The 57,671-nt window shown below is 56.5% G+C and carries 46 protein-coding genes, 5 tRNA genes, 2 pseudogenes and 1 riboswitch; of the genes and pseudogenes, 28 read left to right on the forward strand and 25 right to left on the reverse strand.

Annotated features, from left to right (window positions below; genetic code table 11):
• Positions 1 to 58: 58 nt before the first annotated feature.
• Entirely contained in the window at positions 59 to 355 is a 297-nt protein-coding gene (locus FB556_RS10625; protein ID WP_141867464.1) for a hypothetical protein, read from the forward strand.
• 13 nt (positions 356 to 368) lie between these two features.
• Here the strand turns inward: FB556_RS10625 and FB556_RS10630 are convergent, their stop codons facing one another.
• A complete protein-coding gene (locus FB556_RS10630; protein ID WP_141867466.1) occupies positions 369 to 1,955 on the reverse strand; it encodes a glucosamine inositolphosphorylceramide transferase family protein in 1,587 nt (528 codons plus the stop codon).
• Positions 1,956 to 2,093: 138 nt separating this feature from the next.
• Between FB556_RS10630 and FB556_RS13710 the strand changes: the two are divergent.
• A pseudogene (locus FB556_RS13710) lies at positions 2,094 to 2,276 on the forward strand (alpha-hydroxy-acid oxidizing protein); the annotation flags it as partial.
• A 19-nt stretch (positions 2,277 to 2,295) separates the two neighbouring features.
• On the opposite strand, the gene FB556_RS10640 reads toward FB556_RS13710, so the two are convergent.
• Positions 2,296 to 2,874, reverse strand: a complete 579-nt coding sequence (locus FB556_RS10640) for a YdcF family protein (RefSeq protein ID WP_141867468.1) — start codon at positions 2,872 to 2,874, stop codon at positions 2,296 to 2,298.
• A gap of 458 nt (positions 2,875 to 3,332) precedes the next feature.
• Between FB556_RS10640 and FB556_RS10645 the strand changes: the two genes are divergently transcribed.
• The 8 genes and pseudogenes from FB556_RS10645 to FB556_RS13890 form a co-directional block, all read left to right on the forward strand.
• A complete protein-coding gene (locus tag FB556_RS10645) occupies positions 3,333 to 4,112 on the forward strand; it encodes an isochorismatase family protein (RefSeq protein WP_211344030.1) in 780 nt (259 codons plus the stop codon).
• Between the two features lie 547 nt (positions 4,113 to 4,659).
• Complete coding sequence (locus tag FB556_RS10650; protein WP_141867470.1) at positions 4,660 to 8,541, forward strand: hydantoinase B/oxoprolinase family protein; 3,882 nt, start codon at positions 4,660 to 4,662, stop codon at positions 8,539 to 8,541.
• 178 nt (positions 8,542 to 8,719) lie between these two features.
• Positions 8,720 to 10,069 (forward strand): MFS transporter, encoded by a 1,350-nt coding sequence (locus FB556_RS10655; protein ID WP_141867472.1) that lies wholly within the window; start codon positions 8,720 to 8,722, stop codon positions 10,067 to 10,069.
• A gap of 462 nt (positions 10,070 to 10,531) precedes the next feature.
• On the forward strand, positions 10,532 to 11,302 hold the full coding sequence (locus FB556_RS10660) for a hypothetical protein (RefSeq protein ID WP_141867474.1): 771 nt from the start codon (positions 10,532 to 10,534) through the stop codon (positions 11,300 to 11,302).
• Positions 11,289 to 11,819 (forward strand): type II toxin-antitoxin system VapC family toxin, encoded by a 531-nt coding sequence (locus FB556_RS10665; protein WP_141867476.1) that lies wholly within the window; start codon positions 11,289 to 11,291, stop codon positions 11,817 to 11,819. Before FB556_RS10660 ends, FB556_RS10665 begins: the two co-directional genes overlap by 14 nt.
• Before the next feature lie 435 nt (positions 11,820 to 12,254).
• Entirely contained in the window at positions 12,255 to 13,094 is an 840-nt protein-coding gene (locus tag FB556_RS10670) for an oxidoreductase (protein WP_141867478.1), read from the forward strand.
• Positions 13,095 to 13,213: 119 nt separating this feature from the next.
• Positions 13,214 to 13,483, forward strand: a complete 270-nt coding sequence (locus tag FB556_RS10675; protein WP_141867480.1) for an antitoxin of toxin-antitoxin stability system — start codon at positions 13,214 to 13,216, stop codon at positions 13,481 to 13,483.
• A 23-nt stretch (positions 13,484 to 13,506) separates the two neighbouring features.
• Positions 13,507 to 13,754: pseudogene (locus tag FB556_RS13890) on the forward strand (type II toxin-antitoxin system RelE/ParE family toxin); the annotation flags it as partial.
• 97 nt (positions 13,755 to 13,851) lie between these two features.
• Here FB556_RS13890 and FB556_RS10685 read toward each other — a convergent pair.
• Together FB556_RS10685 and FB556_RS10690 are read right to left on the reverse strand one after the other, a co-directional pair.
• Complete coding sequence (locus tag FB556_RS10685; protein ID WP_141867482.1) at positions 13,852 to 14,733, reverse strand: hypothetical protein; 882 nt, start codon at positions 14,731 to 14,733, stop codon at positions 13,852 to 13,854.
• A gap of 271 nt (positions 14,734 to 15,004) precedes the next feature.
• Complete coding sequence (locus FB556_RS10690) at positions 15,005 to 15,643, reverse strand: phosphatase PAP2 family protein (protein WP_141867484.1); 639 nt, start codon at positions 15,641 to 15,643, stop codon at positions 15,005 to 15,007.
• Between the two features lie 512 nt (positions 15,644 to 16,155).
• On the opposite strand from FB556_RS10690, the gene FB556_RS10695 reads away from it, so the two are divergent.
• Both FB556_RS10695 and FB556_RS10700 read left to right on the forward strand, forming a co-directional pair.
• Positions 16,156 to 17,811 carry a sodium/proline symporter gene (locus tag FB556_RS10695; protein ID WP_211344031.1) on the forward strand — a complete coding sequence of 552 codons (1,656 nt, stop codon included), beginning with the start codon at positions 16,156 to 16,158 and terminating at the stop codon, positions 17,809 to 17,811.
• Positions 17,795 to 18,247 carry a hypothetical protein gene (locus tag FB556_RS10700; protein ID WP_211344032.1) on the forward strand — a complete coding sequence of 151 codons (453 nt, stop codon included), beginning with the start codon at positions 17,795 to 17,797 and terminating at the stop codon, positions 18,245 to 18,247. Before FB556_RS10695 ends, FB556_RS10700 begins: the two co-directional genes overlap by 17 nt.
• Positions 18,248 to 18,631: 384 nt before the next feature.
• On the opposite strand, the gene FB556_RS10705 is transcribed toward FB556_RS10700, so the two are convergent.
• The 5 genes from FB556_RS10705 to FB556_RS10725 all read right to left on the reverse strand — a co-directional run bounded on the left by FB556_RS10705 (position 18,632) and on the right by FB556_RS10725 (position 23,187).
• Positions 18,632 to 19,378 carry an energy-coupling factor transporter transmembrane component T family protein gene (locus FB556_RS10705; protein WP_141867486.1) on the reverse strand — a complete coding sequence of 249 codons (747 nt, stop codon included), beginning with the start codon at positions 19,376 to 19,378 and terminating at the stop codon, positions 18,632 to 18,634.
• The gene (locus FB556_RS10710) at positions 19,375 to 20,793 is read right to left on the reverse strand and encodes an ABC transporter ATP-binding protein (protein ID WP_141867488.1); all 1,419 of its coding nucleotides are present in this window, start codon (positions 20,791 to 20,793) and stop codon (positions 19,375 to 19,377) included. The genes FB556_RS10705 and FB556_RS10710 overlap by 4 nt, the downstream gene beginning before the upstream one ends.
• Positions 20,790 to 21,407, reverse strand: coding sequence for an ECF transporter S component (locus FB556_RS10715; RefSeq protein WP_141867490.1), 618 nt, complete (start codon positions 21,405 to 21,407; stop codon positions 20,790 to 20,792). The genes FB556_RS10710 and FB556_RS10715 overlap by 4 nt, the downstream gene beginning before the upstream one ends.
• Positions 21,404 to 22,087 carry a YkoF family thiamine/hydroxymethylpyrimidine-binding protein gene (locus FB556_RS10720; protein ID WP_141867492.1) on the reverse strand — a complete coding sequence of 228 codons (684 nt, stop codon included), beginning with the start codon at positions 22,085 to 22,087 and terminating at the stop codon, positions 21,404 to 21,406. Before FB556_RS10720 ends, FB556_RS10715 begins: the two co-directional genes overlap by 4 nt.
• 36 nt (positions 22,088 to 22,123) lie before the next feature.
• Positions 22,124 to 22,233, reverse strand: a riboswitch (TPP riboswitch).
• A gap of 126 nt (positions 22,234 to 22,359) precedes the next feature.
• Positions 22,360 to 23,187, reverse strand: a complete 828-nt coding sequence (locus FB556_RS10725; RefSeq protein WP_141867494.1) for a hypothetical protein — start codon at positions 23,185 to 23,187, stop codon at positions 22,360 to 22,362.
• Positions 23,188 to 23,752: 565 nt separating this feature from the next.
• On the opposite strand from FB556_RS10725, the gene FB556_RS10730 reads away from it, so the two are divergent.
• Positions 23,753 to 25,582 carry a DUF262 domain-containing protein gene (locus FB556_RS10730; RefSeq protein ID WP_246057395.1) on the forward strand — a complete coding sequence of 610 codons (1,830 nt, stop codon included), beginning with the start codon at positions 23,753 to 23,755 and terminating at the stop codon, positions 25,580 to 25,582.
• A gap of 325 nt (positions 25,583 to 25,907) precedes the next feature.
• Here the strand turns inward: FB556_RS10730 and FB556_RS10735 are convergent, their stop codons facing one another.
• The gene (locus FB556_RS10735; protein WP_141867498.1) at positions 25,908 to 26,690 is read right to left on the reverse strand and encodes an NAD-dependent epimerase/dehydratase family protein; all 783 of its coding nucleotides are present in this window, start codon (positions 26,688 to 26,690) and stop codon (positions 25,908 to 25,910) included.
• A 233-nt stretch (positions 26,691 to 26,923) separates the two neighbouring features.
• Between FB556_RS10735 and FB556_RS10740 the strand changes: the two genes are divergently transcribed.
• Complete coding sequence (locus FB556_RS10740; protein ID WP_141867500.1) at positions 26,924 to 28,012, forward strand: hypothetical protein; 1,089 nt, start codon at positions 26,924 to 26,926, stop codon at positions 28,010 to 28,012.
• Between the two features lie 39 nt (positions 28,013 to 28,051).
• Here FB556_RS10740 and FB556_RS10745 read toward each other — a convergent pair whose 3' ends face one another.
• The gene (locus FB556_RS10745; protein WP_170200446.1) at positions 28,052 to 29,260 is read right to left on the reverse strand and encodes an FUSC family protein; all 1,209 of its coding nucleotides are present in this window, start codon (positions 29,258 to 29,260) and stop codon (positions 28,052 to 28,054) included.
• A 196-nt stretch (positions 29,261 to 29,456) separates the two neighbouring features.
• Between FB556_RS10745 and FB556_RS10750 the strand changes: the two genes are divergently transcribed.
• From FB556_RS10750 to FB556_RS10760, 3 genes are all read left to right on the forward strand, one after another.
• Positions 29,457 to 30,302, forward strand: a complete 846-nt coding sequence (locus FB556_RS10750; protein WP_141867504.1) for an SMP-30/gluconolactonase/LRE family protein — start codon at positions 29,457 to 29,459, stop codon at positions 30,300 to 30,302.
• Positions 30,303 to 30,397: 95 nt separating this feature from the next.
• Positions 30,398 to 31,822, forward strand: a complete 1,425-nt coding sequence (locus FB556_RS10755) for a glucose-6-phosphate dehydrogenase (protein ID WP_141867505.1) — start codon at positions 30,398 to 30,400, stop codon at positions 31,820 to 31,822.
• A gap of 40 nt (positions 31,823 to 31,862) precedes the next feature.
• Positions 31,863 to 33,239 (forward strand): sugar porter family MFS transporter, encoded by a 1,377-nt coding sequence (locus tag FB556_RS10760; protein ID WP_211344033.1) that lies wholly within the window; start codon positions 31,863 to 31,865, stop codon positions 33,237 to 33,239.
• Positions 33,240 to 33,251: 12 nt separating this feature from the next.
• Here the strand turns inward: FB556_RS10760 and FB556_RS10765 are convergent, their stop codons facing one another.
• A complete protein-coding gene (locus FB556_RS10765; RefSeq protein WP_141867509.1) occupies positions 33,252 to 34,499 on the reverse strand; it encodes a DUF4434 domain-containing protein in 1,248 nt (415 codons plus the stop codon).
• Positions 34,500 to 34,645: 146 nt separating this feature from the next.
• On the opposite strand from FB556_RS10765, the gene FB556_RS10770 reads away from it, so the two are divergent.
• Complete coding sequence (locus FB556_RS10770) at positions 34,646 to 35,464, forward strand: glycerophosphodiester phosphodiesterase (protein ID WP_170200447.1); 819 nt, start codon at positions 34,646 to 34,648, stop codon at positions 35,462 to 35,464.
• 131 nt (positions 35,465 to 35,595) lie between these two features.
• Here FB556_RS10770 and FB556_RS10775 read toward each other — a convergent pair whose 3' ends face one another.
• The 3 genes from FB556_RS10775 to FB556_RS10785 all read right to left on the reverse strand — a co-directional run bounded on the left by FB556_RS10775 (position 35,596) and on the right by FB556_RS10785 (position 37,703).
• Complete coding sequence (locus FB556_RS10775; RefSeq protein ID WP_141867513.1) at positions 35,596 to 35,859, reverse strand: hypothetical protein; 264 nt, start codon at positions 35,857 to 35,859, stop codon at positions 35,596 to 35,598.
• A 3-nt stretch (positions 35,860 to 35,862) separates the two neighbouring features.
• Positions 35,863 to 36,660 (reverse strand): RelA/SpoT domain-containing protein, encoded by a 798-nt coding sequence (locus FB556_RS10780; RefSeq protein ID WP_141867515.1) that lies wholly within the window; start codon positions 36,658 to 36,660, stop codon positions 35,863 to 35,865.
• 95 nt (positions 36,661 to 36,755) lie between these two features.
• Entirely contained in the window at positions 36,756 to 37,703 is a 948-nt protein-coding gene (locus tag FB556_RS10785; protein ID WP_141867518.1) for a quinone oxidoreductase family protein, read from the reverse strand.
• A gap of 303 nt (positions 37,704 to 38,006) precedes the next feature.
• Between FB556_RS10785 and FB556_RS10790 the strand changes: the two genes are divergently transcribed.
• The 3 genes from FB556_RS10790 (at position 38,007) to FB556_RS10800 (ending at position 41,530) form a co-directional block, all read left to right on the forward strand.
• The gene (locus FB556_RS10790) at positions 38,007 to 38,255 is read left to right on the forward strand and encodes a hypothetical protein (RefSeq protein ID WP_141867520.1); all 249 of its coding nucleotides are present in this window, start codon (positions 38,007 to 38,009) and stop codon (positions 38,253 to 38,255) included.
• Positions 38,256 to 38,635: 380 nt separating this feature from the next.
• Positions 38,636 to 39,511 carry a fumarylacetoacetate hydrolase family protein gene (locus FB556_RS10795; RefSeq protein WP_141867522.1) on the forward strand — a complete coding sequence of 292 codons (876 nt, stop codon included), beginning with the start codon at positions 38,636 to 38,638 and terminating at the stop codon, positions 39,509 to 39,511.
• A gap of 21 nt (positions 39,512 to 39,532) precedes the next feature.
• Positions 39,533 to 41,530, forward strand: coding sequence for an acetoacetate--CoA ligase (locus tag FB556_RS10800; protein WP_141867524.1), 1,998 nt, complete (start codon positions 39,533 to 39,535; stop codon positions 41,528 to 41,530).
• An 857-nt stretch (positions 41,531 to 42,387) separates the two neighbouring features.
• Here FB556_RS10800 and FB556_RS10805 read toward each other — a convergent pair.
• Positions 42,388 to 42,723 carry a hypothetical protein gene (locus tag FB556_RS10805; RefSeq protein ID WP_141867526.1) on the reverse strand — a complete coding sequence of 112 codons (336 nt, stop codon included), beginning with the start codon at positions 42,721 to 42,723 and terminating at the stop codon, positions 42,388 to 42,390.
• A gap of 179 nt (positions 42,724 to 42,902) precedes the next feature.
• Here FB556_RS10805 and FB556_RS10810 point away from each other — a divergent pair, with 179 nt between their 5' ends.
• Both FB556_RS10810 and FB556_RS13435 read left to right on the forward strand, forming a co-directional pair.
• Positions 42,903 to 44,216: an L-lactate MFS transporter gene (locus FB556_RS10810; protein WP_246057398.1), complete on the forward strand. Its 1,314-nt coding sequence runs from the start codon at positions 42,903 to 42,905 to the stop codon at positions 44,214 to 44,216.
• 9 nt (positions 44,217 to 44,225) lie between these two features.
• Complete coding sequence (locus FB556_RS13435) at positions 44,226 to 44,381, forward strand: MFS transporter small subunit (protein WP_170200419.1); 156 nt, start codon at positions 44,226 to 44,228, stop codon at positions 44,379 to 44,381.
• A gap of 183 nt (positions 44,382 to 44,564) precedes the next feature.
• On the opposite strand, the gene mgtE is transcribed toward FB556_RS13435, so the two are convergent.
• The 3 genes from mgtE to FB556_RS10825 form a co-directional block, all read right to left on the reverse strand.
• Positions 44,565 to 45,926: a magnesium transporter gene (mgtE, locus tag FB556_RS10815; RefSeq protein ID WP_141867530.1), complete on the reverse strand. Its 1,362-nt coding sequence runs from the start codon at positions 45,924 to 45,926 to the stop codon at positions 44,565 to 44,567.
• Positions 45,927 to 46,095: 169 nt separating this feature from the next.
• On the reverse strand, positions 46,096 to 46,851 hold the full coding sequence (locus tag FB556_RS10820; protein WP_141867532.1) for a DUF1345 domain-containing protein: 756 nt from the start codon (positions 46,849 to 46,851) through the stop codon (positions 46,096 to 46,098).
• Positions 46,852 to 47,007: 156 nt separating this feature from the next.
• Positions 47,008 to 48,969 (reverse strand): FAD-dependent monooxygenase, encoded by a 1,962-nt coding sequence (locus FB556_RS10825; RefSeq protein ID WP_141867534.1) that lies wholly within the window; start codon positions 48,967 to 48,969, stop codon positions 47,008 to 47,010.
• Between the two features lie 157 nt (positions 48,970 to 49,126).
• On the opposite strand from FB556_RS10825, the gene FB556_RS10830 reads away from it, so the two are divergent.
• Entirely contained in the window at positions 49,127 to 49,798 is a 672-nt protein-coding gene (locus tag FB556_RS10830; protein WP_141867536.1) for an IclR family transcriptional regulator, read from the forward strand.
• A 58-nt stretch (positions 49,799 to 49,856) separates the two neighbouring features.
• Here FB556_RS10830 and FB556_RS10835 read toward each other — a convergent pair whose 3' ends face one another.
• Positions 49,857 to 50,486 carry a PaaI family thioesterase gene (locus FB556_RS10835; RefSeq protein ID WP_170200448.1) on the reverse strand — a complete coding sequence of 210 codons (630 nt, stop codon included), beginning with the start codon at positions 50,484 to 50,486 and terminating at the stop codon, positions 49,857 to 49,859.
• 136 nt (positions 50,487 to 50,622) lie between these two features.
• On the opposite strand from FB556_RS10835, the gene FB556_RS10840 reads away from it, so the two are divergent.
• The gene (locus tag FB556_RS10840) at positions 50,623 to 51,738 is read left to right on the forward strand and encodes an NAD(P)-dependent alcohol dehydrogenase (RefSeq protein ID WP_141867541.1); all 1,116 of its coding nucleotides are present in this window, start codon (positions 50,623 to 50,625) and stop codon (positions 51,736 to 51,738) included.
• Between the two features lie 236 nt (positions 51,739 to 51,974).
• Complete coding sequence (locus tag FB556_RS13715; protein ID WP_141867543.1) at positions 51,975 to 53,534, forward strand: helix-turn-helix transcriptional regulator; 1,560 nt, start codon at positions 51,975 to 51,977, stop codon at positions 53,532 to 53,534.
• Between the two features lie 44 nt (positions 53,535 to 53,578).
• Here the strand turns inward: FB556_RS13715 and FB556_RS10850 are convergent.
• Positions 53,579 to 53,652: transfer RNA gene (locus tag FB556_RS10850), tRNA-Asp, on the reverse strand.
• A gap of 39 nt (positions 53,653 to 53,691) precedes the next feature.
• Positions 53,692 to 53,764: transfer RNA gene (locus FB556_RS10855), tRNA-Glu, on the reverse strand.
• A gap of 344 nt (positions 53,765 to 54,108) precedes the next feature.
• On the opposite strand from FB556_RS10855, the gene FB556_RS10860 reads away from it, so the two are divergent.
• Entirely contained in the window at positions 54,109 to 55,665 is a 1,557-nt protein-coding gene (locus FB556_RS10860) for a helix-turn-helix transcriptional regulator (RefSeq protein ID WP_141867545.1), read from the forward strand.
• A gap of 392 nt (positions 55,666 to 56,057) precedes the next feature.
• Here the strand turns inward: FB556_RS10860 and FB556_RS10865 are convergent.
• The 3 genes from FB556_RS10865 to FB556_RS10875 all read right to left on the reverse strand — a co-directional run bounded on the left by FB556_RS10865 (position 56,058) and on the right by FB556_RS10875 (position 56,379).
• A tRNA-Phe gene (locus FB556_RS10865) sits at positions 56,058 to 56,130 on the reverse strand.
• Between the two features lie 63 nt (positions 56,131 to 56,193).
• Positions 56,194 to 56,267: transfer RNA gene (locus FB556_RS10870), tRNA-Asp, on the reverse strand.
• A 39-nt stretch (positions 56,268 to 56,306) separates the two neighbouring features.
• A tRNA-Glu gene (locus tag FB556_RS10875) sits at positions 56,307 to 56,379 on the reverse strand.
• A gap of 306 nt (positions 56,380 to 56,685) precedes the next feature.
• On the opposite strand from FB556_RS10875, the gene FB556_RS10880 reads away from it, so the two are divergent.
• Positions 56,686 to 57,462, forward strand: a complete 777-nt coding sequence (locus FB556_RS10880) for a GntR family transcriptional regulator (protein ID WP_141867547.1) — start codon at positions 56,686 to 56,688, stop codon at positions 57,460 to 57,462.
• Positions 57,463 to 57,671: the final 209 nt, after the last annotated feature.

Consider the following 57,671-nt stretch of genomic DNA (forward strand, 5'->3'; position numbering starts at 1 on the left):
TGGGGCGTAGCGTGGAATTACAAGGTTCATTGCAGAACCTGGAAGAAGGGACAGGGCCATGAGTGAGAACACCTCGGATTTCTTCGAGGAAATTGATGATGCGGACATGGAAGTTCCGCAAGATGGCCGCGATGGTCAGCCTTCTGAAGAAGGCTCTTCCGATGAGCCAGAAACTTTGGAAGCTCACGATCCGCTGCGACACAGAGATGTCGTGCTAAGCGATACGGAGGGGCCCTCCACGATCTTTGGCCAGCACGCCGAGTCCTTAGCCCAAGATGACTGGGCTCTAGAGGAACTCCACGTTATGGATCCCGATGAGCTGGACGAAGAACTCGTAGACGACGATTTCGAGTGATTTGTAGAGCGACCTACTTTAGGCGCCCTTTGACTCGTCGAACGCCGGCCATCGGGGTGGTTTGTTCGGTGTAGTAATCCAGCCAGTACCCATCCTCTGTCGGCAGGATGGTGTGCGGACCGTACGCGCCTTGGATCGTAAATGAACTCATACGAGTCTCTCCGAATTCAGTGGGTGTTAGCTTTTCTATTCGGCTGATCGTTACACCCCGACCGTAGCTGACTGATCCGTCTTGCCCGGTCCGATACAGCTTGCCATTTGTGCGAATGAGGGGGCCTGCCATGCGCGCGCTTCGCGGATCGAGACACACCGGTGTTTGTAGGTGCGGCGTCCAGGGGCCGAACGGACTGTCGCTGACCCAGAGTTCAAGCCGCTCCCCCACGTTTTCTGGTCGTCCGCCGAATAAATACCAGTGCCCTTCGTGTTCGATCATCGTGGGATCGATAACGCGCTCGTCTTCTAGACCAATCAGCTGATGCTCTGCTTTGGAGGTCAGCTGTTCTTCGTCCAGTTCGAAGAATGTTGGAGGGCCGACGTCTCCCATTTCAGGAAAGAGGTAGGTGACACCTTCGTATTCGAGAATCTGAGGGTATGAAAGGTGTCCGCCGCCGACGGGAAGGTCTACGCGTTGCCCCTGCCCATCGGTGTAAGCGAAGATTTCGCCTTTTCCGGTGCTGCCGTGCATGACCTCTACATACAGCCGACCATTGTGATACGCACAAGGATCCGCCGCAAAGGTGTACCCCTCAGGGAGGGTAATGGGCTGCATATCGGCAAACTGTGGTTGCACCGGATTTTCTGGATCAAATGGCTGCGGCACAAATGCGACGTTCCAGCGCTTTTCACGAAACGCCCCATACAGCCCCCGGCCCACCAGCGCGGTCGCCATTTTGCCAAGTGTTTTGACTACTTGGCCGTTGGTTGGCAGCTGGTGATTTGATTCCGGTGTTGCGTTCGGAACCACCGACTGATTTTTCAGTGCCCCAATGGCTTTGGCAAGCAGGGGGACGCTGGTCTCATAAGCATTATTGAGCGTCGATCGGTACGAGGTTGGTACGACGCGAGAATATGCTTCTGCCAGAACGCGTCCGTTATTTGGAGTGTTGCTGAGCTGGTGCACGGTGACGTTCATCGTGGCCTCACCGGATGCAAGCTCATGAAAACCGTGTGGCCGGCCCCGATGTGCTTCAGGGTTCGCGTCGTGATAGGCCACCACGCCGTGCGTCACGGGAAGGTCTTCCGGGCCTTTGAGTAGATTCATGCCGAATTTCACGACGACATCGTGGTCCTGCAGCTGTTCAGCCACGTCGGCAGGGACTCGCTGCCAGGTGCCCTCCCATTCGGATGGGAAGTAGATGATCTCAACGTCGTTGCGTAATAGCGGCGTGACATCACGGTCGCGGAGCATCGGCATGCGCGGGCGACCTGCCATCGTGAGTGCACGATATACGGCATGTTTGGCCTGACGTGGTGGGTGTTGATCATTGGTGCAGTGCAGAACAGTCGTAACGTCTAGACCTGATTCGATGGCCAGCTCGAGGGCTTCGTATTCCCATGCTTTGAGGGTTCTATCGGGTCCCAGTAAAAGGGCAGCACGCACGTGGTTCCTCCGCAAGATGTGTGAGTGAAGGTGAGATAGGTGTCACACTACATGAATTAGGGTCAGCTGCCGAGGGGTTATTGACTATTGTTGGCTTGCCTATCAAGCTGAACTATAGTTTCATCAACAAAGGAGCCCATTTCGACGTCAGTTAAGCGCCAGACCCCGAAGGCTGCATTTGATTACACGGACGGCTCGGCAGAGGGTGAGATTTCCTATCGCAGAGCCATGCAGGCATTCGAAGATATTGAGTTTCATCCAGAGATCTTGCGTCCTGCCTCCGAGATTGACACGTCAGTGCACATTCTTAGCGGTACCAGCGATATAGGAACTCGATAGATCAGCAGCGGAAAAGCCCCTCATACAGTGCTTTAAAAATCGCTGCATTCTCGTAAGCGAGGTACGCGGCCCACTGCTTTGTCGTCATGTCAGTCTCCGGATAGACGAAGTTCACGTCCACATCGTCATCGATGCATTGGTTGAAGATAAATCGGGTCCGGAAGGTGTGCCACTTGCTTGTCACAACGGTGATCGAGTCCCATGATTGTTCGTTGACTAGGTCGTTGACAGCAAACGCCTCCCCTATAGTCGAGATCTCAACCGGAGCAAGGCACACGACATCCTCCGGAGTATCGGTGTCGCAGTATTCGATAACAGCCTCAGGTAGCTGTGGCGCGTAGTCCCCGAGGCGTCCGGGGCGGGGTTCAACATATGAAATCACCAATGTATTCGTCCCGGTATTTGCGAACACTTCTTCTGCCAGAGGCAACCGGTAATCTTGCGGTGAGAGGCTCACGACAGCGTCGCGTGGTGACTCCAGGTCCCCTTGAGGCGGGTAGATAACATTGAGCGTAACGAAGAGCAGCCAACCGATCACCAAGGTGGCCATGATGCCACTGATCATTTTGAGTTTACGCACGGACCTTCTATTTTCTTGGGAAGCGGATAGTGCTTTCACGATCTGGCAGGGTCTGGAAACTAGCAGTTGACTACTATCTTGAACCGATCACCGACCCTGTGCAAGATCTCTAGACAAAAACTTTGACATAGGTCAGGATCTGGGTCTTCGCGACGGTCGTTGGCTTTCTCATCTTCAACACTTGGCAGCCCAGCCACGGTCGAAACACTGTCGGTTGCCTTCAGTAATGCGTTGCAAAACGACCTTCCTGGCTCGATTCTCGCATGTCCAGAACATGAACTCTCTATCAATAATTGAGACCTGCATTGCCAAACGACCACGTCAAACGCAGGGAGAGAAGACCCGAAAAAAATTCTTTTCAAAAAGGCTTGCGCATTGCTAAGACAGCAACTAGATTGTTGTATCAGCAACACAGTTCGTGATGCGAATCACAAAAGCAAACTTCAAAGGAGACCCCAATGGTGGATAGCGTTTACGAATCAGACGAAGCCTACAAAGAAATCGAAAACCAGCTGGAACAGGCCCTGGATAACGCCTTCAACTTGGGCGCCCAGGAAATGGAAGGCCGCGGCTTCAAGCGTCGCGTTGGCTTCGGTACTCGCCCAGCAGTCATCCACATTGACATGGCAAACGCCTGGACCCGCCCGGGCCACGCATTTACTTGCCGCAACATGGATACCATCATCCCGGCTTGCCAGGATCTGAACGCCGCAGCTCGCGCTAAAGGTGTTCCAGTCATCTTCATCACCACCGCCTACGAAGTCCTCAACGCAGAACTACCATCGGACATGGGCCTGTGGTCGCAGAAGATTCCACTGGAAACCCTGGATCCTTCGACCGGTGCAGCAGATATCGACTCACGCATCGCTCCCGAACCAGGCGAACTGGTCATCACCAAGAAGCGCGCCTCCGCGTTCCCTGGTACCTACCTGAACCAATTCCTGACCGCCAACCGCATTGACACCCTGATCGTCACCGGCGTGACCGCTTCAGCTTGTGTCCGCAACACCGTTGAAGATGCCATGGCTGAAGGCTTCCGCCCAATTGCCGTTCGCGAAGCTATCGGTGACCGCGTTGCCGGTACCGTTGCCTGGAACCTGTTCGACATCGACAACAAGTTCGGAGACGTAGAGTCCGTTGGCACCGTTGTGGAATACCTCAACAACCTGCCAAACTTCGAAGACACCGTTCCAACCCCAACCGCCAAAGCCCCACAGCAGGCCCTAGCAGCTAACTAAGCGCTATTGACTGCCGTGCACTCTGGGACTTCACACTCTTGATGAGCGTGAAGTCCCAGAGTCGCTTAACACAGCAGCCGCAGCGACATGAGCCCGCCGCAGGATCACCCTTCGACCCCCACCCAGCGGTCGGATAGCTCCACTGCTTCGCCTCATGCATCACCCCGCAGGGGCCACCAGCTCCTGTCGAGCTTTTCCAGCTGCGGGAGGACTGGCCCCCGCCTGATACGCGAGCCGTCAGGGCCACCCGAAGACCCTGGATGCTCAATTTTCCGCGCTCACATGGAAAGACTCTCGACCCTGCGGTCGCCTCAAAGATTTCTTAAATTTTTTCATCGATTTTCCTTGCGAATTGCTTAGATAGCAACTACATTGATTTACTAGCAACACAAAGTGATGTGGGTCACATGCCACGTCATACGCTCCGATCGGTATTCACAACAGAAGATCCCAGCGGTTTCTCCGGGTTTGAATCTCCCATCCGCTGTCACTCTTTCACTCAAACTTGCGATATAACTTCCATGCCATTTCCATATAGGAGGAACACATGAAGCGCATAGGTGTAGACGTTGGTGGCACTTTCACCGACTTGTATTACTCAGATGATGAATCACGCACTGGGTTTGTCGAAAAAGTCCCCTCAACTCCAGAAGACCCATCGATCGCCGTTGTTGACGGTCTGAAGCGCTTGGTTGCCAAGGCCGGTATTACGCTGGCCGAGGTGGACCAGGTTGTCCACGGCACGACAGTGGCTACCAACACCGCGCTGACCCATAAGGGCGCAGAAGTCGGCATGATCACCACCGAGGGCTTCCGCGATATCTTGCACATCGCCCGCCATAAAAAGCCGCACAACTTCTCACTGCAGCAAGACCTCCCATGGCAGACCAAACCACTGGTCAAACGCCGCAACCGCCTGACCGTCAACGAACGCATCACCGCACCCTTCGGAGATGTACTGCGTGCACTGGATGAAGATGAAGTCCGCGACCGCGTCCGCCAGCTGAAAGCCGCCGGCGTTGAAGCTATCGCCGTGTGCCTGCTGCACTCCTACCTCAACCCTGCCCACGAACAGCGCATCGGCGAAATTGTTCACGAAGAATTCCCCGAAGCCTACCTGTCGCTGTCCAGTGACATTGTCCCGCTGTACCGCGAATACGAACGCTTCTCCACCACCGCCCTCAACGCCTACGTTGGTCCACGCGTTTCGAACTACCTCTATCGCCTGCAAAACGAGATCGAAGCCCTCGGCTACGGTCGCGAAATCCTGCTGATGCAGTCCTCCGGCGGCATGGTTCCGATTAAAGAAGCCGCAAAGCGCCCTGTGTCCTTGATGATGTCGGGCCCTGTTGGTGGGCTGATCGGTGGTCTCTGGGCCGGCGAACAGTCTGGCTTCAAGAACATTGTCACCCTCGACATTGGCGGCACCTCGGCCGATATCGGTGTGGCCTACCAGGGCGAATTACGCATGCGCCACCTGCTGGACACCAAAATTGGTGACTACCAGGCCATGATCCCAATGGTCGATATCGACACCATTGGTGCCGGTGGCGGCTCGATCGCCTACGTCGACCAGGGCGGAGTCTACCGCGTTGGACCACAGTCGGCTGGTGCTGACCCAGGTCCGGTCTGCTACAACCGTGGCGGTGAAGAACCCACCTCGACCGACGCCCAGTTGCTGCTGGGCCGTCTGCGCCCAGAGCGCATGCTGGCTGGTTCCGGTATCGACCTGCGCCCAGACCTGTCACAGGATGCCATGAAGAAAGTGGCAGACCAGCTGGACATGTCAGTTGAAGAAGCCGCTCTTGGTGCCCTACAGCTGCAGAAATACGGCATGACCCAGGCGATCGAAGAAAACTCGGTCCGCCGCGGGTATGACCCTCGCGACTTCACCCTGGTTGCTGCCGGCGGGGCCGGTGGGTTGTTCGCTTGCGAAATTGCCTCCGAACTCGAAGTGCCAAACGTACTGGTCCCGGCAAACCCCGGCATTATTGCCGCCCTGGGGCTACTGGCCACCGATGAGCGCTACGAATTCGTCTCGACCGTGCGCTTCCGGCTGGCTGACGCGGATTGCCCAGCCTTGCAGGCCTCCTACGAAGGACTCGAAGCTCAGGCCACCGCGCAGTTGGATGCCGAGAGCATCGCCCCAGAGCACCGCAAGCTGCAGCGTTTGGCCGATGCCCGTTACGAAGGCCAAGGTTACGAGATTCGTTTCGATGTTCCCGATGGTGAGATCACTGATGCCTGGTTGGCCGAAGCCGAAGCTCGCTTCCATGAGGCCCACGAAGAAGAATACGGCCACCGCTTCTCCCACAGCGCTGTTGAACTGATCAACATCCGGGTTGAAGCCACCGCGGTCATGACAGATCTGCCCGCTGTGAAACCAACCACCCAAGCCTCGCTTGCAGATGCCCTGCTCGAAACCCGCGACGTGACTTTCGACGTGGGCGGCAAACCAGCAACCCTGGCCACCCCGTTCTACGATCGCGAAAAACTGGCCATCGGTCAAAGCTTCGAAGGTCCAGCCATTGTCGAACAGTACGATGCGACCACCGTGGTCCCTCCGGGCTTCGGTGTCACGATCGATGAAGCCGGCAATATGGTGATTGCTTGCCCAGCCAATGAATCCTCCGCAGAAGACCTGGCAACCCCAATTCTGATGCGCGTGATCGGTGGTGCGTTGAACTCGGCCGCCAAGGAAATGGCCTCCGTGCTATTCCGTATGGCATATTCCTCGATCATTCGTGAATCCGAGGACCTCGGCGCCGGACTATTTGATGTCGATGGCAACGTGCTGGCAGAGTCGGATTCCACCCCGATGTTCATGGGGTCGATGCCGAAGATCGTCAAAGGTGTCATCTCGGAGCTCGGTGATGATATCAACGAAGGCGATATCATCCTGCACAACGACCCCTACCTGGGTGCGACCCACTCCCCTGACGTGGCGATCATCAAACCGATCTTCTACAAAGGCAACCTCGTAGGTTTCTCGGGTGCCTCCGGGCAGCTGATCGATAACGGTGGCGCACACTCGGGTCTGATGGTGGATATCCAAGATATCCAGTCTGAAGGGCAGATCTTCCGGGCGTTGAAGATCTACGACAAGGGCGTCCGCCAAGAACCGCTGATCAAGCACATTCTGGATAACACGCGCACACCAACCTCCAATAAGGGTGACTTCCAGGCCATGATCGCAGCGACCGAGTTGGCATCCAACCGCTACCTGTCGCTGGTGGAACGCTATGGCTTAGAAGCTGTACAGGATTCCGGCCAGGCCTGGATCGATTACTCCGAGACCATGCTGCGCCAGGAAATCGCCAAGATCCCAGATGGTGTGTACGAAACTGAAATCGGCTACCTCGATGATGATGGTCGCAACTACGGTAAGAAACTGCCGATCGCCGTCAAGGTCATTATCGAAGGTGACGAGATCACCTACGACCTGACCGGCTCGTCCGAACAGGTGCCAACCGCATATAACTGTGCGTTTGAAGGCACGACCGTCTCGGCGTTTACCTTCATTACTCGCATGATGTTCTTAGACGAAGTCGCCTTCCCGGTCCACGTTCCGCAGAACGAGGGCATGCTGAAACCACTGAAGGTGATTGCACCGGAGGGTACGATCTTCAATCCGAAGTACCCGGCGGCAACCTTCTCCCGGTTCTCGCAGGTCCAGCGTGCGGTTGACCTGGCACTGCGTGCCTTGGCACCGGTCATGCCAGAAAAGGTCACCGCCGGAAACTCCGCCCATATTCACTTCATGTCGTACTCCGGTTGGGATGAAGTCCAAGGCGAATACTGGGTCTACCTGGAGGTCAACGAAGGTGCCAACGGTGCCCGCCATAACGGCGATGGTCCGGACTCGGTGGACAACCTGATTGCTAACACCCGTAACAACCCGATTGAAGAGCTCGAGTGGCGCTTCCCAATGCGCACCGACCGCTACGAACTGCGTGACGAACCGGCAGCAGCTGGCGAATACCGCGGTGGTATCGGGATCGTTCGCGAAAACACGTTCCTGACCGACACGGTCATCACGTGTGAAGGTGAACGCCACGAATCGGACCTGCCATGGGGTGCCCACGGTGGCCACCATGGTCGCAACGCCTCGCTGATCAAAAACCCAGGCCGCGACGGCGAAGAATCCTGGCCATCGAAGGTCACCGGGCGCCAGCTTGAAGCCGGCGACTCGATCCAGATCACGGTCCCATCTGCCGGTGGCTTCGGGGACCCAACCAAGCGCGATCCAGCCAAGGTATTAGAAGATGTGCTGGATGACTTCACCACCCGTGAGGCCGCGCGTGAAGATTACGGTGTCGTCCTGGTCGAAGTTGATGGTCGCCTGACCGTTGACGAAGACGCGACCGTTGCCCTGCGCGCCGAAATGGCCCAGTCGGTGGGAAAAGCACCCGCAGCGGCGACCGTGTAACCGGTTACCGCGCCCGATAATAACTGAATACTCCTGAGAACAACCACCCCGCGGGGAACAGCGCCAAGCGTTGCTCCCCGCGGGTCCTCATACCCACACCTTTTTCACACGTCTTCACGGCCACACCTCAACACTATGCGTTTTCTTCTTCATTGAAGCCCTCACTCAAGGAGTCGTTATGCAAGATAACGCCCACGCATTTCGTAAGATCAGCCTGAAGGAAACGCGGTTCGTCACGCTCATCGCCTTCTTCGCCTGGACCATCGCGGTCTACGATTACATTCTCTTTGGCACCCTGCTCCCCCGTATTGAAGAAAGCTTCGGCTGGGACTCCAGCCACGCCCTGTTAGTTTCCACCCTGGTATCCGCCGGAGTCTTCCTCGTCATCATTTTGTTTGGCCCACTGATCGATAAACTCGGGCGACGTAAAGGCATGATGGCCTCCGTCGGCGGCTCAGCCGTTGCCGGTGGCGCCAGCGCGCTAGCCCAAGGCTCCGTCAGCCTAGTGGGGATCCGCGCCCTATCCGGTGTAGCCCTAGCCGAACAGTCTGTCAATGCCACGTATCTGAATGAAGTCTTCGCACTGTCAGAAGACAAGAAAGTCAAAAAGAACCAGGGACTCATCTACGCGTTCGTCCAGACCGGATGGCCCGTCGGTGCGCTCATGGCAGCAGGCTTCGTCGGCCTGGTGACCGCCTGGTTCGGCCCAGAAAACTGGCGCCTGGCATTCTTGATCTCAATGATCCCAGCCGCCGTTGCCTTTGGCCTGATCTACTTCTTCCTCAAAGAAACCCCGCAGTTCAATGCAATGAAGCAGATGAAGGCCTACCAGAAGGCCGGGAATATGGAAGCAGCCCAGGCGATCTCAGATGCCACTGGCCTGAAGATGCACACCGAAGCTCCACTGAAAATGATCTTCAACAAGCTCCACCGCCGCAACACCCTGGTGCTGTGCTTCGCCTGGATCCTGAACTGGATGGGCATTCAGACCTTCTCCGTGCTGGGCACGACCGTATTGGAAACCGGTAAAGGCGTTGACGCCTCCAGCGCCCTGCTGATGATTATCGTTGCCAACATCGTCGGCGCACTGGGTTACCTGACCCACGGCTGGCTCGGTGACCGATTCGGCCGCAAGAACGTTATTGTCTTCGGCTGGATCATCGCCGGTATTGCGTTTACCGCGATGATGTTAGGCCCAAGCAATGCCGCATTCGTTGTCCCGATGTACATGATCGGGCTGTTCTTCCTGCTGGGCCCATACGCAGCCATCATGTACTTCCAGGCCGAATGCTTCCAGTCGGAATGCCGTGGTACCGGGTCTGCTTTCATCGTCTCGATGAGCCAGCCGGGTGCTGTGATCGGTGGGTTCATTCTCACCGCACTGGTGACCGCGAACTTTGGTTTGAGCAACGCCACGATCGTGATTGCACTGGGCGGCGTCCTGCTGTCCGGTTTGATCATGATGCTGGCTCGTCCGGTCAAACAAGAAGTGACCGAAGAACAACCAGTTTCTGTGACTGTCTCATAAACTCCTGGCATTGTCCTGTCGCCAGGGAACAAGGGCCGGCACCATCCAGCTGCAACGTTGGTGGTGTCGGCCTTTCTGTTTTCATGGTGACGTCTGCACATCCTATAGTGATACGCATTGTGGGCCAGCGGGATATCAAAGCAGCCCACCGAACACGGTTAACGGTACCAACCCCGCTCCCAGCATCCACAAAGATTAAGCATTAAGCCGTGCAGTCTCCCAGGCCAAAACCCTAGCTTTCTTTCGCTGCATACTAGAGGAATCCGCGAATTTCGCCATTACGCTGGGCCGTTAAATCATCTAGCGAGGAGACTTCAAACTGACTTTTTCAGTAACTCCAAAGAGAACTACCGTTCATGGAAGTCCAAGTGTTTGACTGATAGCATTTCGACTAACAGTAGATTTCTTAATTGTTTCTGTTGGGCTGGGGCACCCACAAATTACCGCCGGGAGGTGTCAAGCGTGGATGCGGACATAAGACTAACTGTCGATGACGGACGGGCTGCTAATCCAGCGCACTTTTTTACGGCAGGCATGCGCCTTCTCGAACTCCTAGATGATCTTTCTGAAACGGCCACGCTCGAATGGGTGTTTACGGACCTCAAATTGGGATCTGCGGTTTCAGGCATTGCAGCATCAGAACAGCACAGGCACGAGGGCGCCGTGGTAACCAGGTCAGCGGTTGAAGGACTCAGTAGAATTCGATCTGGTCAATCTGCTCCCAGTGATTGGAATCCTAACGCCATCAAGACGGCGAAAAATATGGTTCGCGAGGTTGGTGAGCATGCAAAACTTGAGCGACATGGGAGCGTCGTGTATCTAGACCAACAGCTCAGCGAAGGTCTAGAGAACGCAACTCCCTGGGTACGGGAGTTCTATGGCTCGGTCCGAGGAACACTCACTGGGTTTAATGTGACGCGGGGAAATAGGGGGTCAATTAAACCTCATGGTGGGGGGCGTGTCATCCACGTAAAGTTTCCTTCTGGCCTTGCTAAAAAGATGCGCGACGGTCTGCTTCAATTTGTCGAAGTTGAGGGGCTTATTCGACAAAATGACGAAGGCCAGACTTATTATGTTTCCGCTGATGACATACGGGTCGTAGAAGAACCCAAACTGTCGTGGGCCGAGTTACGTGGGTATATGCCTGAGATAACTGGAAACATGTCAATTTCTGAGCATCTAGACGCCATTCATGGGCAGGATGCTCTAGAGGGACCGCATGGCAAAGCCTGATATCCCTCGCGTACTTATCGATTCCTCTGCGCTACTCGCCGTTATTAAAAACGAGCCCGAATCTCGGCGGCTCGACGGTCTCCTACGTATGATCGATGAAGATGAAGCGATGCTAGTCGAATCAGTAATCGTATTGGGTGAAGTTTTCAAAATCTCAGAATCTGCTGGAGTCTCAGATAGTGCAGAACGTGAGAGGAAGCTGGAAGCCATTCGGAGCCTGATTCAGTCTCGTAAGGTACTGCTCCAGGATGTTAGTCTCCCGATTATAAATAAAGCTACAGAATACCGGCTCAGTCAGAAAATGAGACTGCCAGACGCTATTCACCTAGCAACGGCAGTTTTAAACAGGTGTGACTGGCTAGTGACTCTCGACAGAGACTTCAAACACGAGTATGGAATCAAAATATTCCGCTTGGAAGATATCAGAAATAACTCGTCTAAACTTCCGTGGGAAAGCGGAACTCAATACGAACTCTTTGCTCCTAGTGATACGAACGTGATTCAGTTGAGAAAATGAAAGAGAGCACTCACAGGCGGGCGATTCTAGATATCATGCTGCCCGGGCTTTAAGTTAGAAGATTTGCGGTACACCGGAAACTTGATTCGGATTTGTATTGAATCCGAAGATATTATGTACGTAAAGCAGTATCTGACGGCAAATCGGCTCCCTTTTCTTACAGTGAAGATGCAGCCACACTGTCTTCTCAGGTGACAGCAGACCTCTGTGTATCCAAGCTCTTCGGCCAAATATTCTGCAGGCCCAACGAAGATACACAATACCGGTAAAAACGAGCACCGGTGTCGTGTGAGTGGACTCTGCAGATCCTCACATTGTGCATTTGGTGTTAACCTGAAAAATTTGCGGAGATTCTCAGCCGCTCATCGGTACCCAGCGCATATACGGGACAGTTAGTCTGCCACTAGAACCTCATTGTCATCCGAAAGGATCATCATGACCACGTGGCTTATCACCGGTTGCTCCACAGGGCTGGGTCGCGCGCTCGCCCAGCAGGTACTCGAAGCGGGACACAACGCCGTCATCACTGCACGTAATGTTGAGACACTTACGGAGCTTGCCGAGCAATATCCAGACACCACGTTGACGCTACCGCTGGATGTAACCAACGCAGAACAGATCGCTTCTGCCGTTGATGGAGCGACCGAACAGTTCGGCGGGATTGATGTGCTGGTCAATAATGCAGGCTATGGATATCGTGCTGCAGTTGAAGAGGGCGAACCCGACCAGATTCAGCAGTTATTTGCGACGAACTACTTCGGTGCGGTCACGATGATCCAAGAGGTGCTGCCGGGGATGCGGGAGCGCGGCTCCGGGATGATCATCAACATTTCGTCGATCGTAGCGCAGCGTAGTAGCCCGGGCTCAGGTTTTTATGCGGCAACGAAAGCAGCACTGGAATCAACGTCGGAGGCACTCCAGCAAGAAGTTGGCCCGCTGGGTATTCGCGTATCTATCGTCCAACCCGGCCCCTTCCGCACCGATTTCGCGGGGCGCTCTCTGCAGCAGTCTGCCGAACCGATTGCAGCATATGCCGAAACGGCAGGGCAGCGTCGCAAAGAAACCGACACGTTGGATGGCAACCAAGCCGGCGATCCAGTCAAGGCGGCTCAGGCCATTATCACGCTTGCTGAACAGGAGAGTCCCCCAATGCGCCTGGTGCTCGGCAAACAGGCGCTTGAGCTCGCCGAGACAGATCTCAATCAGCAGCTTGATGACCTCATGGATTGGGAGTACCTGGGACTGGACACAGATTACAACCGCGCTGATATGTGACCCATTTTTCATAACATAGTTAGCAGTGAAATTATCGATCGGGTTAGCTCTCGGTCTCCTCATCCCACCTCCACGTGGACTACACTTTGTGTATACGTTATTCATACCGGAGGTCACTCATGAAACTCGACGCAGTTTTCACCTTGAAACTAGACGAGGAGTTACGCAACGCCTTCGTCGCTGAGGCTGCTGAGGCGCATCGCCCGGCTTCCCAGGTTGTTCGTGAGTTGATGCGGGAGTATGTCGAGAAACAACGTCGCGCACGGGAGTATGAAACCCTTCTGGAGAAAAAGGTCGCATCGGCTCGGTCATCGCTACGCGCTGGAGAGGGTATCAGTAACGAAGAGGTTCGTGTCAATTATGCTGCGCGGCGGCCGGACAGCCAATGAGAGTAGTCTGATCGACACAAGCGTTAAGCGACCGAGACGCCATATGGGACTTTATCACCTCTGACGATATCTGCGCCGCGATGCGAGTTGACACAGACTTCGCCGATGCTGTGGAAAACCTCGCCGAGTACCCCGAGCTAGGGAAACCTGGTTTGGTTTCGGGTACGCGCGAGCTTTTCCAGTTCACAACTATCGGATCGTCTATGAGGTCAATGGTCAGGAAGTATGGATACTAGCGATCGCGCAAACTTCACGACTCTGGCCGGAGTAAATTTTTCATCGCCCTTTCTTGCATCCGAATACAACTCGATGATCTCATGGACTGGGAATTCTTGGGACTCCCCACCGACTACGCCTAACTGTGCCGACTAACTCAGTTGCTGGAGACGGCGATGCCAGAACAAGATCCCGGCGCCACCTGCAATCATCAGGATCCCGCCGATTGCCAGTAAAGCGGATGCAGCGCCGGTAGTTACGAGGCTATCCTCCGGGGCAGAGCGGGTATCTTCCGTCGATTCCGCACGGGCGTCCTCTGGGCTGGAAGGACTCTCTTGAGGATTCGAGACGCTCTCTTGAGGTGCAGCGTCCGTGGGTTGATCGGGTCGAACGATTCGTCGCGATTCCACCCGTCCTGGCGCCTCGTTCGTACCCGTAGTGCGTTCTTCAACCGGTGCGACGTCATCAGGACTCTGTGTATCAAGCAGCGCCTGGACCAGGGCGTCGGTACCAATGAAGGGTGCCTGTGCCGGTATGAGCGGCACATCTTGCGGGCCGAAGAGGAACCCTTCAGGTGCGCTTGCGGGGTTGTTCGCTGCGGCACCGTTCCTGGTATTGTCGGCTTCGTTCGAACCACGTTCAGCTACCGCGAACGGGCTGGTGAGAGATTCTAATGCCGTCTGGGTTTCAGTCGTGACTGGTGATGGTTCCGGCGCCTGGACGCTTGGTCTTACTGTGGGTTCTGCCGTTGATTCGAGCAAATACTCGATCGCCGGCGGAGTTTGAGTCTCATCGTCTTCTTCCGGGTCTTCGTCGCCGGGGGCATCTTCAGGTGCGTCTTCTGAGGCTGATTCAGTGTCGCCACTCGGGCTCGGAGTCGGGTCATCTTCAACGTCAGGGGTGGGCGCGACTGGCGTGACTGAAACCTCCCTTTCCCGGGGAGTTTCGTCGTCGGTAGCAAACGATGGGAGTGCGCCGACGGTGGCGATCAGGACGCCGATGGCGCTGGCGGATAATACTGGCCGGAGTTTCATTGCTGTTTCCTGACATGCCAATAAATGAAATTGCTGGTCTAGAACACTGCACTCTTGAGGTTGAGAGGAATGTTCGAGCCAACGATTTATGCTGTGTAGTGACAATACTTATTGTGCTACACATCACGAACAGGGTCAGCGGACACGCCAAGTTCGTTCGTCATGACTAGACGATTGTTGGACAAGCGCAACACTAAAGGGCGTAGTCATAGCCGTCATCGAGCCTGCCACGAGTCATGGATTACCTGTCGCTGACCTCCTGCGCTGGCTGTTACTCCGCTGCTGAGAGCCGCCCTCTGCGCGCCGACAGGTGGTCGGCCATTTTCGTTTGGATCTTGATGAACATGTAGAGCAGCCCGATGGCACCCAGTCCACCGAGTGCAGCTCCGGCAACGACATCGTGTGGGAACTGTTCGCCAGCCAGCGCACTGGCTACACTTTCCAAGATGGCCAATGGGAACACCAAATACGCCGTCCACGGCACGGAGTATGCAATCCCAACGGCGAGCGCGAAGGCAATGACTGCAAAGCTCGAGGGGTAGGCGAAACTGGCATCGGGCGGACATGTGCCACCCAGTTCTTCAAGGTGGCATGGGCGGGGTTTGCCGTAGGTGTTTTGCAGGACAAAGCTGATAACGGTGATGGCCAGCGTGGTGAGACCACCAAAAATCAGCCGAATAAACGCCAGGTTCTCGTTGAGTACCCAGGTGCGGATGAGCATGCCGAGGTAGCTGATAGCCAGGATGATCATGGCGATCGGTGAGATCACCTCGCCGATGCCAATCCAGGGTTTTACAGCCAGGGTTTGGGACAGTTCAGCACTCCACTGCGGAACTTCAATGAGCCCGCCGATGATTGCTGCGACTAGCAGCCAGATTAGAACCGGTCCAACGATCTGTCGTGTCCCCAAAATGCCTTCACGCCTTTGCCATTACCAGTGCGCTTGATGTGCGCACATCATCGTATTAACTCTAATGCGCTTGAAGCATGGGCGCCCAATTGGTTCGACGTGTGAGAAACCGAAAGCCCTAAGGTTCGGTCACTACGCACGCGGCACGGCTATCGGAGCTACCTGGGCAAGCATCGGCGCTTGAACGATCACTGGAATCTTTTACTAAGACTCTTGTGCTCACCGGAGTTTCTCCCTGGCCGGGTTATTGGTGATCAGTTAGCCTGGGGGACGATGAGCCAGCTCACGCTGCTCTAGAAGTGAGATTACTTCCCACGACCGTATAGAAACAACAATTCCCTACCATGGAGCAGGTGACGAAATGGACAGCTTTCCGGTGTCTGGATGGCTCATATTGCTCGTTCCACCGATTCTGATGATCACATCAGTGGTTCTCTTTTACCTCAGAGAACTGAAGAAGGAACGACTCGAAGACCAGCTACTTCAACGAGAAACTGGATCGAGGGATTGATGTGGAACAAACAACGGGCATCTTAATCATCCTTGTTCTGTACCTGGTCTTGATGCTGGGTATTGGAATCTGGTCAGCTAAGACCAGTCAACAGGGCTCCTCGGATTATTTCCTCGGGGGCAACCGAGTTGGTCCCTGGGTCCTGTCGATGAGCGAAAAGGCTTCTGAGAGCAGCGGGTTTATGACGGCTGGTCTGCCAGGCGAAGCGCATTCCTCCGGCATGAGTGCTGCGTGGAATGCAGTCTCGAGTGTCTTTTCGATCTTCAACTGGGTTTTCTTCGCCAAACCGCTTCGGCGCTTATCTGAGCTGCTCAAATCGTTAACGATCCCGGATTACTTATCCTCCAGATACCAAGATCATTCACATATTATGCGCGGTGTCTCGATCGTGATGATGACAGTGTTTCAAACGGTCTATATCTGTGCACAATTTGTAGCTTTTGGCATCCTGTTTGAAGCTGTACTCGACATGAGCTTTGTCACGGGTGTCATTGTCGGTGGGGTTGTCACTACCCTGTACACGATGGTGGGTGGCTTCTTTGCAGTGGCCATCACGGACTTTATCCAAGGTCTACTGCTCGCCGTGGCCTTTGTCGTGCTTCCCATTGTGGGGATCACCAAGGTCGGTGGATTCACTCAGTTAGGAAATACCCTGACGGAGTCGATGGGTTCTGATTTCCTGAAACCATTTTTTGATAATCCCACGCTGACTTTTGCCGGGCTCATCGCAATCATCAGCTACCTGTTTATTGGTATCGGCTTCAACGGTGCGCCCCACGTGCTGGTTCGCTACATGGCACTGCGTACCACCCGTGATGTGAAGAAGATCGCCCTGATTGGGATCATTTGGATGATGATCGCATATTACGGTGCCGTTCTGATCGGTCTTGCTGGTGCGGCCCTGTTCCCGAACATCGATAATCCCGAAGAGATCTTCCCACTGATGGCTTTAGAGCTGTTGCCCTGGTGGCTGGCCGGCGTGATTATCGCCGCCGCCCTGTCAGCCTTGATGTCCTCCATTGACTCGATGCTGCTGATCACCTCGTCATCCATTGCCGAAGATCTGTGGAATAAGATGTTTTACAAGGGCAAGCTGAGCCAGAAGAAGACTATCGTGGTTTCTCAAATCTCTACCGTCGTCATCGGTGTTGTCGCGATATTGATCGCGCTCAACCCCTTCGACTCGGTTTTCTGGCTGGCGGTATTCGCCTGGGCGGGGCTGGCCACCTGTTTCGGACCACCAGTCATTCTGTCGCTGTATTGGAAAGGCGTGACCAAATGGGGTGCCATCGCCGGCATGATCGTTGGTCCCGTAGTAACCATCTTGTGGTACTTCTGGCCACCCATTGACATCTACGAAGGTGGACCAGCATTTATCGCGGCGCTGATTACCATCGTCGTGGTGAGTCTGCTCACTCAAGCACCCCACGATGAGGATTTCGAAAAGATGTGGGCCGACTACAACGAGAAAAATGCGACAGGTACACCGTCGTTCCTCGCCTCGGATTATGCCTACCTGAAAAGCTTGCAGGCTGAAGAGGATCTGCAATTGAAATCCGATCAGCACATTGTGCGCGATTTATTGGACAAGAAACTGACTGTGGCGCGTCCGTTTACCACCGTGAAAGGGAGTGCCGCATTTGGATCAGCCACCTAGCGGCTCGCGTGTTATTCGTCTTATTAACACCCCGTACGACCTGACGGGCCGAGATATCGTGTGCTATCCGAACCTGCTACTGGGGTTCAAGATTGAGGTCCCTCGACTCTTTCTCACGCCCCGAACAGTCTATTCGGCCATCACCGTAGATTTGGTCAAAGGCCAGGCCGCACGATCTAATATGTTCCCCGAGTCCGACGAGATCGAGATCAGTGATGATGCACTCGTCCCTCGGTTAATCAGCAACGACGCCGCCATTGAGGTGGCTCAGAATCTGGTGTTTCGATGGTTGCGGCATAAATACAAGATTTATAAGGAACCTGGCATCGAGGTGGTCAAGCAACAAGAGACGTATAAGGCGTTCTTCTACACGCAGGACGCCAAGAACCAAACGCTGCTGGTCGATTCGGTCAAGGGTATCGAGCTAAACCAGTAATCGGTTCACTGAGAAGAACCCAGCGGTCCTCTCCGACTACTCCGGGAGGACCGTTGTGGTTTAACACGGTGGCGCCGGTCTTGGATAGCACCGTCTCCATAGAATTGCTGAATGACGGGAAAGATCACGATGGTCTTCTGAGCTTGAAACGCGATAACTGCTGCGATCATCCCACTGATAAGAAACCCCGGTCCGACACCGTTATACCCCAGATACCAGGTAACCACGCTCATTCGCCACCAGAACATCCACCACATCTTGAAAAACGCGCCCATATCCGGCTACGTTACCTCGTCTGCAGAAGATGTCCACCGTTTATGTGCCGCCAACAGAACGGTGGTGAGTAGTCCATGACGCTCAGTCGATGAAGTTTGTGCCACTCTCCTAGATCCACGGCAAGCAGTAGGCCACGGCGAACAGACACACGACCAGGCCCACTACGACGTCACCGGCATGCACACGGATGGGCCGATACACGGTGCGTGGTTTGAGTCCAAAGCCGCGGGATTCCAGCGACGTCGCTATTCTTTCTGAGCGACGTAGGGCCACGATCAACACGGTGAAGACCAGCCGCCCGGCGTCTTTGATCGTGAGCTTGGGTTTGCCTTTGCGATTCAGCTTCGCTCCGCCATGGCGCATGACTTGTGCTGCCCGGATGGTCTGCCATTCTTTGGGCAGGCCCAGCAGTAACTGGTAACCGGCGAGCACGGCGAAGGTGATCGAGGCGGGCAGCTTGAGGTTCTGATTCAGCGAGCGCATCAGATCCACGGGCGCGGTCGAGGTCAGAAACAGGATGGATGCGACCCCGATGACCAGGGTCCTGCCCGCAAGCGCCGCCCCGATGACAACGCCGTCCTCGGCACGGGCCAACACGTTGACCAGGAATAGGCCGAATCCGAAGGCTATGAATGGAATGTGGGCGAAAGCTAGCCAGCGGGCGGGGACGTTGCCGATGGTCAGGGCGATGATCACCAGGGCTGCCCAGAGCAGGGCGGGGCGGATGGGTTCCCAGATGAACAGCATGGACACGGACACCACAAACAGGGTGATGAGTTTGACCGAAGGATTCCAGCGGGTTATGGCTCCGGGTTCGACCAGGGTGGAGGGGTGTTGGAGGGTCAGGGTGGTCATACCAGGGCTCCTTGGGTGACCGTGATGGTGCGGGTGGCCCAGGCATCGGCGAGGCGGTGGTCGTGGGTGATGATCACGACCGCGCCGTCGGAGTTGGCGTGGGCTGTGAGTTCGTCGAGCATGGTGGTGGTTGCCGCACGGTCCAGGCCGAAGGTGGGTTCATCGGCTAACAGGACCGTGGGTTCGGCACGATGTTGAGCGGCGAGCAGGCCGGTGACGACCGAGAGGCGGCGTTTTTCTCCACCAGATAGGCGGAAGGGGTTGAGTTCGGCCAGGTGGTCGATACCGAGTGCAGTGGAGAGTCTCTGCACGGCGGTTTCGGTGGCAGCATCGGTGTTCAGGCCGAAACGTAGTTCATCGTGCACGCTATGGGTGAGGAATTGGTGTTCAGGATTTTGGAACACCATGACCGGTGGGCGCCCGGTGATGTCGCCGTCTACGGGCAGCAGGCCTGCCAGTGCCATGAGCAGCGTGGTTTTGCCGGTGCCATTGGCGCCCATGACCGCGACCCGCTCCCCCGCGTGAATGTCCAGGTCAATATTGGTGACGATCGGATCGACCTTCGGTGCCGGGCGGACGGTCAGGTTGCGAGCGCGCAGGAGCGGGGCGGCGTCAGTCAGCGTTGAGGTGGGGTATTCGGGCAGGCGCACACCCGGGGTCCACACGCCGTTAGCTTCGAGCTGGTTTGCGTGTTCAGTAAGCACCTGGCGGGTTGGGCCATCGGCTTGGATGCGGCCGGCATCAATCACCACGGTGCGTTCGGGGAGGCCGGGGCCCTCGGCGAGCTCATCCAGCCGGTGTTCGACTAGAATCAGCGCGCCGTCGTCGCCGGTGAGTTCGGTGAGCACCTGCATCACCGCAGCGACACCTGCGCCGTCGAGCATCGAGGTCGGTTCATCGGCCAACACCACACTGGGTTGTGCTGCCAGAGCTGCGACCGTAGCGATGCGCTGAATCCAGCCGCCCGACAGGCTCTGGGTGCGATGATGCAGCAGGTGGTCGGCGTCCACGGATGCTAAAAGCTTGTGGACACGTGCCCCGATTTCGGCTGGGTCCACCCCGTGGTTTTCGAGCGTCAGAGCGATTTCGTCTTCCACTAATGGCAGCGTGATGCTGGCGTGTGGGTCCTGGGGCACGTTGCCCACGGTCCGGCTGAGATCGGCCACGGTGTTGGTGATGACTGGTTTGCCAGCCACGAAGCAGTCACCTGAGATGTGCAGTGGGACCGAGTGCGGGATGACCCCGCGGATGGCATTCAGCAGGATGGATTTTCCGGCCCCGGATGCGCCCAGCAGTAGCAGTTGTTCCCCGTGGTCGACGGTCAGGTTGATGTCTTCCAGTAGCACCCGCTGGCTGCGCGGATCCACGGCAGTGAATCCGCGCAGCTCAACTAACGGTGTCGGGGTCGACCTCATTGTGCCCTGCCGATGGCGTAGTTATCGACCACACCGGTTTTCTGGATGGCTTTGACTAAGACCCAGGCCAGGATGCCGCCCAGGAGAATGCCCGAAACCCCTTGGATGCCCAGGCGCAGCAGGAAGATCTCTTGGCCAAACCAGCCCGAGCGGATGGCAGACCACCAGAAGACTAAGAAGGCACCAAGAAACCCGCTGATCGCGTACCGGGTGATGCCAAATTTCTTATAGCGCCCGATGGCAAAGGGCAACTCGGAGCCGAGACCCTGTAGAAATGCGGCGATGAGTAGCATGGGGCCCGCCGGCGAGCCCAGAAACACGAATTCCATGGCCGCGGCGATGATTTCCGCCAGGATCCCGGATCCGGCTTTGCGGGTGATGGCCACGGCTAGCGGTGCAACCAACAGCCACCCGCCGAATAAGAAGTGTTGGGCAAGATCGCCGGCCGGGCCCATGGCAATGGCCAGGCCGTTCCAGGCTTGAACCAGTGCCCAGTAGACAAACCCAAAGACCACGCCCAGCACGACCACGAGCACGAGGTCTTTCAGCTGCCATCTAAACGGGCTGTCATACGGGTTGCGGTAGGTAGAGTGCTGTTGTGCGGTGGTGGTCATGCTGCACCACCTGTGGTCCGGGCGCTTGGAGAATCCAACGACACTGAGATGTGCGAAACGACGTGGGGGACGTGTTCGCCGACTTTGGCCCAGGCGTTGAATATGACGGCGAGCACACCGGAGAGGTCGCCGCGCACTGTGGTCGCGAAGTGGTCCTCGGTGACCTCAAGCCCGGAGTCTTTGACTTCTTGGATGGCGTCCATGATCGGCTCCATGTGCGGTAGATTGCCGTCGGTCAGCGGGTAGAGCGACCAGGAAGCGACCGCTGGGATACCGGCTCTGTCGAGGTAAACGCGTTTTTCGGGTGGCATTTCGCCGGGAACAAGTTCACAGGATGCGCCACCCGGGCAACCACGCGACAACAGAATGTGGCTGGTCAGGTGACGTCGTCCAGACCCTAAAGACACCGAGTGAATCAGTGTTGCCGCATAAGCTGCGAGTTTTTGGGCGGCGTCGCCGGTTTTGACGCCCACGTAGGTCGAGACTTCACCGGTTTGGATATCCACCCCCTCGGTGAGCCCGTAGGGTGTCAGGACGTTGTGGGTATGTCTGATGGCATCTAAGATGATGCGTTCAAAGTCATCGGCGTGCGGGTGAATGCTGATGCGCATCCCTATGCCGATGTGTTCGGGTGTCAGCTCTGCCCCGGACGTTTGGGGCGATGGTGTTGGACCACTCACGGTGGTCTCCCTTCCGACCACCGGGCTCTCAACAACTCGAGAGCTTCGGACCTCTCCCTACGCCAGCATGATCTGGATCAGGTGAATCGGGTCTGCGGCATCTCCGCACTCTCAGCACCAGTTTCAGTGCACCCCGGGGTCTATGTCGTTCACCACCATAGCGGGTTTTATTCGCGACTGTTCGACGTTGCGCTTTTCGGCGCAACAGAAAACCCCGGCCGGATAGCGAACTTGTGTTCGACCCGACCGGGGTGTGGTTGCGTTATAAAAGGTTAGTTGGAGCTCATGGCGCTGCTCATCATCGCTTCCATGATTCGCTCTTGCGCTTCTTCCTGGCTGATGACTTGCGAGTCTTCTGGACGTTCTGGGGATTCAGTTTCGCCCCACTTGCTGAATTTCATGGTCTGACCGTCATCGGAGATTTCATAAAATCGGGGTGCATCGTGGTCTGCGATCAAGACGAGTTCCTGACCTTCGTTCTGACCTTCGTAGACCCACACGTCAATGTCATCGCGAACCTCATGAGTTCCCTCATCTGAAATATCGTCCCGAGTGACCACTGTGTCATCGTCATCTTCTTCGCCATTCCATCCGTCTTGGAGAGTCTCGAAGATCTCACTGATCTTGAATTCAACGGCGTCGTCAGAGAAATCATCGCTCAGATCAATCCACGTATCTGCAAATTCCTCAGTCGCTGCGTCGAACTGTTGCTGTTCCGCATCACTGAGAGCTTGAGCGCCAATGAGTTCAAATAAACCATCTCCGGCCATGTAAGCCTCGTCTTGGCCGAAAGCGCGCATGAGGTCATTATCCCCAAATCCGATGGCTGTCGCAGATCCATCGAGCGGCCCATAAATAGTCGCGCTCAGGTCTTCCTCACCTGAGGCACCGCTAAACAATTCACTATTTTCGGTATTGCCAAACATCTCCACGTCGGCGGTGATCGTGACAGATCCTTCTTCCTGCATGGTTTCCCACATCAGGTCATCGATTTCGGACAGTGCTGGTACGTCTTCAACGCCTTTTCCACCACAACCGGCGAGGACGATCATCGAGGTAACAGCGGTCCCGGCCAGCAAGCTTCGGGTCATACGTTTCATGGTTCTCTCCATCTTGAGGTGCGTAGTGAGATTTCATAATCGCGGGAGACCCCTCGCCGAACGCTTGGAATCCACCGATATATCCAGCCTTCGAACGTAGCATGCAGGCTTCGTAGCACGTAGGACAGTGACCAAATCTCTAAAAGTAATCGAAAGCAATCACCTTTTTATACTTGATTTCACTTGTAACTCTTTCTTATATTTCGACAGCATCGGCGAACCTTGTGAACAAACTACTTTGAGTCCCTACGGAGGACAGGAGCATTGCCCAGAGTATTCGTCCATCAGCTTTCTACACAAGACCCGCATCACCCTTCTTTGTTCATTTGTCACGAAGACAGAGGAAACCGCACTACCGCAGATTGTGATCCGAATGTCGGCATCTATACAACGTCGACGGCCCCCAAGAGAAATAGACAGGACTGAAACCAGCCCGCGATAGCGACGGTGGCGTCCAATGACCAGTGGGTTTCGCGTAGCGAACTAGACAATAGCACCAGTCAGCAACATAGACTCGGAGCTTCTCGACACGAAGTAGCATATTGGGATGGGTCACAAAGTACCGATGACAATTGCCACCGCATTGCGTCAAATCCAGAATCGCCAGCTGATACTGCCCGCGATCCAACGCGAGTACGTTTGGAAACCACGGCAGGTCATCCGCGTCTTCGACTCGATTATGCGCGGATATCCAATCGGCAGCTTCCTTTCCTGGAAGGTTCTCCCCGAGACAATCAGCAAGTTCAAGTTCTATGGATTCATGAAGGATTACAGTGCCTTCGATAATCGCCACAACCCTGTGATTGACATTCCAGCAGATAGAGAGATAATTGCCGTCCTCGATGGTCAGCAGCGATTAACTTCTCTCAACATCGGGCTTCGTGGAACCTACGCTTATAAAAATCATGGTGGCTGGGCTAACAAGCCGTGGTCCTATCCAGTACGCACCCTTCACCTAAATCTGGCAGAAGAAGCGCCAGAGAACGAACTCGGCCTCAAATATCATTTTCAATTCCTCACGAAGGATGATGTAGAACGAGCGGCGAACGACCCGAACAAGCGATGGCTACCAGTCCCCGAGGTCTTCGAGGCATCAGATACTTCGGCTTTTATACAGCTGCTGGCCAAGCACGGAGTGGGAAACGATCCGTACGCGTCAGCGTTGGCTAGCAAGCTCTGGGACGCGATTCATAAAACCGCCAGCCTCCACTTCTATGAAGAGGATGACCAAGATATCGAGCGTGTGTTAGATATCTTTGTCCGGGTCAACTCTGGAGGAACAGTTCTTTCCTATAGCGACCTGCTTTTGTCTATTGCCACTGCTCAATGGGAGGGCGACGCCCGAGCGGCAGTCCATGGACTGGTGGACTCCCTCAATCAGACTGGCAACGGCTTTAGTTTCACACGCGACACTGTGCTGAAGTCGGGGCTAGTGATGGCCGATGTTCGCGACATTGGCTTCAAGGTCAAAAACTTTACAGCGACCAACATGGCCAAGCTCGAAGCCGGCTGGGATGCTATGGGTAACTCACTGCAAGTCGCCGTTGGGCTACTCAGTGACTTCGGTCTATCAGGTGGGTCGCTCACTGCAGATAGCGTACTCATCCCCGTCGCCTATTACGTTCATCACCGCGGCCTCGATCACTCATACCGCGAATCGCCCAAAACTCGAGACGACCGTGAGACGCTTCGATCGTGGGTTCTACGCTCCCTGATCGTGCGAGGCGTCTGGGGTTCAGGCTTGGACACTTTGCTGCGTGACTTACGTGAGGTCATCAAGTCACAGGGTAATTCATCATTCCCTGTCATTGAGATCGAGCGGGCGATGTCACTACGAGGTAAGCCGCTCACTGTTACCGACGCCTTAATTGATGATATTTTGAGTCTGAAGTATGGCAAGGCTCGTACCTTCGCAGTGCTTGCAGCACTGTTTCCGCACGTCGACACGCGAAACCAATTCCACATTGATCACGTATTCCCCGCAAAGTTACTCGATAAAAGAACTCTACGCCGTGAAAAGGACGGCGATGGATCACCACGATTCGCTCCAGAACAGATCGACGAGCTCATCGATCGCAGGGATCGTCTGCCCAACCTTCAGCTTCTTCCTGGTCTTGAGAACATCGGCAAGTCTGCCAAGACACCAGAGGGGTGGTTGGTTGAAGAGTATTCGGAGCTCGAAAACCGCAGCGCTTTCGTTGCTCGGAACGCGCTACCACAGTCTCTTCCTAACTCCTTAACAGAGTTCATGAGCTTCTACGATAAGCGGAGTGCAATTCTGACCGAACGCATCCACAACTTACTCACGTCTCACCTCCCAGATCCTTCGACTGCGAATACGACAGCTCTCGTTGACTTTGATGAGGAACTCGCTGAAGGCGATGATTCTGATTAAGAGCTCAGCCGATTTCTTTCGCCGATTTCCATATTAATCTGCAGATTCCTGGAGACATAGATATCCGCTTGAAAGCATCTAGACAGAATGCTTTCGCTGACGCTGTTAAACTCGCGTCTCTCGGTTCGTGTGCCTGACCCACTGTTTTCATACTTAATAGCGGCACAAGCCGCTTAAGTCCATGACGGGGAAACCACCAAATCAATACGTCGAACAGCCGTTATACCCCATCTATAAAGCCGTGCTTGCGGATGGAGCCACCAACCGAGAACCTCGTCGTCTCATCCGGAAAGCCTATAGCCTCTTCCGATCCCTCTGTGCCCCGCTAATCTATTAATACTGTATGGTCCCATTCGTATTGTTCGGGTGAAGACGTGGCGTAGCGGAGTCGATAGGGCTCTACTGCGCGAAACTCTTCCGCTAAGATCCTCACCAGGTCAGCCCCGGTCAACCAGGTGCGCTTGAGCCGTTGTGTTCTAAACTCGCCGAAGCCAAGATAGGCCAATTCGTCTGAGGCAATGAGTTCGTCCAGGGTCAGGTTGGCGCGCATAGTCCCGATACGTAGCACGCTCACGGGCAGGCCCGATGCATCGCTAGCAAACCGGCCCAGTGCTTCCATATAGGCTTTGGCCGCACCGTACATACCGTCTGGTCGCGGCGGATCTGAGGGTTTCACGTGGCCGTTACTACGTCCGGCAAGATGTTCGCGTTCGTACCACCCGGCAGCGTGATTACTCGACGCCAGGACCACGCGACGCGTACCGTGTTGGATTGCTGCGGCCAGGATGCGGTTGGTTGCATCGATTTCGATGGCATACAGGCCAGCTTTCCCGTCGGCAGCACCCGTTGCTAGGTGAAGCACATAGTGTGCTTCGGACACCAGCTGGTTCAGCAGTGCGTCGTCGTCGAGGTCAGCTTGATGTATTTCGACGAAATCCTTGTTCTCGATGAGTGCTGCGTCAATGCCTACCAGCTCGTGTGATTCCGACAGTTGGGCTGTGATGAGGCTGGCGACGGTACCGGCAGCACCGGTGATGAGTATGCGTTTGCCCTCGGGTTTGGGTATCCAGGTGAGGCCCTCTGCGGGGGCTTGAATTGGCAGGTCCATGGTGGACTCCCGTCGTGTTGCGGAGTTCTCGTGGCTCCACAATACGCATCACGCGGCCGCGCATGTCTACCCGTTGTGTGCGATACAGCGCATGAAGCGATACGGCACATGAACTGGAGGGAAGTGGTCGCTTTGTTCTGCTTGACTTCCACCACCTGAGGGCGCGACGGTGGAACTGGGAGCACTAGCCCGCTTATCGCGGGACGAGAGGCGATCATTTTTCGGAGGTCTTTTTGGCTAACAGCAACCGATCCCACAAGACGGTGGGACTCATGGCCGACCCGGGGCTGGCCGAGGATATCGCCCAGCGGGTATCTGAAGACCTCGCGATGCGTCTGCGCAATGAAACGGACGAGGAGTGGGAGGTAGAAAATGTTCAAGAGGAACTACCGCTGGGCCCCGACGGGAACGTTGCGTTAGGCGACTTTGCGCCAAAAATCCTCGAGCGGCACGGCTGGGACTATGTGTTCTACCTCACCGATTTACCCGCGTTTCACGATAAACAACCTATCCTGTGTCGTACTGTGGCACACTCTCGGGGCGCACTGATCGTTCTGCCCGCCCTGGGTGCGATCCGTTTACCCACCCAGGTACTCGAGCTGGTGCTGACGCTGTTGTCGACCTTGTCTGGTACCACCGAGGGCATTGATCCGCAGGCAGTGGGTCGTGACATTCAGCGCCAGGGCATGGTCCAACTGCTGCCGGGCAACTCGCAACTCGTCCTGCTTCGGGGCCCGTTGAGCCGGTGCAGAATGTTAGCCGGGATGCTGCGGGGCAACCGGCCCTTTCGGTTGCCCGGGGCGATGTCTGGGTTCATTACCGCCGGTGCGGCAAGCGGTGCTTTTGGGGTGTTTTACAGCAGCATCTGGGACCTGGCCGATGCACACCATCCGATTCGTCTGTTGCTGATCGGCATACTGTCGGTGGCACTCCTGACGATGTGGCTGATTTACCGCAACGGCCTGTGGACGTCACGCAAAGCACCGGAGACGCCACTGGATAATATCGCGACCGTGATCACCGTGGGGGTGGGAGTGCTGGTGACCTACCTGATCTTATGTATCGGGCTGTTCGCATTGGCGATTGTCATTGTTGATGCAAACTATTTGGCCTCCCAGCTAGAACACACCGCCGGGTTGGAAAGTTACTTCCGGTTGTCCTGGCTAGCGGCTTCGCTGGGCACCCTCGCCGGTGCCCTCGGGGCGAATTTCGACTCGGATGATGCCATCCGCCAAGCAACCTACAGTAGACGGTGGCATGAGCGCCGGAAAATGTTCGACACGTATAAAGAAAGCACCGAAGAAGAACGCTCCGAGGACTAACTGTGGCGGCTTTTCCTGCCCCCTCAGCCCGGCCGAACGTCACCCGAGGTCTTGTGAGTCGTGGTCTTGTGGTCCACGCCGCAGCATCCGCTGAAACCGGCTTGCCACGGATTTCGCGCCGTCTGCCAGCCCGGTGGAAACTGTCCTAAACCACGAGACCTGTGCGCCGTCGTCGGGAATTTCCGCTTCGGTGACCACCTGCTCCAACACCTGGCGCGCATTTTCTGCAGGCACCCCCGCATACCGCATCATGTCGTAGATTAGCACTCGCGTGATACGTGTGGCGGTCTGGGCGGAATCTTCACCACCTACCTCCAGGCCGTGCAAAAGTTCCAACAAGTGTGGCACCTCATCTACGACCTGCTGGCGATTGGCCCGATCGCCGGGACCCGCCGCCAAGTTCCTAACGAGGCGCGCGCATACGGACAGGGGTTGACTCAGGCGTTGCTGTTGTTCGTGGTCACCGTCGAGTCCCAAGCGTACCGCCATGACAGTGCCGTCACCCAGCAAGTCGAGGAAGCCGGCGTTCTCATTTTCGGCAACCACCGGTTGCGTACTGCCGCGACGAGTCAGTGTATGGCGGGTGACCCGGCGGCTGCGTTGTCGGACATTATGGATTTCGGCTAGGTGATCCCGGGTGCGACGCAGTTGGGTCAATGCATCACGTCCGGCCTCGGCGTCGTCGTGGCGCATCGCGTATGCTGCGGCATCCAACCCCTGGGCAAGCGAGGATAGTGCATCGGTTTCAGCCTGACGTAACAGCCGCAACGGGTTGGGTGGAAATAATACCTGGGTGAAAAGCAGTGCGACTCCAGCGCCCACGAGTGCATCGACTAACCTGTCCCAGCCGTTGCCCTCACCAGCGATGGCAATGGTCAACACGGCGGCAGCGGCGGCCTGGGCGATCGTCAGCCGAGATCCGCCGGCAACCGTGGCCACAGTAATTGCCAGCAGCGCGGCAATGCCCAGGGCCACCACCTGATTGCCGACCACCAGTTGGGTCAGTTCGCCAATGACGATCCCCAGCACGACCCCCAAGAGCAGCTTCAAGGCGTTGAAGCCGCGCTCGCCGACATCGGTGTTCAACGAAACAATGGCCGCAATGGGGGCGAAAAAGACATCCGGGTGGTCCCCGATCCACCGGGCGAGCATAAAGGCGATGACGGCGGCGGCCGCACGCTGCACGATGGTCCACCCTTCTCGGCGCAGTCGACGGTTGACCCGTTGCAAAGACAGTTGGTGTGACACCTTCTGGTCGCCTTCCGTTGGAGGGGTACTGGTTCTGTCTCTACCACCACGTCTTTGGCCGTAGCAACACACATTCGTCGCTGTGCGGCGGTCAAGAAGCATGGCCGACCGATACTGGACGACGTAGCATGACCCCCAAATGTACTCATAGTCTGTGCAATCTCAAGAGCTGTACAAAGACCAGAAAGGGCGTGGCATGCAGGTAGCACAATGTACCGATCCCATCACGTATCACGGCGAAGGGCCAGTTTGGTCGGAGGCCTGGGGCGGGCTGCGCTGGGTCGACATGCTGGCCGGCGACATCCTGAGTTTGGGGGCCGACGGTGAGGTGTCGCGGCGCAATGTCGGCACGGTTGCCGCGGCACTTCGGCCACGACGCGACGGTGGTGCGGTGATTGGTACCGAGCGTGGTTTTTTACTCGAAGACGCCCAGGGCAACCCGATCGAAACGATCGCGGCCTTCCAGGGCGAAGGCATCCGAATGAATGACGGGGCTTGTGACCCGGATGGCCGGTTTTACTGCGGTTCGATGGCCTATGATCAACGCACCGGGGCCGGTACCCTCTACCGGCTCGACCCGGATCGTAGTGTGAAGCCGGTGCTCAGCGGCGTTACCATTTCCAACGGTTTGGACTGGAGCCCCGACGGCACACTGGCTTACTACGCCGATACCCCGACCAATAGCATCGTCGTCTTTGACTATGCTCATGATGTGGGTCTGACGGATCAGCGCGTGTTTGTGTCGTTGGCCGATCACGAGCTCCCAGATGGGCTCACCGTGGATGCCGAGGGCGGGGTGTGGGTTGCCATGAACGGGTCCGGCCAAGTGCGGCGTTACACCCCCGAAGGTTCCCTCGATGAGATCGTAGAAGTCCCGGCCCGCCAGGTCACCGCGTGCACCCTGGGCGGACCGAATCTCACCGATTTATACATCACCACGTCGCGAGAGAATCTGGCCCCTGATGACGATCCGTTGGCTGGGGCGCTATTCTGTGCCAGAGTCACAGTCCCCGGCCAACCGGTCCGAGCATTTGCCGGCTAGTACAAAACATCAACGCACACTCCTTGACATCGGTCTGGATAGGGGCAGAGGGTGGAAGGACACCCAACCCAACGTCAAGTTTTGGAAGAGGTACGATGACCACCGTTTCCGATAACGAAACCCAAACTCTAGTCATTTTAGGCGCCAGCGGTGATCTCACGGCCCGCTTATTGCTCCCAGGTCTGGGGGCACTGTTGACTTCGCAGGCACTGGGCGATCTCCAGCTGATCGGTAGCGATCTGCGAGACTGGGATACGCAACGCTGGCAAGCCCAGGTCACCGAGTCCTTTGCCGAAGTCGACGCCACCGGCCCACACGTGGACGCAGTGGTCACCAACACGACTTATCTGCAGGCCGATGTCACCGCCGAAGACGAACTCCGCGCCCTGCTTGCAGCCTGCCAGGGGCCGGTGACCATATACTTTGCCCTGCCCCCAGCCATTACAGAGCGCGCCTGTCAAGCCCTGGAAGCCATTGGGGTTCCCGAAGGAACCCGGTTGATGATTGAAAAACCGTTTGGCAGCGACGCCGATAGCGCGCAGGCCCTCAATGAGCTCGTGACCCGGATTGTGCCCGAACACCACGTGCACCGGATCGACCACTTTGTCGCGATGCCCACCGTGTTGAATGTGCTTGGGCTACGCTTTGCCAACCGAATGTTCGAACCGGTTCTGAATAACGAGCACGTTGCAAGTGTGGACATCGTCTTTGATGAAACCCTGACGCTGGAGGGCCGGGCAGATTTCTATGACGCCACCGGTGCCCTAGTGGATATGATCCAAAGCCACATGCTCGAAGTGCTGGCACTGTTTGCTATGGACCCGGTGCCCAGCCTGGGTGCTGATGATGTGCGCGATGGCAAAGCCCAGGTGTTGCGCGCTACACATATTTGGGACGATGATCCCATCAATTATAGTCGCCGCGCCCGCTACACGGCCGGGAAAATCGGCGACCGCGACGTGCCATCCTACGTTGATGAGCAAGGCATTGATGCTTCCAGCACGACCGAAACCCTGGCTGAATTGGTGCTGGCCGTCGACACCTGGCGGTGGTCTGGTGTGCCGTTTCGGGTGCGTTCGGGCAAAGCCCTGGGGTCGCCACGTACCGAAATTGTGATCACATTCCAGGAGCCACCATTGGTCCCCGAGGGGATGGCCGGTGCACCGCAGGCCAATCGGCTCCACATTGGCATTGACCTGGCATCCAATGAGCTTGGTCTTGAACTAAACCTCACGGGCCCCGGGGATCCGTTTCGGATAGATCCGGTCAGCATGTCCGGCCAATTTGGGCCCGGTGCCTTGCCACCCTACGGTGAAGTCTTCAAGAGCGTGTTAGTTGATGACACCGCAACCTTATCGGTCCGCGGGGACATGGTGGTCGAGTGCTGGCGCATTATTGAACCTGTCCGCCAAGCATGGCGCAATGGCCAGGTGCCTCTGCAAGAATACGCCGCCGGCAGTAACGGCCCAACCGGTTGGCCAGAAACCGGCTTGCCCAATCGAGCAGAGCAGGGGGAATGAGATGACTTCCAACGAGACAATGCCGGAACCATCAGACAGCATGCCGAAAAAAGGCTTACGCAAAGTCCGAGCCTGGGGGTTGTGGATCAACCTGGCGACCTTCCTGATCGGTTACGCAACCGGAGTCATTGCCGGAGCGCTGCTGTATATCCGAGAAGACATGGAACTCGACAGTGGGCAACAGGGTCTCGTCACCAGTATCCTACTGCTCGGAGCGATGGCAGGGGCCATGGCGACCGGCAACCTGGCCGAACGATTCGGGCGCAAGAAGATGCTCTTGACCGCTGGGGTCCTGTTCGCCGTCGGGTTCTCTCTGGCGGCACTCGCATCGGGCTTTTGGCTGCTCTTCTTTGGACGCATACTGATGGGACTTGGCGTTGGTGTCGGCTCGGCGCTGGTGCCAACCTATCTAGGCGAGATCTCGCCCGCACAAATCCGCGGGTGGATGCTCACGCTCAACCAGCTCCTCCAGACCGTCGGGATGCTCGTGGCGTACGTCGTAAACCTGATCTTTGCTGCGAACGGCAACTGGCGAGCCATGTTCTGGGTGGGCGCGGTTCCTGCCGTAGTGCTGGCACTGATTGCCATGCGACTCCCCGAATCCCCCTCTTGGTTAATCACCAAAGGCCGGATCGATGATGCCAAGAAGATGCTCGGATCGGTTGCCGGTGAGGAACGCGCCGACGAAATGATCGCCCACCAGCAGCAGCAAGCGGACGAGCGCCGACGCGAACGCGGTGACTCGACCCCCGAGAAATCTGGGTGGCGCGGACTGCTGACGCGACGAGTCCGTCCGGGCCTCATCGTGGCCGTTGGGCTAGCCATCCTGCAGCAGATCGTCGGGATTAACACTGTCCTATATTTCGCTCCCACCATTATGGAGCAGACCGGTCTGAGTGCTGCGAATTCCATCATCTATTCGGTCATTATCGGTGCGGTCAACCTTGGCATGACGATCGTCTCGTTGCGGCTGATCGACCGTGCCGGACGTCGTCCACTCCTGATGATCTCGCTGATCGGCATGGGGATCTCAGTGGCGGTGCTAGGCCTAGCGTTCCTATTCGAACTCAGCTCGATCGTGATGCTGATCTGCATGCTGGTCTATGTATCTTCCTTCGCCGTGGGGATGGGGCCCGTCTTCTGGGTCATCCTGGGCGAAGTCTTCCCCTCAGATCACCAGGCCGAAGGATCCGGTGCCGGCTCGACCATGAGCTGGCTGTCCAACTTCGCGGTCTCTACGGCCTTCCTGCCCGTCGTCGGGTTGGTTGGCACCGGTCCGGTGTTTCTCATCTTCGCGGTCATCAGTGTCATCGGACTGATATTTGTTTACCGTCGCGTGCCTGAAACCAAGGGGCGTAACTTCGATGAAATCGAACCTGACCTGCAAGCTCGCGCGTATGGCAGTGCTAAGTCCTAAGCTCACCTTGCTTCAGTGCAGCTGGCCGGGACCAGCCGCGCACGCGCCATCACCAATGGAATCAATGTGCAGCATCGAATTCGGCTCGGCCCACTGGAAACCGATGGCCCCTTGCACGTAGGGCTCGGTGGCAGTCAGTTGTTGTTCCACGCGCTCGCGGGTGGTGGGCTTCCGAGAATCGGGACTGCCACCACCGGGGCGCATGGCCTCAATCGTGACGTAGAGTCGCTCCGGGTCCACCGCATGCAGTGCCTCAAAGTATTCTTCGACCGTGACCCGATGGGCCTCGGAATCGTCAGCTACTAACGCCGTGGTACCCACGCCCACACCATCCTGCGGTGAGACCACAATACGGGTACCGTTGTCGAGTCCGAGCAATTTTTGATAGCCGCGCGCTGCGGTTTCGGGAGTGATGGTCTGACGGTCTGCGCGGCCTTCCAAATACGGCGAGATCAACACGGTAGCACCCGGGGCGATGTCGTTGATGATCTGAGTTTGGCGACTGTAGTAGTCGGTGACCGGATTCCAATGGGCTTCGTGGGTCAGTGGCATTTCCATAGCCAGGTAGAAGCCGTCGGCCCCGCGCTGCTGGTAAGCGGTCACGAATTTTTGGGAGAACGCATCGACGACGCCGGCGTAGCTGTTATCCGGCAGCCAGGCTTCACCCGAGGTGCGCATTTGGGGCACCGGCAGCCCGATGTACGCGCTGGCCTCATGCTCGGTGGTGGTGCGGGTCAGCGAATGGAAATGATCCGTTCCGTCCGTCGACTCGGTCACGACCACGCTGTTGTCACCGGCGGCGATGATGCCGTAGGAGGTGTCGCCGACCTGCACGATCTGATCGCTGTCTGCCAGCTCGATGCCGTCCCAGGTCATCGCCACGGTGTACTCGTAAGCATCCCTGTCCCCAATCGCATCGGCGACTTCACCGGGATAATCGGCCGACTCCGCCGGTACGATTCGACCGCCGAAAGTCACAGCGTCGGTGTTCATGGTTTCCAGGATGTCTAGCGTCTTGTCGTTGTCAGCCTGCGGCGACATGAAACCCGCCACGAACTCACCTTCGGCTCGGCAGATGGGTTCTGCAGGTGGTTCGGCGGCCATGCCGTCGTCCTGAGGATCTTGGTTCAGCTGAGCGAGTCCGTAGATCGTGGAGGCTGCGGCCACGATCAGAATCAGCACGGTCAGTAAGACGCGCCGTCGTAAGGCCCAGCTATGAGGCGGGGTGGACTGGTTCAACGGGTTTTCTGGCTGCGGCATCAGTGGTGAGTCTAGCCCGATGCTCTGGGGAATGGCGGGGTGGCGCGTGGCAAGTCGAGTAGGTGAACCGAGCATTGACGTGGTTGTTAGCTGATGTTCACGGACTGGTCGTTCAGGCGTCACGCTGCATCGTTACCGTGGCGTTCGTGAAAGTTTTCGCACACCGTGGTGCCAGTACCCAATACGCCGAACATACTCGCGCGGCCTTCGCGCACGCGCTGGCTCTCGGAGCCCACGGTGTGGAGACCGATGTGCAAATCACCTCGGACGGAGTTTTAGTGTGTTGGCACGATACCACCGTGAATCGAACCTCGGATGGCCAAGGTGAAGTGCAGGCTCACACGCTGGCGCAGATGCGCGCACTGGATGTGCACTCGTGGAAGGCGCGCAGTAAGGCGCTGCCGATGGCGTATGGCACGGCGAGAAATCAGCTGTTGACCCTGGATGAGTTGACAGGGCTACTGGTGGATGCCGGGCGGCCCGTCGAGCTCGCGGTGGAAATGAAGATTACCGCCGCGTCTGCCGGGCTGATCGAAGATGCGGTACTGGACTGGTTGCAGCGCTGGGGTTGGGATGCCACCACCGGCACCCTGCGAGCCAACGGCACTGGCGGGCAGGTGAGTGTGTCGATCATGAGCTTTTCACTCAATGCCTTAGACCGGGTGGCTGATGCGGTGCCGGCTGCGCGTTTGTGCCCCCTGTTTGATTCCTTCGATGCCCACGCCCTGCAGATCGGTTCGCCGGAAACGACGACGGGCCCAGCGCAATTGCTGGGCCCGTCAACGGGGTGGTTGGCGCATCACGCCTCGCTGTTGCGGTCGTGGACCGAGGTCGGACGAACCGTGCGGATGTGGACGGTAGCCACGAACCGGCAGTTTGAAACCGCCCGACGCTTGGGCATTCAACAAGTCACAGTCGATGACCCGGACTGGGCGTTAGAACGTGTAACCCCGGTGACCGTTTAGGCCCACGGAATATCGCCGAACTCCAGCACGATCCGGCCGCGACGATATCTGGCTCCTCTTGGGTTTACAACGAGCGTAAGTACAAAGCCTCTGTCGATAACCAATGACAGAGGCTTTGTGATGAGAGTTGATCAAGCGAAATTCAGGGAACGGAACAACTCGGCTACTTTTTTTTCTGCTTCACCAGTGAAGTAATTCGCATGTGTTACTTTGACTGTTTCGATGGAATCGGACCCGACCAAAACAATATCCATTAGCGCTGAATCACGAAATTCAGCTTCAAGTTCCCCATACCTGCGAGTAGCAGAAGCGACATCGTCTTCAAACGGAAGTATGTCTTCCAGCTCTTTTTTGGCATGGTTGTAAATCAAAATAAAATTTTTCATGACAGCCATGTTTTATTTCCTCTCAGGTTCGCCCGTCATTGAGCCCAGTAACTCTTGGACGCGCATTCCCAGTATACGCAGTTCTTTCATCTCGTCCAGTGTTAATTCAGGTCCAAGCCCTTCCTGCCAGGCTGAGAACGTCGACTGCAATTTCATGAACTCCTGCACGATGTGAGATCCAGATTGTTTGAAATCCTCAGACATAATTCTGCTAAAAGACTCCACTAAATCCGCCCAATCATGCATTAACCGAGTCCGAAGTTGAATTTCAATTTTCAAATCAGACGAAGGTTCTTTCACGATAAGGTGGACAGAGCGGTAGCCACTATCGCGCGGAGTAGCTACATAATCACGTTCACGATGAACGCGATTAGCGTATTCCCGACGAACCAACTCATGCAATACGTTCAGCTCATCGTAAGTTTCCACTACGACACGGCACCCACCGATATCTTCCATCCTCGACAAGTCTGTGTTGTCCGGCCTCCGGAGCTTATTGATAATCGTTGGTAAACGCTTGAGACGGCTCGTAATTTGCGTGTCGAAATCCGTTCCGACACAGATGTCACGAAGCGTTTGTTCAACTCGACCCATCGGCTTACTGAAATGAGAACGATATAGGTCAATCACGGAGATAGCGCGCTGAAGAATGTCCTTATCAGTTTCCAACTCTGCCGGATCTTTTTCTGACGTTATCTCTATAGTTGCTGCTTCTGATTTCCGCATCACCTGTCGAATTGCAGACCCTGCTTTTCGGACAGCAGATTTTGAAGGCAGTTTATCCAAATCTGCACTCTGTTGGTCTGTCATACATGCCCACGTACCAGAGCATTTACACTTGAGCCTATTCTCACTCTACGCCCGACGATACCTGGCGCAGCTCATGTGAGATCTGTCCATAAGGATTAGGTCCACGGAATATCGCCGAACTCCAGCACAATGCGACCGCGGATGCCACCAGCTTCTAGCTTGCGGTGCGCTTCGGGTGCGTCTTCCATCTGCAGGACCTCGGCAACGCGGAGCGTGAGTACGCCGTCTTCCACCTGTTGGCGCAGCGCATCGAGTTTGGCTTGTTCTTTGGCGTAATCGACCACCCAAATCGGTTGGAAGATCACGCCGCGATCGCGTTCGCCTTTGGCCCCGCGAATAGTAATCACAGTGCCACCATCTTTGACGGCGGGCAGAATCTCATCTTCCATGACTGCAGCATCGATCACGGCGTCAACACCTTTTGGAAATTCGGTGCGCACAGCATCCGGAAACGTCTCGCCACGCAGTTTGACGATATCGGCACCCAAAGACAGGACCAGTTCGTCGTCGGCTTCAGAAGTATCCGCCATGACCACCAGGCCATCGGCCTTGGCCAACTGAACAACATAGCCACCCAGCACTCCGGCGGCACCGGTGACCACCAGGGTCGAACCTTCCGGCAGATTCAGCGTATCCAGTGCCAGACGAGCGGTCAGCCCGTTCATCGGCAAGGTGCAGGCTTCAGCAAATGTGGCACCCTCTGGCATCCGCGCCACAGATTCAACCGGCACCACAACGCGCTCGGCATAGGCGCCGTATGCGCCGTCGGGCACCACAATGGCCATGACTTTGTCGCCCACGGTCAGATCGGTGTCGGCGTTGGAGTCGATAGCTTCGATCATGCCGGCCACATCCATCCCCGGCACAAAGGGCCCCTCTTTGCCCTCGGTCCGGGATCCGGCGCGGCGCACGGTGTCGGTGGGACTGACCGCGGCGGTTTGGACGCGAATGAGTACTTCGCCCTCACCAACTTCTGGGTCTGGGAGCTCCACAACGTGTAAAACTTCTGGGCCGCCTGGGGTATCAAATGCAACTGCTTTCATACTGGGCAGACTACCCGGTGAATCTGGGCAGTTCCTAGCAGTGTCAGACTGTTGAGCACACCACATAGGCCACAGATCGAGGGGCTAGACGACCGTGCGTGGCCAGAAGAATCTTGACGAGGATCCTTAGACAGATGGTTTGAACAATCCCTCCACCCTCACTGACAGTCGAATCAACTACTCGGGTGCAAGCCATTGCGCCAACGGTAGCCGCAAAAGCGTCTTCGGTTGACTCTTTCAGTGACCAGACACCGGACTGTTTTTCGCCTGTTTATGGCCCGAGATCAGTCGTAGACTTGGGGCATGAAGTGGAGCGCCGCTGAAATTGAAAAGGCCCTGCTTGCGCTCAATGACGACGAACGGAAAGCAGTCCTCTACAGCGTGCTGCGCAACATCGACAAGACAGATACCAGTGATAAAGGCACTGATCAGGCGTGGCATAAAGAACTGCTGCGGAAGCTTCAGGACAATCATCAAGGAGCTTTGATCGATGCGCTTGAAGAGCACGCACAGCTTCGTTCAGATATGTCGTCGCTGCGCCAGTGGCGCTAACCAACCATACGCATCCGCTACCTCGTTAAGAGAGAGCACATGCAGTGAGTTGTTCGACACCTTCCGAGACGCCCACTCTTTGCTGATGATCGGTCAAGGGTTGGTCGCGCCGTCGAGTCGCGCGCTACTGCAAGACCTTGATCAGCGTGCGCTCAGCTCGAATGCCGAAGGTGTGTTTTCCCTGACCTTTGACTAACTCGCCCTTTGCGGGCACAAATCATTATGAAACCCTAAACACGGGTTGTTCGCGAGCACATCCTGGCGTACTTTTCTTACTAACAGCCTTCTCCCGCTCCCACGCACCGCAGGGGTATCTGCTGCCGTTGTAAGAACTTATCATCGGCGATACCTACTCGACCGCCCCACAGAAAAGACCGCACATGCGTATCGCAAATGTTAATCACCGCGCAACCCTGACCGATGGCGACCGCCACCTGGATATTCACGTCGCCTCCGAGGGCGCCTTCGGCCCCGACCCGATGGACATTTATACTCGCTGGGCAGACTTCACCGCCTGGGCCGCCACGATCACCACCCGAGAGATTTCTAACGGCTTCAAAGCTAAATCCGTGGACATCCTGGCACCATCTCCCAGGCCGCGCCAGATCTTTGCGATCGGGGTGAACTACCGCGACCACGCCGATGAGGCCGCCATCCCGTACCCGGAGAACCTGATCGTCTTCACCAAGTTCCAGTCCTCCCTGGCAGGCGCCGACGTCGACGTCATCATTCCCGACGTCGAACAAGGCGAAGTCGATTATGAAACCGAACTCGTGGTGACCATCGGGCGCGAAGCGCACAAGGTGTCTGAAACCAACGCCCTGGACTACGTTGCCGGTTACTCGGTTGGCCAGGATTTGTCCGAGCGCAGCATCCAGCTGCGCCCACCGGTCCCGCAGTTCTCGCTGGGCAAGTCGTTCCCAAACTTCAGCCCTGTTGGCCCCGCCGTCGTCACCCTCGATGAATTCGAAGACCCCAACGCGCTGCGCATCTCCGCGGTGCTGGAGGGCCCCCAAACCGAAGAACACGGCGGCTCCTGGACGGTCCAAGACGGCACCACCGCATCAATGGTGTTCCCGGTGGCCAACATTATCGCCGATCTGTCGCAGGTCGTGACCCTTTTCCCGGGCGATTTGATCTTCACCGGCACTCCGGCCGGGGTTGGCAAAGCTCACGGCATCGCGATGCAACCCGGTAACGTATTGACCTCAACGCTTGAAGGTGTCGGCTCGATCCGCAATACCTTCATCAAATAACCACCTCCGAAGGACACCTCGATGACGCACTTGGCGACACCGCCGGTCACCTGGCAGCCCACCAACCCGGCGAACACCCAGATGTTTCGGTTTGCCCACTGGCTCACCGACACCCACGGTGTGGATGTGGGGCCGTTAATTACCGACGACGGCGAGATGGCCCCCGGCCTATTCCGGCGGCTGCACGCCTGGTCGATTCATGAGCTGCCAGTGTTTTGGGATGCGGTGCGCGAATACTTTGGGGTGTTAGGCGATGGCTTCGATACCGCAGCACTGACCAACCCGACCATGCCCGGGGCGGTCTGGTACCCGCAGGCGCGCGTAAATTTAGCCGAAAACGTGCTCGAACGCACCCGGGAATTGGTCGAAGACGATGCGACCGCCCTGGTCAATATCGATGAGAACAACCGCATCCACACCGTATCCTGGCAGCAATTACGCACCCGCGTCCACGGGCTGGCCGAGCAACTGCGCGAACTCGGGGTCCAACCCGGGGATCGGGTCGCGGCCGTGTTGCCGAATAATGCCGAAGCCATCATCGGGCTGTTGGCCAGTGCCACGATCGGTGCGGTGTGGACGATCAACTCACCAGATCTGACCCCCACCGCAACGCTGGCCCGACTGCGCCAGCTGGAACCCGCAGTGTTAATTACCACCGGCGGCTACACGTTCAACGGCAGGCACTTTGACCTGGCCAACTACAACGCCGAACTGCGTGCCGGGCTGCCCAGCGTGGACCACCACCTGGACATCGCAGACTACCGCCAAGCACCGTCCGGCCCAGTCGATTACCTGCGCGGGACCTTTGACCACCCGCTGTGGATCTTGTTCTCCTCCGGGACCACTGGCGATCCCAAAGGCATCGTCCACGGCCACGGCGGCATGCTGCTGGAGTCGCTCAAAGGCCAAGGCTTACACCAGGACATGACGCCCGCCGACCGCTACTATGTTGCCGCCAATACCTCGTGGATGGTCTGGAACACCTTGGTCCAGGCGCTGGCCGTCGGCGCCTCCGTCGTCGTCTACGGCGGCTCCCCCAAAATCAACGGCGCCGCCCGGCAATTTGAAGTCATCGCCGCCACCGACACCACCCGGTTCGCCGTCGGCGCTCCGTATCTCACCATGGTCGAACGCTCCGGGATCATCCCCGCCGAGCGATGGGATCTCACGGGCCTGAAATCCATCCTGTCCACCGCCGCTCCCCTGCCCGAATCCACCTGGCGCTGGGTCCACGAGCACGTCAATCCCGTCGTCCGGCTTGGCTCCGATTCCGGTGGCACCGACATCTGCTCCGGCTTCGTCGGCACCAACCCGCTGGAGCCCATCCACCTGGGCGAGCTACAAGGCCCGATGCTCGGGGTGGCCGCAAAATCCTTTGACGACGACGGCCACGAGGTCTTTAACGAAGTCGGCGAACTCGTTATCACCGAACCGATGCCCTCAATGCCCTTGTATTTATGGAACGACGCCGACGGCGAGCGCTACCGCGACACCTACTTCAACCGGTTCCCCGCAACCGAGGCATTCCCGCACGGGGTGTGGGCGCAGGGTGACTGGGTCATCCAGACCTCGCGGGGCAGCTTTATCGTCGAGGGCCGTTCCGATGCCACGCTCAACCGCCAGGGCGTGCGACTGGGGACCGCAGAAATCTACGCAGCCTTGAGCTACATACCCGAGGTCGAGCAATCCACGGTGATCGGCGTCGAACAACCCGGCGGCGGGTACTGGATGCCACTATTCGTCCAACTGGCTGAAGGTACTGAACTGACCGACGAACTGCAGGACCGCATCGCAGACACAATTCGCACGCAAGCATCAATGCGTCACGTGCCCGATGAAATCATCTCGATGGCCGATATCCCGGTCACCCACAGTGGTAAACGCATCGAAGTCCCGCTGAAGAAACTGTTCATCCGGGGCACGGCTGATGTGGTGAACCAGGACGCAATCGCCAACCCTGCGTCGCTGACGGAATTCGTGCAATTAGCTCAGCGTCGCGCCATTGGAGCGCCGGAATAGTTAAAAGACTGAGGCCCCGGAGTTGCTCCGGGGCCTCACGCTCTCACTCACACCTTGAAGAGGTAATACCTACTCTAAGAAGACTTGCTGACCGCAGGCTTGAGTTTCACTCAAATTCTCAAGTGAAACAGCTGGGAATTCCCTCACAGCGACTGCGAGCGCCACGCCATATGCCAACTCGGCGCCCCTGAGGGGTCTGTTCATGGCTGAGGCCCCGGGACTGGAACCCGGGGCCTCAACACTCTCATCACTCACACCTCGAAGAGGGTAATACCCACTCTAAGAAACGTTCCTGGCGGCAAGCTTGCGTTCCGCTCAAATTCACGCATGAACGCCCTGAGAAAATGCTGGGTATGGCAAATTCGGCGCAGGCGACGTCGCGCATCTCACTGGTCTCTACAGCAGACCAACAATTCCCGATGATGACTCATTTACGCAAACCCAGACTCAGTCCCTGATTATCGACTTCAAGCAGAACTGCCGAATACAAATATCGACCAACTCGCCCAGCAGGTCAACCGCTGGATCGGCAATGACGTTCGGCCTCTGGTGTATTTCGAGTCCGAAGTTAAACCAGCACCCATATTCGATTCAATTCTGCGAGAGGGCCTCCCGATTTCAGGCAATCCGAACTGGTTGCGGGCGCATCTACAAAGAAGAAAGTAGTTCGCATGACAGCAACACGTGGTGGCGTGACCATCTCGCGGATGAATCCTGCGACTGACTCTCAACCGAAAGCTCAAAAATGACGGAAGGCCCCGGGACTGGAACCCGGAGCCTCACGTCTTCATCACTCACACCTTGAAGAGGTAGTCCCTACTCTAAGAAACGTTCCTGACGACCAGCTTGCGTTCCGCTCAAAATCCCGCATGAACAATCTGAGAAAAGTCTGCGAGCGCGGAGGCTCTCAAGGTTTTGCGTCGACGTCTGCGATCACGGGCTGGCGTAGAGTGTGCGAAGTTTATCGGGCGAACGTCGCCCAGTCGCGCTGGAGGGTTCTTGGCCCCGGCTTGAGGCGGTGCGTTCTCGAAGACTTCGGTGGCCTTCCATTCTGGAGCCATGATCATCATGGTCCATTGCCACTTGGATTTATCGCGCCTGCTGATAAATTTCATCTCGTAGGCCACCGGGTATAACGCCTCTAGCGTCTGAGCATACTCCGGTGAGGTGTTCGGATCGCGGGAAAACATCAATGGCCATGTGTCTTATGGCGCCGTTTTACGTCATGACAGTACAGCTAAGTCGTCTTATAACTGTTGACACCAAATTATGCGTCTCATAGGCTCAGCTTGAATTTATGATGTAATCTTATTGACTTTCATACTCACAACGAGAGGACGCTACGACCAGCGTATTAGATAAGTCCGCAATAGTGGCGCCTAGAACGTTCAACCGGTGGTTTATCCCTGCCGCTGGGTTGGCCATCCACTTATGTATCGGTCAGGTCTATGCATTTAGTGTCTTCAAAATCCCGCTGATGTCACGTTTCGACGTTGGTGAGGTCTCGGTCGGTTGGATCTTCTCGGTGGCTATTGCCATGCTGGGCCTGTCGGCAGCATTTGGTGGCACCTGGGTCGAAAAAGCCGGTCCTCGAAAGTCGATGATCGTCGCCGGAACGGCATGGGTGCTGGGCTTCTTTATCGCTGCGGTTGGCATTGCGACGGGTCAGCTGTGGATGGTTTACTTCGGATACGGCTTTATTGGCGGCATCGGATTAGGGATTGGGTATATTTCGCCGGTTTCTACACTGATGAAATGGTTCCCCGACCGGCCCGGTCTGGCAACTGGGCTTGCCATCATGGGCTTTGGTGGCGGTGCGCTGATCGCAAGCCCGATGTCCAGCTCCCTCATGGCGCTGTTCGGGGGCGGCACCGAAACCGAAAACCTTGCCGCCGGCCTCGTCCCAACCTTCATCACACTGGCCATTAGCTATGCCTTTATTATTGCCGCCGGCGCCTATGTCATCCGCCTGCCCCACCCGGACTGGAAACCAGAGGGCTGGGACCCCTCGACTGTCGATGCAGCCCCGATGCAGACCAAACTCAACGTCTCAGCGAACCAGGCGCTGAAAACCCCGCAGTTCTGGTTTTTGTGGATCATCCTGTTTACTAACGTCACCGCCGGTATTGGGATTTTGGAAAACGCTGCCCCGATGATCCAGGACTACTTCCCCGGCGTCACCGCCGCAGCAGCCGCCGGGTTCGTTGGCATCCTGTCGCTAGCCAACATGGCCGGTCGCTTCGTCTGGTCCACCACCTCGGACTACATCGGCCGCAAGAACATCTACCTGGTCTACCTGGGCGTCGGTGTGCTGCTGTACCTTGTCCTGGCATTCTTTGGTGGCGGATCGTTGATCCTGTTCATCCTCGCAGCGGTCTTCATCCTGTCGTTCTACGGCGGTGGCTTCTCCACCATTCCGGCCTATCTAAAAGACATGTTCGGCTACTACCAGGTCGGCGCAATCCACGGTCGCCTCCTCACCGCCTGGGCGGCAGCCGGTATCGCCGGACCGCTAATCGTCAACAGCGTGGTCGAATCTCAGGCCAAGGCTGGTGCCGCAGGCCCCGACCTGTACACGGTGTCCATGTTCATCATGGTCGGCCTACTGGCCGTCGGGTTGCTCGCGAACATTCTGATGCGCCCAGTCGCCGAAAAACATACCATCGAATACGACCTGCACCACTAGGAGTACACCATGAGCAGCTCACAGCACTTTCTTGACACCGTCACCGACGAAGTCACCCAAACCTACCGAACCATCGCCGTCATCCTGGCGTTGATCGTGATCATGGGCCTGGGCTACGGACTGGTCGACACCGCAATTAAAGCCGCCGCGTTATTCACCGAGTAGACAACGTCACCACTGGATAGACCGTGCCGTAGCCGCGCCTAAGAGCATCTTGAGCGGTCAGTCGATGCTAAGAACCTACGGCAAGAGCGTAAGCTGGCAGGTCAACCTGTTTGGTCGGTGGTGGGGCTGACAGCTGCCCTTGATGATTTTGCCAAACGCGCAGGAAACCGCCTCCTGTGCTGACTATGAGATTTCGGGCAGCACGGCTTGGGCGATCAAGAAGTAGATCACCAGGCCGGTGGCATCGACGAACGTGGTGATAAACGGGTTAGAAAACACGGCCGGATCGACTTTCACCAGTTTGGCAATCAGTGGCATGATGCCGCCGATGCTCGCGGCAACAGTGCAGACCGCCAGCAGGGTCAGGCCGATGACCAGGCCGACGTCGAAATCATAAAAGAACCCGGTAATGCCAAAACCCAGCATGCCCAGTGTGAGGCCCAATAAGAATCCGGTACGCACCTCTCGGGTGAGGACACGGAAAATATCACGCGGTTGCAGGTGATCCAGTGCAATGGCACGCGTGACCGTTGTGGCCGCCTGGTTGCCGGTGTTACCACCGGTACCAATCAGCAGCGGTACAAAGAGTGCCAGCACCGTGACCTGTGCCAGCGCATCCTCGAAGATCTCCAGCACCTGCACGGTCAACGTGGCACCGACAGCTAAGACCAGCAACCAGACGATCCGGCTGCGGAATAACCGCATGACCGGCGTGGCCAAATACGGGCGGCGGATCGGTTCGACACCACCCTGCCGCGAGACATCTTCGCTTTCTTCGTATTCTAGAATCCGCACGGCGTCATCCAGGGTGAAAATCCCAACCAGACGATGTTCGTGATCCACAATCGATACCGCAAAAGCGCCACGTCTGGCAGTGCGTCGGGCGACTTCTTCGGCGTCCTCGGTGGCCTCGGCGGTGTGCGTGGGTCGCATGAGTGCTTCGATTGTGGTTTCGTCGTCATGACTCATCAGGTGCCGCAGTCGCACTTCGCCAATGACTTTTCGCCCGTCGTCGACCACCGGCAGATAATAGATCGATTCCGCGCTGCCCAGATCATTGCGGACCCGCTGCATCGCCTCGGCTACGGTGAGCCAGGGGTATAACTGGATGAATCGCGGGCTCATACGCCGTCCGATGGCATCTTCCGGGTACCCCAGCAATGCTGCGGTTTCGTCGCGCTCCTCGACATCTAAACCCTGCATGAGCTTTGTGGCCACAGTTGCGGGCAGTTCATCAAGGAGCCAGACGCGATCATCCGGGTTTAGACCCAAGAAGATCTCGGCGGTGTCGTGTTCTTGTAGGGCATTGAGCAGGTCACTTTGGGAGGCCGGCGATAAGGATTCGAAAACTTTCAACGCCAGGCCCTTATCCAGCAGACGGTAGACGATGGCGCGTCGTCGTTTGTTCAACCGTCCCAGCAGATAGGTCACCTCTGAAACTGACAAACCATTGAGTTGTTCGGCGACTTCGGCGAAATCTTCTTCCGAAGACTCCTTGGAAATGCGTGCAATCTCTTGATGCAACTGTTGGCCAGATCGGACCATGGTGAGCCTCTTTCGTGTTCAAGCGCGGTTCACCGCGAGCCTGGGTCGCTGCGGTACCTGCTTTACGGTAGCAGTGTCGGCGGCATCTGAGATGCCTCCATGGTCGCGGGAGCCACGATAGTGTGAAACTAACCCGGTTGCCCCATCCGGAGTGTGCCGTGGTGCGCGCCTAGGTTGAGAGCATAAGAGTCGCCAGTGAAGCAATGACCATCGAGTTGAACGCGAAACTCACTAACGCGTGCCAGCGGACCGTGGTGCGGACACGGCGGCCTTGTAATGTCGCATCGGCCGGGCCAAGCATCGTCGAGATGCCCAAAGCCAGCGAGAAATAGTCGCCCCAGACGGCATCTGTTGTCCCGGCAAATTGGATGGCCACACCGTCAGAATCTTGGGCTTGGACACGTGCATAGGCCAGTGTCTGGGTGACGACCACAGCCACCCAGTTACTGAACGAGACGAGCAAGGCGATTACTTTCATCATGAATTCGCCCCGAAAATCTGGGACCGTCATGACCACCACGGTAAAGACCAGCGCCAGCAAACACATTTGCAGTGAGATGGACATGGTCCCGTCTGAACGGATGACAGCCGTGGAGAGTTTGCGTGGTTCACTAACACCACGCGAGGTGGTCCGCAGTTTCTCATGGAACGGTTCCGAGGCTAACCGGGAAAACCACCAGACCGTGACCACACAGTAGAACACCGTGTAGATGAACCAGTACACGCCTATGTAAATGAGTACAAATAGCGGATCGATGCCGTCGGAGGGCAACAGGCTGGGAAACCGATCGATAACCATCGTGTTGAGCGGGAAGCTCACCGGAAGGAAAACCAGTAATGAAAACAAGGCCACCAGGCTGATGCGACCGTTATCCGAATCCATGGCCCGCTGCGCCCAGGTATGGATTGTGGTTCGCACGCTCATGCTGTCTACGATACTTACTTCCCCGGTGCCATCATGCTGTACGACGTCGCTGATGCGGCGGCGTCATAAACGCCAAGCGGTGCGGCACCCACAGGCTATGTGGGTGCCGCACCGCGATGGCCTTCAGGCGCTGATAACCATCAGGAAGCCAAGGGATTAGTCTTCAACGTGGATGGCCAGGCTGGCGCGATCGGCGATTTCTAAATCGCTGATGTATTCGGCCGGGCCGGTTGGTGCTGGTTCGATCATGTTCCCGGCAAAGAATTCCACGAGCTCTTCGCGCGCATCCAGCGGCACAACACCGGCGACGTATTGATCAGGGCGCACGATGACGATTGCGCCGTCTGTGCTGATGTCACGATCCCGGAAGATATCGCGGCCGTGACCGGCAGCAAAGATCTGGTTGATGTCGATCAGACCGTAGGGTACCTTGACCGGTTTGAACGCAGCAGGCACATCGTATGGTTCAACTTCGGTGTAATCCTGCTGGTAGACCACCTTGGTGTCAAAGATCGCATCGGTATCACCGTTGCCCGGGGTGTAGCGAACGCGTGGTGATGCTGGATCTTCTTGCCACCACTTGGCAAACTCAGCGGTTGGGGTGCCTTCCAATGCAGGAGCCGCCGAGTCGGCGAAAACGTAGACCCGCCAGCGGCCATCGGCCTCGTGGAAGTGGCCCAGGTGACGCCAGCGGTTATCCGAGCGACGGATGACTTCAGCAGATTTGAAGCGTTTGCCCACTGGGAACCCGGCCGCCAGCTCCTGGTGTTCGGTACCCATGGTGATCTGGTTTGTGGTGTATTCGGTCATAAACCCGGCAGGGAATTCGAACGTCTTGGTGTAGAACTCCTCGACCACTGTGGCATCATCGCCCTGGGTGGCCATAATGCTGGACCATTCCTTATCAAAATTGATCAGGTCGTGGGCGACCACTTCACGTTCTTGGGCATAAGTGTGCAGCAGGCTGGCAGGAGCGCGCCCGTCTAAGACCATGCCGAGCTTCCACCCGAGGTTGAACCCGTCTTGCATGGACACGTTCATCCCCTGCCCGGCCTTTGCCGAGTGGGTGTGGCAGGCATCGCCCATAATAAAAGCGTGCGGGGTGCGCGAGTCGCGTTCGCCCTCTGGGACATCGTCAAAACCGGTGGCAACTCGGTGGGCAACCTCATAGACCGACCACCAGGCAACAGATTTCACGTCCAAGGTATAGGGGTGCAGCACCGCATTGGCGGTCGCGATAATGTCCTGGACCGGCGTCGAGCGGATGGTTTTGGCATTGGCATCGGTCACTTCGCCCAAATCAACATACATGCGCACCAGGTAACCACCCTCGCGCGGGATCAGCAGGATGTTGCCCTTGTCGTGCGATTGGATTGAGCACTTGAGCTGAATATCGGGGAAATCGGTGTTGGACATGACGTCAATGACGCCCCAGGCGTGCATCGAGGCGTCACCCTCCAGGCGGTGGCCCAGAGCTTTGCGAACGGTTGAACGAGCGCCGTCGCCGCCAACCAGGTACTTGGCTTTGACCGTGCGCTCTTGACCTTCGCGCTCACCGGCGACGTAGCGGATGGTTGCGGTGACCGGGTACTCAGCGTCCGGATCAATCTGCGCGGTCACAAATTCGACACCGTAGTCGGGGGTCGCTCGACCGGGTGCGCGTTCGGCGTCGCGCAAGAAGTAGTCCAAAATGCGCGACTGGTTCACGTAGATGTGGGGGAATTCGGAGATCCCGGTGGCATCATCGGGGCTGCGCGAGGAACGCACAATATTGGCAGGGTTTTCTGGATCTGGTGCCCAAAACGCCATTTCCACGTTGCGGTAAGACTCCTGAATCACTTCTTCAGCGAAGCCAAAAGCCTGGAAAGTCTCAACCGAGCGGGCCTGAATACCGTCGGCCTGACCGACGGCCAGGCGCCCGGGACGTTTTTCAATTGCACGCACATTCACCGAGGGGAAACGCGATAGCTGTGCCAGCACGACGGCTGCGGCGGGCCCGGTACCCACAATGAGGACATCCATTTCGTCTGGAATCTCAGCCGAGCGGTCGATGCCGAACCCGGCGGCGGGTTTGATACGCGGGTCGTGTGAGTCATAACCCCGATAGTGAAACTGCATGGAGCACCTTCCTTGTGAACACTGGCGCGGCCTCTTGCCGCCCTAGACGGGCTTGCACCCAACCCCCAGAGTCTCTATAGTTGAGACACAATTCTATATATAGATACAAGAATAACCCTGTGACGTCGAACGCGCAACATTTTTTGAGGATGACATCATGACCAGCACTGCCAAACAGGCTACGGGTGGTTCCCAAACCCTGGCCCGCGGCCTGCACGCCCTGGCGCTAATCGGTGAATCGAATACCCCTTTAACGGTCCCAGAAGTTGCCGAACGCCTGGGCATTCACCGTTCGATGGCCTATCGGTTAGTGCGGACCTTAGAAGACTTTGGTTTTGTTGAACGCGATCCCACCGGTCGTCTTGAAATTGGGGTGCGCATGGCCACCCTGACCCGCAGCATCGCCCGCGACCTACAGGCCGCTGCCAATCCAGAACTCGTCGCTTTAGCCAACGCGCTGGGTATGACCGCCTTTATTGTGGCCTACGACGGCGAAGAAGCCGTCACCCTGCTGGCGGTGGAACCTCAGCACACTGTCACCACGGTTGCCCAACGCCCAGGCAGCCGCCACCCGATTGATCACGGCGCCCCTGGCCGGGTGATCCAGTCCCAGCTAAAACCCGAGGAATTCCCAGCCAAACGCTATGAATTCAGTCAGGATGAAGTCTTCACTGGGCTGTCTTCTGTGGCAGTGCCCCTGCGCACCGCCGACGAGCGCCCAGCGTCGCTAGCGATTTTGTATGTCATGAGTGAGCTTGCCGTCGACGACGTCGCGGACAAACTTCTCGAGTCAGCTCGCCGTATCGAAAGCTTACTGGCCACCCACTAGGCATCAGACACAATTGCCAGCAGGTCGACTTGGGTCAGCGCACCATCGTGCCCTCCCCCTAGTGCTGACCCTGTCGCACCGCAACAAAGAGCGCATCAGCTTCGGCACACAGCGTCTGGCCGTGCAGCAACTGCGCGACAATGAATCGTTTGCGCCCCTCGATCGACTCAACGCGGGCGTGCAGCTCAAGACGCTGCTCTACCGGAGCAACATGACGATACTGCGTATTCAAATAGGCCGTACGGCATGGGATACCTTGCAGACCGGCGGCCATACGGCCCATCAAGGTGTCAAAAATCAGCGAGACCACCCCACCGTGCATCGCCTGGTTCATACCCATGGCAAACTGACCTGGGACAAAGTGGGCGTGCAGTGCGTCGTCGTCAAAATGATCCACCACTAACGGCGGCAATAATGCCTGCGACTCCCCACTTCCGAAATCTCCGAGCGCATAGAGCCGTTCATGCTCGGGCACCGCGGAAGAGGCCAGCAGCTCGATGAGCTCAGCCAGTTTGGCCTGAATCTGACGCGCCTGCGCCGTCTCCGGATTGGCCGCTACCAAGGTGTCCTGAAACACCCCGACCTGAGCCATCATGTCCAGGTAAGCTGCCGCCTGCTCGGTGTGCGGAAACGGACGACGACGATGCTCGGTCATCTCAATGGCATCCATGCGCTGCGATGTGGTCATGGCACCAGGGTAACAAGCAATACCAGACATTGAGCTTGGATACAGATTTCGTCACTACGATATTGACCGTAGTGTCATGAAATCTTTCAAAAGATACCAATTGATATCTGCACCGCTTCAGGATGAGGAGTCCAACATGAAAATTGATGCCTACGTCGTCGAACAAATCAATGCGCCATTTGTTCGTGAAACTTTAGAACTTGATGAACCGGGTCCTGGCGAAGTCCTCGTCAAAATCAAGGCTGTTGGCGTCTGCCACACCGACCTGAATACCCAATCCGGCGACATGCCCCTACCTTTACCGGGAGTGTTTGGCCACGAAGGTGCCGGCATCGTCGAAAAGATCGGGGCGGGCGTCACAGAAGTCGAGGTTGGCGACCACGTCATTCTTGGCTGGGCCTACTGCGGCACGTGTCGCAACTGCCGCCGCGGCCAACATCGCTACTGTGAGCGCACCGGCGAAGCACTCTTAGGCGGCCACCGTCTCATCGGACCAAAAGCCGGAGAGTCAGCCTACCGCCGGGAGGATGGCACCCCCATTTCAGGCCATTTCTTTGGTCAATCGTCCTTTGCGAATTACTCATTGACCTTTGCTTCGATGGTCGTCAAGGTGGACAAAGACATCCCCTTTGAACTGCTCGGCCCATTGGCTTGCGGTGTCACCACGGGTGCTGGCGCGGTGTTCAATGCGGCCAACCCGAAACCGGGCGACTCGATTGTTGTTTATGGAACAGGATCCGTCGGGTTGGCAGCGATTATGGCGGCCACGAACACTCCGGCCAATGAGATCATTGCTGTGGATCTGCACGCCTCTCGCCTTGAGGTCGCCAAAGAGCTCGGTGCAACCCACGTCATCAATTCCAGCTCCACCGACGCGCCCGCCGAAATCCAGCGGATCCTAGGTCGCCCAGCGGATTTTGCGATCGATTGCACCGGTGTCATCGCGGTGATTGAAGAGGCCGCCGACATCGTTGGCATGCTCGGCACGCTCATCTTGGTTGGTGGGGCGCCTGCTGAAGCTCGCTTCTCCTTAGACCACCTGCGGACCCTGTGGGGCAAGCGGATAGTGGGCACTTTAGGTGGGTCTGGCAACTCCCAGGACCTAATGCCAGCCCTGCTAGGTCTGTATAAGCAAGGACGCTTCCCCATCGATCGCCTGGTCACAACCTACGATTTCGCCGAGCTCGATACGGCCATTGCCGAGGCCACTTCCGGCTCTACAATTAAAGCCGTGCTCACGCTCAACGACTAAACCATGAGCCCTCGAGAAGCGCTCGCGGTGCTTTACGACGGACGTGAATAAGACGAAAGACCAGCTGCCGCCACACATTCAAGCTGTAGTTTCTTATATCTCTAACGCTCCTGCACGTCACAAGAAATTTATTTCTAATCTGAAACACTATACGAACTCTTCGCCGCTCAGTAGGATAAACACCACGAGAGGTTTTCGCAGCCAAACAGGCTACTGTTAGTGCGATGATGTGAAATATGCAAGACGCAGATAACGTTGTTCCTGATGAGAGCGAGCATGATCCCATAGACGGGCTCGCCCAGTTCGTCCAGCGAGTGGAACAAGCACTTGCTCAACAGGACTATGCCCTTGCAACATCCCTTATTGAAGGAAACTTCGCAGCGACTTGGTTTGGTTTTGCACGGGAGCGAGCCGCCGAAATTCTTGAACTCCTGGCATATAAAGTCGGGGACGCGGCACCCCTAACCAACGCTGCTTACAAGATTCTTGTGGCGTCGCATGCCGGGCACACAAACACCCAAGCCCTGCAGGCCACGTTCGATGAAAATGACCCGAAGCAGATGTTTGCCGTGGCGATGTTTCGGATGAGCGATTACCGGATACACGGGATGACTGATCGAGCCCTTGAACAAGCAGATATGCTCGAGAATTACCTGAGCAAAATGCATCCGACCCTCAACGCTCGGGATGGTTTACTTTCACAAACTCCGGTGCAGATCGGCATTACCGCTACCCTGGCCGGAGATTTTTCACGTGCTCTGACATCATTGATGCAGGCACAACTGCGGCCTGCTAACTCATATTTTGTTTTTTTAGAACGCGAAGCACTTGTACAATCGGCCTTGATTCACGCCACATTTGGTAATGCTGCCACAGCAAGCGGTCTGTTGACTCGAGCTACACAGGTTCCACGCACCTCCAGCTGGGTGGAACAACGCATCGATGTCCAAGCAGATTTTGCTGACATTCTGTTGGATCAGGGCGCCGTCGAAGATGCCATCGACCGGTTTGAACTCATTAGCTTGCATGATGTAGGAGAGACGTGGCCATTTTATGTCGTGGTCCTCCATCGTCTACTCGAAGCCGCTGGCTACCATGATGAGCTGGAACATCGTCTGGAGATGCTTGATTCGCTACCATTAGCGAGAAAAGACGGGGAAGGCTTCACCGGCAGCGTGCTTCCACTAAAACGTGCACTCGTAGCACTCAGTGTTGGGCGAGGATCTGAGGCGGTACGTCTCCTGGAGCGCGCTGATCATTCGCTGACTTATACGAAGCTTGTGCGCGCGGCAACCGATATTTATGTGGGGCGTTTGCATCATGCGCTGGAACAGATTAAGGGCTTGCAGAACGCAACGCGTGGCTTCCGGCTGTTGGAGCTTCGAAGACTTTCTGTGCTGGCAGCCGGCCACTATATGTTGGGCAATACTCAAGACAGTATCCGTGCACTGGATCTCGCAGCTCATATGCCACGGGGGCTGAACGCGCATGAGAAGTTACTCTTTGGCCCCGAAATTCAAGAGTTTGCTGAAAAACATGTGCCATTGTGGCCGAATGAATCCAGCGGCAACGCGATCTTCTTACCACGGCTACCAAAACGCGGACACTCTCTAACCGACAGAGAAATTGAAATCCTAGAACACCTGACCTTGGGGCTCACCAGGACAGAGATTGCTGAGCAACTCTTCGTCAGCCTAAGCACAATCAAAACTCAGCTGCAATCGATCTACAGAAAACTTGGAGTATCTTCGGCAGCAGATGCGGTGATTGAGGGCGAACGTCGCGGCATCATCTGACTGACCAAGTCAGGCAAACAGTGCTCCCCACCGGCTTTTAATTGCGACCCTGACGGGACTTGAACCCGCGACCTCCGCCGTGACAGGGCGGCGCGCTAACCAACTGCGCTACAGGGCCATGAGAACCATGACAGCCCTCAAAGCCATTACTGACTTGTACCCCCAACGGGATTCGAACCCGTGCCGCCGCCGTGAAAGGGCGGTGTCCTAGGCCACTAGACGATGGGGGCCTGCCTAACTGCCGCTGGGCGGAGTTAGAACCACAATCATAAAGGTAATAGATGCCAATAATCAAATCATGGCGATGAGTGTTCTTTCGCCGCTCCTAGGGCCACTATCTGTTAGTGCATCCAGTGTTGCATGAACTTCTCTAGGCTTCAGTGTGCACCGTCCAAAAAACCTTTCGGTGGACCTTCGTCTGGACGAGTGATGCAAGGTGAAGCAAATGTATGGGACTCTCAGCAATAACCCGACTTATGACCTTCGGGACACGCACCTACCACGACGTTAGCTACTCGCTAGTATTATCTTGAAGTATCTACACAATGAAGTACGTGAAGAAGAGGGAGGCGTGGTGTCTGATTTGACACGACAAAACCCACATGCCAACACCTCTGCTGCTGATGCACTCGAACTTCTTGCGGATGAAATCGAGCTGAAGCTTGCTAACGAAGACTATGACGCAGCAACTGAAGCTATCAACCGGGACCTCGCCGCGTCCTGGTTTGCTCTACGTCCCTGGCGAGCTATCGAGATCATCCAACTCCTCGGATCAAAGTCCTCTTCGCCCCCGCCCTTGATGAAAGCAGCGCGCAAAGTGCTGGTTGAAGATACTCGAGGAACGATCAGCCCATCTTCAGTATGGTCAGACATCACGATGAGCGACTCGCGTGAGATCTTTCTCTTATGTGTCTTGCGGGTAGCTGACCTTCGGCTCAAAGGTCGAACACGGGAGGCTTTGCAGCAGAGCCTCGAAATGGAAAAATATCTGGGCTTAATGCAACCGCTCCTTGATTCCTATCACGGATGGGCTCTCAATACTGCTGTACAAATCGGGATTTCTGCGATGTTGGCCGGCGATTTCACGCTGGCTTTAACAAGTTTTACTCGGGCCCAAATGCATGTTCCCATCCCCAAGTATGCATTTCTCACTCGGGACGCTCTCGTGAAGTCTGCGCTCATTCACGCGTGTTTTGGGAACTCAATGACAGCCAGATCGCTGATACATCGCGCGGACAGTGTGCCGCGAACTTCTAGTTGGGTTGAAGCTCATATTGATGCGCACCGGGATTTCGCCGAAGTGCTTGTCACATTTGATACCTACGAGCAAGCTCTGGAACGCCTGGATTCAATCAGCCTGCATGATATTGGCGACATGTGGCCATTTTATGTCCTTGCTGTGCACCGAATTTTGGAGGGCGGTGGCTATCACGACCAGCTAAAACACCGCCTCGAGATGTTCGATACCATGCCGCTGCTTCGCATCGATGGGGATGGGTTTCTCGGTAGCATTATCCCGTTAAAGCGCGCCACGATTGCTATGCAGGCTGGTCGGGGAACAGAGGCACAGGGATTCTTAGATCGCGCAGACCAGTCCCTGGCCTTCACCCGCCTGTTTCAGGCGGCGGCCAATATTCATGTAGGCCGAACTCAACAAGCCATCCAACAAGTCTCGCGTCTGCGGGTCGATACCCGCGGCTTTCGCCTCATGGAAGTTCGCAGGTTAGCGATTCTGGCGGCTGCCCAATATCAGTCGGATGAGCACGAGGGATGCATAGCTACCCTCAAACGCGCTGCACAGATGCCACGAGGTTTAACACCGACCGAAGTTCAACTGTTTAGCACCGAAACCCGCGAAATAGCCACGAAGCACGTTCCGAACTGGCCCATCGATAATGACGGCCCCTCCGTATTTCTTACTGGTCTTCCCAAACCTGGGCTGGGCCTGACAGATCGCGAAGTCGAGATCATCCAGTACCTTGCAGATGGTTATACCCGCGCAAAAATGGCAGAAGCGATGTTCATTTCAGTGAACACGCTCAAAACACACCTAAAATCGATCTATAAGAAGCTCGAAGTGTCTAGTGCCGAAGAAGCGGTCGTGGGAGCCCAGCGACGGGGCCTCCTCTAGTTCGATTCGGGCGTGAGCCATTGTGCTAGATGAGTCAGCATCCTCCGCGCTACGTCATGTGCAGCAGATCAGTCGAAAATACGGTGCAACCATGCCTGCCACGCAGCTGCTTCGACACCCCTGCTGCGTTGTTCATTGAAACATCTCATTTTTGGGACCATAGAGATAATTCCGTCGGTGTGCGGACGACGAAATGAGAAGGCTGCTCCTCAATGACCCGGGCTTGTCCCGATTCGGCATACGGATCTGGCGACCAACCGACCTGGCCTTCACGCGTCGCGACCGCTAACCAAACCTGCTCGGGAGCTATAGCTACACTAAAGGAAACACCGGGAAATGGCGTCAGAAAAATAAAAGAACCCCCGCGATGTAGAAGCTACGCGAGGGTTCAGTGGTCCCGACCGGCGTCGATCCGGTGACCTTTCGATTTTCAGTCGAACGCTCTACCAACTGAGCTACAGGACCAAAACTATTTTCAGTTTGTCTGGGAAAAAGAGCCCGTCCTCAGTGGACAGGCTCCTATATCCGCGACCCTGACGGGACTTGAACCCGCGACCTCCGCCGTGACAGGGCGGCGCGCTAACCAACTGCGCTACAGGGCCATGAGAACCATAACAATCCTCAAAGCCATTACTGACTTGTACCCCCAACGGGATTCGAACCCGTGCCGCCGCCGTGAAAGGGCGGTGTCCTAGGCCACTAGACGATGGGGGCCTGACGTTCGCGGAGTTTTGCACTCGCTTGTGCGATCGACCTAGATCATCATAGGCCTAAACGTTTTTCAAAAGCAAATCAGCAGGAACGCCAGCAGAATCAGCACCCTGAGAAAACCCGACTAGCTAGCACAGAAACCCCTGTGCACCTCAGCGCATCAGTCCTTCATAGGCGGACATACCAGCCTGTCAAAACCCATTATGAACGCCGACTGGGAGCCGACGGCTTCCGACGAACCGCGTACAGACAAATCTCAATTTCCAGTGATATTGTGAGATTCAGCACTCTTAGATAGTAGGAGACCTGATGGACAAGCCTGTTATGCCGGAGCTTTCACTGCTAAGCAGCGACAGCGAAGACGACCCGCTTCACGCCCATACACCGACACGGATCGCCGCCGCACTGCGCGAACATATCTGCAAAGGGGCACTCAGCCCCGGCACGAAGCTATCTGAAGAGATGATTGCTGCGGAGTTTGAGGTTTCTCGCAACACGCTGCGCGAAGCATTTACCGTGCTGGCAGGTGAAGATCTTGTCTATAAGGTTCCCAACCGTGGTGTCTTCGTTATCGACCCTGGGCCGCGCGATATTCGAGAGATTTACCAAACCCGACGATTCCTGGAGCCTTCGGCCATCCTCTGGGGCAAGCTCACGCCGGAACTCAGCGAAACATTCAATCGTGTTGCCGACCGCACGCGACGTGGGATCGCACAAGAAGATTTCTCGGCCATAGTAGAGGCCGATCGAAGCTTCCACGTTGCCGTGGTTGCCCTGGCAGGCTCGGATACAATGTCGCAAGCATTGGAGCGTCTGCTAACTCGGCTGCGACTAGCTTTCCACAGCCTACGAATCAGCACCCCCATTCACGGTACTTTCGCACAGCAGAACCTGGCGATCATCACTCGTATCCTGGCCGGCGAACGCATCGAAGCTTCACGTGGACTCCACCGCTACCTCGGCTTGGCTGAAAACATGATCATGCAGTATGTCACTGGTGCCGCGCAACCGGCGACCGACCGCAAACAGCCTGCAGATCCCCTCAACAATGGACGAGAGATCCACCCAAAACTCATCCAGGAATAAGCGTTACAAATAGGTCACGTGGCGTCTGAAACGATCTCGTTTCAGACGCCATTTTTTGCATGTCAAGCACCAAACCCATTTTCTGTGAAACAAATTGAAAAATCGACGATTCCTCAAGGATCCTGATGATTACAGGCGTGTCGCGATAATTACACCGTTGTGATTCATGTGTACCTACGTGCCAGGTGTTGCAGTTGTGACAACTGTGC

This window comes from Enteractinococcus coprophilus, assembly GCF_006716305.1.
In the GTDB taxonomy this organism is placed as follows: Bacteria; Actinomycetota; Actinomycetes; order Actinomycetales; family Micrococcaceae; genus Yaniella; species Yaniella coprophila.

Excerpts from the sequence above, each read along its gene's own strand:
- FB556_RS10730 (WP_246057395.1), top strand. The coding sequence starts at position 23,753 with ATGACAATTGCCACCGCATTGCGTCAAATCCAGAATCGCCAGCTGATA.
- FB556_RS10840 (WP_141867541.1), top strand. The coding sequence starts at position 50,623 with ATGAAAATTGATGCCTACGTCGTCGAACAAATCAATGCGCCATTTGTT.
- FB556_RS10625 (WP_141867464.1), top strand. The coding sequence starts at position 59 with ATGAGTGAGAACACCTCGGATTTCTTCGAGGAAATTGATGATGCGGAC.
- FB556_RS10820 (WP_141867532.1), bottom strand. The coding sequence starts at position 46,851 with ATGAGCGTGCGAACCACAATCCATACCTGGGCGCAGCGGGCCATGGAT.
- FB556_RS10775 (WP_141867513.1), bottom strand. The coding sequence starts at position 35,859 with ATGGCTGTCATGAAAAATTTTATTTTGATTTACAACCATGCCAAAAAA.
- FB556_RS10880 (WP_141867547.1), top strand. The coding sequence starts at position 56,686 with ATGGACAAGCCTGTTATGCCGGAGCTTTCACTGCTAAGCAGCGACAGC.
- FB556_RS10760 (WP_211344033.1), top strand. The coding sequence starts at position 31,863 with ATGCCGAAAAAAGGCTTACGCAAAGTCCGAGCCTGGGGGTTGTGGATC.
- FB556_RS10755 (WP_141867505.1), top strand. The coding sequence starts at position 30,398 with ATGACCACCGTTTCCGATAACGAAACCCAAACTCTAGTCATTTTAGGC.
- mgtE (WP_141867530.1), bottom strand. The coding sequence starts at position 45,926 with ATGGTCCGATCTGGCCAACAGTTGCATCAAGAGATTGCACGCATTTCC.
- FB556_RS10790 (WP_141867520.1), top strand. The coding sequence starts at position 38,007 with ATGAAGTGGAGCGCCGCTGAAATTGAAAAGGCCCTGCTTGCGCTCAAT.
- FB556_RS10795 (WP_141867522.1), top strand. The coding sequence starts at position 38,636 with ATGCGTATCGCAAATGTTAATCACCGCGCAACCCTGACCGATGGCGAC.
- FB556_RS10830 (WP_141867536.1), top strand. The coding sequence starts at position 49,127 with ATGACCAGCACTGCCAAACAGGCTACGGGTGGTTCCCAAACCCTGGCC.
- FB556_RS10705 (WP_141867486.1), bottom strand. The coding sequence starts at position 19,378 with ATGACCACCCTGACCCTCCAACACCCCTCCACCCTGGTCGAACCCGGA.
- FB556_RS13435 (WP_170200419.1), top strand. The coding sequence starts at position 44,226 with ATGAGCAGCTCACAGCACTTTCTTGACACCGTCACCGACGAAGTCACC.
- FB556_RS10710 (WP_141867488.1), bottom strand. The coding sequence starts at position 20,793 with ATGAGGTCGACCCCGACACCGTTAGTTGAGCTGCGCGGATTCACTGCC.
- FB556_RS10725 (WP_141867494.1), bottom strand. The coding sequence starts at position 23,187 with ATGAAACGTATGACCCGAAGCTTGCTGGCCGGGACCGCTGTTACCTCG.
- FB556_RS10670 (WP_141867478.1), top strand. The coding sequence starts at position 12,255 with ATGACCACGTGGCTTATCACCGGTTGCTCCACAGGGCTGGGTCGCGCG.
- FB556_RS10765 (WP_141867509.1), bottom strand. The coding sequence starts at position 34,499 with ATGCCGCAGCCAGAAAACCCGTTGAACCAGTCCACCCCGCCTCATAGC.
- FB556_RS10825 (WP_141867534.1), bottom strand. The coding sequence starts at position 48,969 with ATGCAGTTTCACTATCGGGGTTATGACTCACACGACCCGCGTATCAAA.
- FB556_RS10735 (WP_141867498.1), bottom strand. The coding sequence starts at position 26,690 with ATGGACCTGCCAATTCAAGCCCCCGCAGAGGGCCTCACCTGGATACCC.
- FB556_RS10715 (WP_141867490.1), bottom strand. The coding sequence starts at position 21,407 with ATGACCACCACCGCACAACAGCACTCTACCTACCGCAACCCGTATGAC.
- FB556_RS10685 (WP_141867482.1), bottom strand. The coding sequence starts at position 14,733 with ATGAAACTCCGGCCAGTATTATCCGCCAGCGCCATCGGCGTCCTGATC.
- FB556_RS10645 (WP_211344030.1), top strand. The coding sequence starts at position 3,333 with ATGGTGGATAGCGTTTACGAATCAGACGAAGCCTACAAAGAAATCGAA.
- FB556_RS13715 (WP_141867543.1), top strand. The coding sequence starts at position 51,975 with ATGCAAGACGCAGATAACGTTGTTCCTGATGAGAGCGAGCATGATCCC.
- FB556_RS10800 (WP_141867524.1), top strand. The coding sequence starts at position 39,533 with ATGACGCACTTGGCGACACCGCCGGTCACCTGGCAGCCCACCAACCCG.
- FB556_RS10835 (WP_170200448.1), bottom strand. The coding sequence starts at position 50,486 with ATGACCACATCGCAGCGCATGGATGCCATTGAGATGACCGAGCATCGT.
- FB556_RS10655 (WP_141867472.1), top strand. The coding sequence starts at position 8,720 with ATGCAAGATAACGCCCACGCATTTCGTAAGATCAGCCTGAAGGAAACG.
- FB556_RS10780 (WP_141867515.1), bottom strand. The coding sequence starts at position 36,660 with ATGACAGACCAACAGAGTGCAGATTTGGATAAACTGCCTTCAAAATCT.
- FB556_RS10665 (WP_141867476.1), top strand. The coding sequence starts at position 11,289 with ATGGCAAAGCCTGATATCCCTCGCGTACTTATCGATTCCTCTGCGCTA.
- FB556_RS10785 (WP_141867518.1), bottom strand. The coding sequence starts at position 37,703 with ATGAAAGCAGTTGCATTTGATACCCCAGGCGGCCCAGAAGTTTTACAC.
- FB556_RS10675 (WP_141867480.1), top strand. The coding sequence starts at position 13,214 with ATGAAACTCGACGCAGTTTTCACCTTGAAACTAGACGAGGAGTTACGC.
- FB556_RS10650 (WP_141867470.1), top strand. The coding sequence starts at position 4,660 with ATGAAGCGCATAGGTGTAGACGTTGGTGGCACTTTCACCGACTTGTAT.
- FB556_RS10750 (WP_141867504.1), top strand. The coding sequence starts at position 29,457 with ATGCAGGTAGCACAATGTACCGATCCCATCACGTATCACGGCGAAGGG.